This is a genomic window from Haloarchaeobius iranensis (assembly GCF_900103505.1).
GTDB lineage: Archaea > Halobacteriota > Halobacteria > Halobacteriales > Natrialbaceae > Haloarchaeobius > Haloarchaeobius iranensis.
Genome location: NZ_FNIA01000022.1, coordinates 1 through 53,652 on the forward strand (window position 1 = coordinate 1; position 53,652 = coordinate 53,652).

54 protein-coding genes, 1 tRNA gene and 1 pseudogene are annotated in these 53,652 nt (G+C 69.3%); 30 read left to right on the plus strand and 26 right to left on the minus strand.

From position 1 onward, the window contains the following. Positions 1 to 440: 440 nt before the first annotated feature. Both ppk1 and BLT27_RS15355 read right to left on the minus strand, forming a co-directional pair. Positions 441 to 2,570 carry a polyphosphate kinase 1 gene (ppk1, locus tag BLT27_RS15350; RefSeq protein ID WP_089735456.1) on the minus strand — a complete coding sequence of 710 codons (2,130 nt, stop codon included), beginning with the start codon at positions 2,568 to 2,570 and terminating at the stop codon, positions 441 to 443. A 1-nt stretch (position 2,571) separates the two neighbouring features. Further along, on the minus strand, positions 2,572 to 3,279 hold the full coding sequence (locus BLT27_RS15355) for a metallophosphoesterase family protein (RefSeq protein WP_089735458.1): 708 nt from the start codon (positions 3,277 to 3,279) through the stop codon (positions 2,572 to 2,574). Between the two features lie 125 nt (positions 3,280 to 3,404). Here BLT27_RS15355 and map point away from each other — a divergent pair, with 125 nt between their 5' ends. Next, positions 3,405 to 4,307 carry a type II methionyl aminopeptidase gene (gene map, locus BLT27_RS15360; RefSeq protein ID WP_089735460.1) on the plus strand — a complete coding sequence of 301 codons (903 nt, stop codon included), beginning with the start codon at positions 3,405 to 3,407 and terminating at the stop codon, positions 4,305 to 4,307. A gap of 39 nt (positions 4,308 to 4,346) precedes the next feature. Here the strand turns inward: map and BLT27_RS15365 are convergent, their stop codons facing one another. Next, on the minus strand, positions 4,347 to 4,547 hold the full coding sequence (locus BLT27_RS15365) for a DUF7835 family putative zinc beta-ribbon protein (RefSeq protein WP_089735462.1): 201 nt from the start codon (positions 4,545 to 4,547) through the stop codon (positions 4,347 to 4,349). 257 nt (positions 4,548 to 4,804) lie between these two features. On the opposite strand from BLT27_RS15365, the gene BLT27_RS15370 reads away from it, so the two are divergent. Continuing rightward, positions 4,805 to 5,347, plus strand: a complete 543-nt coding sequence (locus tag BLT27_RS15370; protein ID WP_089735464.1) for an HIT family protein — start codon at positions 4,805 to 4,807, stop codon at positions 5,345 to 5,347. On the opposite strand, the gene BLT27_RS15375 is transcribed toward BLT27_RS15370, so the two are convergent. Continuing rightward, the gene (locus tag BLT27_RS15375) at positions 5,344 to 5,697 is read right to left on the minus strand and encodes a hypothetical protein (protein ID WP_089735466.1); all 354 of its coding nucleotides are present in this window, start codon (positions 5,695 to 5,697) and stop codon (positions 5,344 to 5,346) included. The two genes, BLT27_RS15370 and BLT27_RS15375, sit on opposite strands and share 4 nt — an antisense overlap. A 112-nt stretch (positions 5,698 to 5,809) precedes the next feature. Here BLT27_RS15375 and BLT27_RS15380 point away from each other — a divergent pair, with 112 nt between their 5' ends. The 3 genes from BLT27_RS15380 to BLT27_RS20440 all read left to right on the plus strand — a co-directional run bounded on the left by BLT27_RS15380 (position 5,810) and on the right by BLT27_RS20440 (position 7,566). Then, on the plus strand, positions 5,810 to 6,724 hold the full coding sequence (locus BLT27_RS15380; protein WP_089735468.1) for a cation diffusion facilitator family transporter: 915 nt from the start codon (positions 5,810 to 5,812) through the stop codon (positions 6,722 to 6,724). Between the two features lie 193 nt (positions 6,725 to 6,917). Continuing rightward, entirely contained in the window at positions 6,918 to 7,376 is a 459-nt protein-coding gene (locus BLT27_RS15385) for a CBS domain-containing protein (RefSeq protein WP_089735470.1), read from the plus strand. Positions 7,377 to 7,440: 64 nt separating this feature from the next. After that, entirely contained in the window at positions 7,441 to 7,566 is a 126-nt protein-coding gene (locus tag BLT27_RS20440) for a hypothetical protein (RefSeq protein WP_281241461.1), read from the plus strand. Positions 7,567 to 7,708: 142 nt separating this feature from the next. On the opposite strand, the gene BLT27_RS15390 is transcribed toward BLT27_RS20440, so the two are convergent. Next, entirely contained in the window at positions 7,709 to 8,449 is a 741-nt protein-coding gene (locus BLT27_RS15390; RefSeq protein ID WP_089735471.1) for a competence/damage-inducible protein A, read from the minus strand. A 16-nt stretch (positions 8,450 to 8,465) separates the two neighbouring features. Then, on the minus strand, positions 8,466 to 9,722 hold the full coding sequence (locus BLT27_RS15395) for a tRNA (N(6)-L-threonylcarbamoyladenosine(37)-C(2))-methylthiotransferase (protein ID WP_089735473.1): 1,257 nt from the start codon (positions 9,720 to 9,722) through the stop codon (positions 8,466 to 8,468). Between the two features lie 163 nt (positions 9,723 to 9,885). On the opposite strand from BLT27_RS15395, the gene BLT27_RS15400 reads away from it, so the two are divergent. Continuing rightward, on the plus strand, positions 9,886 to 11,802 hold the full coding sequence (locus BLT27_RS15400; protein WP_089735476.1) for a PGF-CTERM sorting domain-containing protein: 1,917 nt from the start codon (positions 9,886 to 9,888) through the stop codon (positions 11,800 to 11,802). 18 nt (positions 11,803 to 11,820) lie between these two features. Here the strand turns inward: BLT27_RS15400 and deoC are convergent, their stop codons facing one another. Then, positions 11,821 to 12,462 (minus strand): deoxyribose-phosphate aldolase, encoded by a 642-nt coding sequence (gene deoC / locus BLT27_RS15405; protein WP_089735478.1) that lies wholly within the window; start codon positions 12,460 to 12,462, stop codon positions 11,821 to 11,823. Positions 12,463 to 12,594: 132 nt separating this feature from the next. On the opposite strand from deoC, the gene BLT27_RS15410 reads away from it, so the two are divergent. From BLT27_RS15410 to BLT27_RS15430, 5 genes are all read left to right on the plus strand, one after another. After that, positions 12,595 to 13,554 (plus strand): ribose 1,5-bisphosphate isomerase, encoded by a 960-nt coding sequence (locus tag BLT27_RS15410; RefSeq protein ID WP_089735480.1) that lies wholly within the window; start codon positions 12,595 to 12,597, stop codon positions 13,552 to 13,554. An 84-nt stretch (positions 13,555 to 13,638) separates the two neighbouring features. After that, complete coding sequence (locus tag BLT27_RS15415; protein ID WP_089735482.1) at positions 13,639 to 14,514, plus strand: DUF63 family protein; 876 nt, start codon at positions 13,639 to 13,641, stop codon at positions 14,512 to 14,514. Beyond that, entirely contained in the window at positions 14,515 to 15,396 is an 882-nt protein-coding gene (locus tag BLT27_RS15420) for an ATP-dependent ribose-1-phosphate kinase (RefSeq protein WP_089735484.1), read from the plus strand. It abuts the gene before it with no gap. Between the two features lie 302 nt (positions 15,397 to 15,698). Beyond that, on the plus strand, positions 15,699 to 16,136 hold the full coding sequence (locus BLT27_RS15425) for a hypothetical protein (protein WP_089735486.1): 438 nt from the start codon (positions 15,699 to 15,701) through the stop codon (positions 16,134 to 16,136). Between the two features lie 37 nt (positions 16,137 to 16,173). Beyond that, positions 16,174 to 16,905 (plus strand): guanosine phosphorylase, encoded by a 732-nt coding sequence (locus tag BLT27_RS15430; RefSeq protein WP_089735488.1) that lies wholly within the window; start codon positions 16,174 to 16,176, stop codon positions 16,903 to 16,905. Positions 16,906 to 16,932: 27 nt separating this feature from the next. Here the strand turns inward: BLT27_RS15430 and BLT27_RS15435 are convergent, their stop codons facing one another. After that, a complete protein-coding gene (locus BLT27_RS15435) occupies positions 16,933 to 17,667 on the minus strand; it encodes a DUF547 domain-containing protein (RefSeq protein ID WP_089735490.1) in 735 nt (244 codons plus the stop codon). A gap of 103 nt (positions 17,668 to 17,770) precedes the next feature. Between BLT27_RS15435 and BLT27_RS15440 the strand changes: the two genes are divergently transcribed. Beyond that, positions 17,771 to 19,243: an HPP family protein gene (locus BLT27_RS15440; protein WP_089735492.1), complete on the plus strand. Its 1,473-nt coding sequence runs from the start codon at positions 17,771 to 17,773 to the stop codon at positions 19,241 to 19,243. 58 nt (positions 19,244 to 19,301) lie between these two features. On the opposite strand, the gene BLT27_RS15445 is transcribed toward BLT27_RS15440, so the two are convergent. After that, positions 19,302 to 20,480 carry an NAD-binding protein gene (locus BLT27_RS15445; protein WP_089735494.1) on the minus strand — a complete coding sequence of 393 codons (1,179 nt, stop codon included), beginning with the start codon at positions 20,478 to 20,480 and terminating at the stop codon, positions 19,302 to 19,304. Between the two features lie 110 nt (positions 20,481 to 20,590). Here BLT27_RS15445 and BLT27_RS15450 point away from each other — a divergent pair, with 110 nt between their 5' ends. Genes BLT27_RS15450 through BLT27_RS15460 form a run of 3 tightly spaced genes read left to right on the plus strand, consistent with a single transcriptional unit; the run spans position 20,591 to position 23,342 of the window. Then, positions 20,591 to 21,847, plus strand: a complete 1,257-nt coding sequence (locus BLT27_RS15450; RefSeq protein ID WP_089735496.1) for a potassium channel family protein — start codon at positions 20,591 to 20,593, stop codon at positions 21,845 to 21,847. Next, complete coding sequence (locus tag BLT27_RS15455; protein WP_089735498.1) at positions 21,844 to 23,025, plus strand: DUF8167 domain-containing protein; 1,182 nt, start codon at positions 21,844 to 21,846, stop codon at positions 23,023 to 23,025. The genes BLT27_RS15450 and BLT27_RS15455 overlap by 4 nt, the downstream gene beginning before the upstream one ends. 20 nt (positions 23,026 to 23,045) lie before the next feature. Beyond that, positions 23,046 to 23,342 carry a ubiquitin-like small modifier protein 1 gene (locus BLT27_RS15460; protein ID WP_089735499.1) on the plus strand — a complete coding sequence of 99 codons (297 nt, stop codon included), beginning with the start codon at positions 23,046 to 23,048 and terminating at the stop codon, positions 23,340 to 23,342. Positions 23,343 to 23,463: 121 nt separating this feature from the next. On the opposite strand, the gene BLT27_RS15465 is transcribed toward BLT27_RS15460, so the two are convergent. Next, positions 23,464 to 24,414, minus strand: a complete 951-nt coding sequence (locus BLT27_RS15465) for a GNAT family N-acetyltransferase (protein WP_089735501.1) — start codon at positions 24,412 to 24,414, stop codon at positions 23,464 to 23,466. A gap of 2 nt (positions 24,415 to 24,416) precedes the next feature. Continuing rightward, positions 24,417 to 25,664 carry a Glu-tRNA(Gln) amidotransferase subunit GatD gene (gatD, locus tag BLT27_RS15470; RefSeq protein ID WP_089735503.1) on the minus strand — a complete coding sequence of 416 codons (1,248 nt, stop codon included), beginning with the start codon at positions 25,662 to 25,664 and terminating at the stop codon, positions 24,417 to 24,419. 656 nt (positions 25,665 to 26,320) lie between these two features. Between gatD and gpmI the strand changes: the two genes are divergently transcribed. Next, a complete protein-coding gene (gene gpmI, locus BLT27_RS15475) occupies positions 26,321 to 27,895 on the plus strand; it encodes a 2,3-bisphosphoglycerate-independent phosphoglycerate mutase (protein WP_089735505.1) in 1,575 nt (524 codons plus the stop codon). 16 nt (positions 27,896 to 27,911) lie between these two features. Here the strand turns inward: gpmI and BLT27_RS15480 are convergent, their stop codons facing one another. The 3 genes from BLT27_RS15480 to BLT27_RS15490 form a co-directional block, all read right to left on the minus strand. Then, positions 27,912 to 28,373 carry a pyridoxamine 5'-phosphate oxidase family protein gene (locus BLT27_RS15480; RefSeq protein ID WP_089735507.1) on the minus strand — a complete coding sequence of 154 codons (462 nt, stop codon included), beginning with the start codon at positions 28,371 to 28,373 and terminating at the stop codon, positions 27,912 to 27,914. 84 nt (positions 28,374 to 28,457) lie between these two features. After that, positions 28,458 to 28,646: a hypothetical protein gene (locus tag BLT27_RS15485; protein WP_089735509.1), complete on the minus strand. Its 189-nt coding sequence runs from the start codon at positions 28,644 to 28,646 to the stop codon at positions 28,458 to 28,460. A 65-nt stretch (positions 28,647 to 28,711) separates the two neighbouring features. After that, a complete protein-coding gene (locus BLT27_RS15490) occupies positions 28,712 to 29,902 on the minus strand; it encodes an MFS transporter (protein WP_175526484.1) in 1,191 nt (396 codons plus the stop codon). A 178-nt stretch (positions 29,903 to 30,080) separates the two neighbouring features. Between BLT27_RS15490 and BLT27_RS15495 the strand changes: the two genes are divergently transcribed. Beyond that, entirely contained in the window at positions 30,081 to 30,977 is an 897-nt protein-coding gene (locus BLT27_RS15495; protein ID WP_089735513.1) for a DUF7351 domain-containing protein, read from the plus strand. Positions 30,978 to 30,980: 3 nt separating this feature from the next. Here the strand turns inward: BLT27_RS15495 and BLT27_RS15500 are convergent, their stop codons facing one another. The 4 genes from BLT27_RS15500 to nadA form a co-directional block, all read right to left on the minus strand. Then, positions 30,981 to 31,211: a hypothetical protein gene (locus tag BLT27_RS15500; protein WP_175526485.1), complete on the minus strand. Its 231-nt coding sequence runs from the start codon at positions 31,209 to 31,211 to the stop codon at positions 30,981 to 30,983. A 194-nt stretch (positions 31,212 to 31,405) separates the two neighbouring features. Continuing rightward, positions 31,406 to 32,215 carry a carboxylating nicotinate-nucleotide diphosphorylase gene (nadC, locus tag BLT27_RS15505; protein ID WP_089735517.1) on the minus strand — a complete coding sequence of 270 codons (810 nt, stop codon included), beginning with the start codon at positions 32,213 to 32,215 and terminating at the stop codon, positions 31,406 to 31,408. Continuing rightward, positions 32,215 to 33,708 carry an L-aspartate oxidase gene (locus BLT27_RS15510; RefSeq protein WP_089735518.1) on the minus strand — a complete coding sequence of 498 codons (1,494 nt, stop codon included), beginning with the start codon at positions 33,706 to 33,708 and terminating at the stop codon, positions 32,215 to 32,217. The genes nadC and BLT27_RS15510 overlap by 1 nt, the downstream gene beginning before the upstream one ends. A gap of 3 nt (positions 33,709 to 33,711) precedes the next feature. After that, the gene (gene nadA, locus BLT27_RS15515; protein ID WP_089735520.1) at positions 33,712 to 34,845 is read right to left on the minus strand and encodes a quinolinate synthase NadA; all 1,134 of its coding nucleotides are present in this window, start codon (positions 34,843 to 34,845) and stop codon (positions 33,712 to 33,714) included. 188 nt (positions 34,846 to 35,033) lie between these two features. Here nadA and BLT27_RS15520 point away from each other — a divergent pair, with 188 nt between their 5' ends. Continuing rightward, entirely contained in the window at positions 35,034 to 35,795 is a 762-nt protein-coding gene (locus BLT27_RS15520; RefSeq protein WP_089735523.1) for an AzlC family ABC transporter permease, read from the plus strand. Continuing rightward, positions 35,792 to 36,118 carry an AzlD domain-containing protein gene (locus tag BLT27_RS15525; RefSeq protein WP_089735525.1) on the plus strand — a complete coding sequence of 109 codons (327 nt, stop codon included), beginning with the start codon at positions 35,792 to 35,794 and terminating at the stop codon, positions 36,116 to 36,118. Before BLT27_RS15520 ends, BLT27_RS15525 begins: the two co-directional genes overlap by 4 nt. Before the next feature lie 26 nt (positions 36,119 to 36,144). On the opposite strand, the gene BLT27_RS15530 is transcribed toward BLT27_RS15525, so the two are convergent. Both BLT27_RS15530 and BLT27_RS15535 read right to left on the minus strand, forming a co-directional pair. Then, positions 36,145 to 36,513 (minus strand): hypothetical protein, encoded by a 369-nt coding sequence (locus BLT27_RS15530; protein ID WP_089735527.1) that lies wholly within the window; start codon positions 36,511 to 36,513, stop codon positions 36,145 to 36,147. 69 nt (positions 36,514 to 36,582) lie between these two features. Next, entirely contained in the window at positions 36,583 to 38,118 is a 1,536-nt protein-coding gene (locus BLT27_RS15535; RefSeq protein WP_089735529.1) for an amidohydrolase, read from the minus strand. A 163-nt stretch (positions 38,119 to 38,281) separates the two neighbouring features. Between BLT27_RS15535 and BLT27_RS15540 the strand changes: the two genes are divergently transcribed. Together BLT27_RS15540 and BLT27_RS15545 are read left to right on the plus strand one after the other, a co-directional pair. Then, positions 38,282 to 38,812 (plus strand): DoxX family protein, encoded by a 531-nt coding sequence (locus tag BLT27_RS15540; RefSeq protein WP_089735531.1) that lies wholly within the window; start codon positions 38,282 to 38,284, stop codon positions 38,810 to 38,812. Positions 38,813 to 38,829: 17 nt separating this feature from the next. Next, positions 38,830 to 39,108 carry a DUF7521 family protein gene (locus BLT27_RS15545; RefSeq protein WP_089735532.1) on the plus strand — a complete coding sequence of 93 codons (279 nt, stop codon included), beginning with the start codon at positions 38,830 to 38,832 and terminating at the stop codon, positions 39,106 to 39,108. 13 nt (positions 39,109 to 39,121) lie between these two features. Here BLT27_RS15545 and BLT27_RS15550 read toward each other — a convergent pair whose 3' ends face one another. The 4 genes from BLT27_RS15550 to BLT27_RS15565 form a co-directional block, all read right to left on the minus strand. After that, positions 39,122 to 39,514, minus strand: a complete 393-nt coding sequence (locus tag BLT27_RS15550) for a hypothetical protein (RefSeq protein ID WP_089735534.1) — start codon at positions 39,512 to 39,514, stop codon at positions 39,122 to 39,124. 54 nt (positions 39,515 to 39,568) lie between these two features. Continuing rightward, complete coding sequence (locus BLT27_RS15555) at positions 39,569 to 40,372, minus strand: TrmB family transcriptional regulator (RefSeq protein WP_089735536.1); 804 nt, start codon at positions 40,370 to 40,372, stop codon at positions 39,569 to 39,571. A gap of 115 nt (positions 40,373 to 40,487) precedes the next feature. Next, positions 40,488 to 42,161, minus strand: a complete 1,674-nt coding sequence (locus tag BLT27_RS15560) for a DUF255 domain-containing protein (RefSeq protein WP_089735539.1) — start codon at positions 42,159 to 42,161, stop codon at positions 40,488 to 40,490. Between the two features lie 466 nt (positions 42,162 to 42,627). Next, positions 42,628 to 43,944 (minus strand): hypothetical protein, encoded by a 1,317-nt coding sequence (locus tag BLT27_RS15565; protein WP_089735541.1) that lies wholly within the window; start codon positions 43,942 to 43,944, stop codon positions 42,628 to 42,630. Positions 43,945 to 44,036: 92 nt separating this feature from the next. Here BLT27_RS15565 and BLT27_RS15570 point away from each other — a divergent pair, with 92 nt between their 5' ends. From BLT27_RS15570 to BLT27_RS15585, 4 genes are all read left to right on the plus strand, one after another. Continuing rightward, entirely contained in the window at positions 44,037 to 44,630 is a 594-nt protein-coding gene (locus BLT27_RS15570) for an FxsA family protein (protein ID WP_089735544.1), read from the plus strand. A 78-nt stretch (positions 44,631 to 44,708) separates the two neighbouring features. Continuing rightward, positions 44,709 to 44,782: transfer RNA gene (locus tag BLT27_RS15575), tRNA-Ile, on the plus strand. A gap of 76 nt (positions 44,783 to 44,858) precedes the next feature. Next, positions 44,859 to 45,746: a haloalkane dehalogenase gene (locus BLT27_RS15580; protein WP_089735547.1), complete on the plus strand. Its 888-nt coding sequence runs from the start codon at positions 44,859 to 44,861 to the stop codon at positions 45,744 to 45,746. A gap of 52 nt (positions 45,747 to 45,798) precedes the next feature. Next, positions 45,799 to 46,386 carry an archaellin/type IV pilin N-terminal domain-containing protein gene (locus BLT27_RS15585; protein WP_089735548.1) on the plus strand — a complete coding sequence of 196 codons (588 nt, stop codon included), beginning with the start codon at positions 45,799 to 45,801 and terminating at the stop codon, positions 46,384 to 46,386. A gap of 71 nt (positions 46,387 to 46,457) precedes the next feature. Here the strand turns inward: BLT27_RS15585 and BLT27_RS19905 are convergent, their stop codons facing one another. Further along, entirely contained in the window at positions 46,458 to 46,619 is a 162-nt protein-coding gene (locus BLT27_RS19905; RefSeq protein WP_175526483.1) for an FmdB family zinc ribbon protein, read from the minus strand. A 168-nt stretch (positions 46,620 to 46,787) separates the two neighbouring features. Here BLT27_RS19905 and BLT27_RS19910 point away from each other — a divergent pair, with 168 nt between their 5' ends. From BLT27_RS19910 to BLT27_RS15600, 4 genes are all read left to right on the plus strand, one after another. Then, complete coding sequence (locus tag BLT27_RS19910; RefSeq protein WP_175526486.1) at positions 46,788 to 46,937, plus strand: hypothetical protein; 150 nt, start codon at positions 46,788 to 46,790, stop codon at positions 46,935 to 46,937. Between the two features lie 114 nt (positions 46,938 to 47,051). Beyond that, on the plus strand, positions 47,052 to 50,132 hold the full coding sequence (locus tag BLT27_RS15590; RefSeq protein ID WP_089735550.1) for an FAD-binding and (Fe-S)-binding domain-containing protein: 3,081 nt from the start codon (positions 47,052 to 47,054) through the stop codon (positions 50,130 to 50,132). A gap of 205 nt (positions 50,133 to 50,337) precedes the next feature. After that, complete coding sequence (locus BLT27_RS15595) at positions 50,338 to 50,553, plus strand: DUF7996 family protein (protein ID WP_089735553.1); 216 nt, start codon at positions 50,338 to 50,340, stop codon at positions 50,551 to 50,553. 49 nt (positions 50,554 to 50,602) lie between these two features. Then, the gene (locus tag BLT27_RS15600) at positions 50,603 to 50,860 is read left to right on the plus strand and encodes a DUF8006 family protein (protein ID WP_089735555.1); all 258 of its coding nucleotides are present in this window, start codon (positions 50,603 to 50,605) and stop codon (positions 50,858 to 50,860) included. Between the two features lie 51 nt (positions 50,861 to 50,911). Here the strand turns inward: BLT27_RS15600 and pepF are convergent, their stop codons facing one another. Then, positions 50,912 to 52,705, minus strand: coding sequence for an oligoendopeptidase F (pepF, locus tag BLT27_RS15605; protein WP_089735557.1), 1,794 nt, complete (start codon positions 52,703 to 52,705; stop codon positions 50,912 to 50,914). A gap of 663 nt (positions 52,706 to 53,368) precedes the next feature. On the opposite strand from pepF, the pseudogene BLT27_RS15615 reads away from it, so the two are divergent. Beyond that, a pseudogene (locus BLT27_RS15615) lies at positions 53,369 to 53,652 on the plus strand (IS5/IS1182 family transposase); the annotation flags it as partial.

Consider the following 53,652-nt stretch of genomic DNA (forward strand, 5'->3'; position numbering starts at 1 on the left):
CTTCGCCTCGTCGTCGCTATCACCAACTACGAACGCGGAGACAATCCGGGAAGTACGATCATCACGGTGTGAGAAGAGTTCTATGACACCCTCTTAATTTTACCATTTCGGGAGCGCACTCTAGTCAGGAGGCCGGTACACTCGTTCAGTCACGGCCTACCGACGGGAGCGGAGCCAGGAAGGGCGGGCTCGTTTCGACGGCTGCCGAGACCGACCCCTGCTGTCGGTCCACCGGGTGGGTACGGCGATATATCCCCAGTTGGCTGCCGATTGTTCGACAACTGTCGTAGCGTAGCTTTATGCCCGTCGAAGTAGACTCCTCGCCCATGCTCGAACAGGTGAAACACGGCCGCACACGGCAGTGTCCGGAGTGCGAGACAGCCACGGTGAACGTCCAGGGCGTCGACGCCTGCCCACGGTGTGCCTGGGTCGACAAGTAGTCAGTCGGTGCGGTCGGCCCAGTCGAGCCCCTCCGCGTCGCGGGCGGCAGCCCGGGCTCGTTCCATCAGCAGTTCCTGGACGCTGACGACCGGCTCGCCGTCCTCGGGGCGGAGCTGCTCGTAGCGTCCGTCGGGGCGGAGTCGCCAGCGCTTGCGGTTGTCGGAGAGGTTCGCCTCGAGAACCGTCCACAGCTCGTTCTGCAGGCGTTCGTTCTCGACGGGTGCGACGCACTCGACCCGGTTGTCGAGGTTCCGGGCCATCCAGTCGGCCGAACCGATGTAGAAGCCGGGGTCGTCGTTCTCGAAGTACCAGATGCGGGCGTGTTCGAGGAAGCGGCCGACGATGCTGTAGACGTCCACGTTCTCGCTGACGCCCTCGACCCCTGGCACGAGCCGACAGATGTCCCGCACGACGAGGTCGATGTCGACGCCGGCCTGCGAGGCCTCGTACAGCTCTCGCACCATCGCCGGGTCCTCCAGTCGGTTCATCTTGGCGACGATGCGGGCGTCACCGCCGTTCCGGGCCACGTCGGCCTCGGTCCGGACGAGCTCGGTGAACTGTTCGCGCATGTTGCCCGGCGCGATGAGCAGCTTCCGGTACTCGTCGTGCCGTGAGTGGCCGGTGAAGAAGTTGAACAGCTTCACGAGGTCCTGCCCGATGTCGCGGTCGGCGGTGAGCAGTCCGAGGTCGACGTACGTCTTCGCCGTCTCGGAGTGGTAGTTCCCGGTGCCGACGTGTGAGTACAGTTCGACGTCGTCGCCCTCCTCGCGCACGACGAGCGTCGTCTTGGAGTGGGTCTTGTAGCCCGGCGTGCCGTAGGCGACGTGGATGCCCTCCTCCTCGAGACGTTTGACCCAGTGGAGGTTGTTCTCCTCGTCGAAGCGGGCCTTCAGCTCGACCATCACCGCGACCTGCTTGCCGTTCCGCGCCGCATCGATGAGGCTCTCGATGATGTTCGAGTCACGCGACGTGCGGTAGATAGCGGCCTTGATCGCGAGCACGTCGGGGTCGTGGGCCGCCTCGTCGATGAACCGGTGGACGGTCTTCGTGAACGAGTGGTACGGGTGGTGGACGAGCACGTCCTCCGCCTGCACCTCGTCGAAGACGCTGTGGCCCTCGGCGTCGAGGTGCGACTCGAGCAGTCGCGGGTGGGGCTTCGGCGTCCACGGCTCGAGCTTGCGGTCCGGCAGGTTCAGCTCCGTGAGCTGCATCAGGTCCCGGAAGTCGAGCGGGCCCTCGCGCACGAACGTCTCCGCCTCGCTCACGTCGAGGTGTTCCTGCAGCAGGTTCCGGACGCGTTCGGGCGTCCCGGACTCCAGTTCGAGCCGGACGACCGTCGCGAACCGGCGCTCGTGGAGCACGTCCTCGATGGCGTCGACGAGGTCCTCGGCGACCTCCTCGTTCCGCCGGACCTCCGCGTTGCGGGTGACCCGGAACGTCGAGTGGTCGAGCACCGCCACGTCGGGGAACAGCAGGTCGAGGTTCGCGGCGACGACCTGCTCGAGCGGGACGTACGTGTGGTCGTCGTCGACCGCGACGAGCCGGGGCCGGTTCCCCGGAATCTTCACGCGGGAGAACGTCACGTCCGCGTCGGGGTTGGACCGGGTCAGCACCGCGAGGGACAGGCTCAGGTTCGAGATGAACGGGAACGGGTGCGCCGGGTCGAACGTCAGCGGCGTCAGCGTCGGGAGCACGGAGCGCTCGAAGTAGTCCCGCAGACCGGACCGCTCCGCCGCGGTGAGCGTCTCGTAGTCGACGATATCGACGCCCGCCTCGGCGAGCGCCGGCAGGATGTCATCGTGGTAGCAGCGGGTCTGGCGGTCGAACAACGGCCGTTCCGTCTCGACGATATCCTCGATCTGCTCCTCGGGGGTCCGACCGTCGGGTGTCCGGTCGGTCACCTCGGCCGCGATCTGCTGTTTCAGCCCGCCGACCCGCTTCATGAAGAACTCGTCCATGTTCGAGGTGAAGATGGAGAGGAACTTCACGCGCTCCAGCAGCGGGTTCCGGTCGTCGAGCGCCTCGTGGAGCACGCGCCGCTGGAAGGCGAGCTCGCTCAGCTCGCGGTTCCGGTAGAGGTCGGGGTCGTCCAGCTCCACGTGCGGCGTAGCCGGGTGCTCGTCCGACATCCTAGGCGGTCCGGGTCCGGTTCGGGGTCACGATCTTCGACGCGTTGCGGTCACGGCCGGACCGGGTGAGCGGGACGGCGACGAACTCGTCGCCCGCGACGTCGTAGGCGGTCAGCTCGCCGCCGTAGACGCAGCCGGTGTCGAGGCCGACGGCGTACTCCCGGTAGACGGGCGATTCGAGGACGGTGTGCCCGAAGAACACCCGTGGGCCCTCGTCGCGCTCCTCGAACCAGAACGGGCCGTCGTAGCCGTCGGCCGGGTCGAGCGCCCGCATGTTCTGGACGTCGTCGACGCTGTGGTCGGCGAGGCGCTTCCGATGGTCGACGCCGCCGTGGACGACGAGGTGGTCGTCCCACGAGATGGCGACGGGCATCGACCGGACGTACTCCAGGTCGACCGGGCCGAGCCCGGGAAGCTCGGCGTCGCCGCGCAGGAGCTTCTCCTCGTTGTTGCCCCGCACCGAGAGCATGTTGGGGGCGTCCCGGACTCGCCGGAGCACGCCGCGACTGTTCGGGCCTTTCCTGACGAGGTCGCCGACGAAGACCACGAGGTCGTCCGCGGACGGGCCGAGCGTCGCGATGAGCCTGTCGAGCGCCGACAGACAGCCGTGGACGTCGCCCACGACGTAGATGTCGTTCCAGTCGTCGCGGTCGACCGTGCGGTGCCACGCCGCCTCCGTCTCGGGGAACGCGGGAGCCGGTGTTCGCATTGGGTGTGGAAGGACCGAGAAGCGGGTAAAGGGTTGCTAAGAGCGCTATATAGCCGACGGGTGAGATTTCCTGTCACGGGAGCCGGATGCGCAACCTCTTTTTCCGGCCTGCGCGAAGAGCGTGTATGAGCGAGCCCGAGGTCGATCTTGACGCCGAGAAGTACGAGAAGCACCGCGAGGCCGGCCGAATCCTCGCGCAGGTCCGCGACGAGGCAGCCGAACGGCTGGAGGTCGGGATGGGCTACCTGGAGATCTCGGAGTGGGCCGAGGACCGCATCCGCGAACTCGGCGGCACGCCCGCGTTCCCGGTCAACGTGAGCGTGGACGAGGAGGCCGCCCACGGCGCGGCGGGTCCGGGCGACGAGCGCACGGTCGGCGAGGAGATGGTGAAACTCGACATCGGCGTCCACATCGACGGCTGGCTCGCGGACACGGCGGTCACGGTGGACTTCAGCGGGAACCCGGAGCTCGTCGAGGCCGCCGAGGAGGCGCTCGATGCGGCACTCGAGACCGTCGAGCCTGGTGTCGAGACCGGTACCATCGGTGCGGCTATCGAGGAGGTCATCGACGGCTACGGCTACAACCCGGTCGTGAACCTCACCGGCCACGGGCTGGGCCACTGGGAACAGCACGTCAGCCCGAACATCCCGAACCGCGCGGTCAAACAGGGGACGACGCTCGAGGTCGGCGACGTGGTCGCCATCGAGCCCTTCGCGACCGACGGCTCCGGGAAGGTGTCGGAGGGCCAGCAGGAGGAGATATACTCGCTGGAGCGCGAGGCGTCCGTCCGCGACCGGAACGCCCGCAAGGCGCTCGAGCAGATCACCGAGGAGTTCCAGACGCTGCCGTTCGCGACGCGGTGGCTCGACGTCTCGCGACCGAACATGGCACTCCGGCGGCTCAAGTCACAGAACATCGTCCACGGCTACCCGGTGCTCAAGGAGGACGACGGCAAGCTGGTCAGTCAGAAGGAACACACGATAATCGTCACCGAGGATGGCTGTGAAGTGACGACGGCGTCACAGTAACGGCGTCGTCGGGGGGAGTTGTCCGCGGCCGTGTCACCGTCAGGCGTTGTTCATCCGCATGCTCTCGCGGGACCCACACTGCTGGCATTCGGTCACGCGGTAGGGTTCCCGGGAGAACTGGGAGTTCTCTTTCTTCGTGCTCTCCGTGACGAGCTGGACGGACACCTGGTGGATGGTGTCCGTTCCGCAGCTGTCACAGTGTTCGGTCCGCCCGTCGATCGAGTTGTCAGTCGTTGCCATCTACTTCGGTAGAGAAGCGGGAAGGGTATAAAAAGAGCCGACCGTTCAGGGGCAAAAACTAACCAAAACTGATGTCTATTAGTTTCTGAGTAAGGAGACACTAATTCTGGCGTAACCAGTCGTTTACCGGCTGAACTGCCAGTGCTTGTAGCCCCGCAACCGGGTCTTGAACCCGGTATTGCAGGCCTTTCATGACAGCTCGGCAGAGAGGAACCGGAGGTCGTGGGATTCAAACCGTCGCCGGCCCGACTCGGACCATGGACCAGGTGTTCGCGCCGTGGCGCATCGACTGGGTGGAACGCGACGGGAACGACGACATCGACGGCTGTGTCTTCTGCGAGCTGCCCGAGCGGGATGCCGACCGCGAGTCCCGCATCGTCGCCCGGAACGCGGGCGCGTTCGTCATCCTGAACAACTACCCGTACAACCCGGGTCACGCGATGGTGATCCCCGACAGCCACACCGGGGATTTCCGCGACCTCGACGACGAGACGCTGCTGGCACACGCGCACCTGAAACAGCGGACGTTCGACGCGCTCGACGACGCGATGGGGCCGGACGCCTACAACACCGGGCTGAACCTCGGGTGCGGGGCGGCCGGCGGTTCCATCGACGACCACCTCCACACGCACGTCGTCCCACGCTGGGAGGGGGACACGAACTTCATGCCCGTCGTCAGCGACACGACGGTCATCGTCGAGGCGGTTTCGGAGACGTACGAGCGGCTGCACGAGGCGTTCGCCGCACAGGACGGTGCGCTCGTCGAGGGGGACGACACGGCGGTGCGGTTCGACGATTAGAGCGTACTTCGCGCGCCGAGAGCACCAGTGAAGAACAGAATCACCCCGACGCCCGTGTAGAGGGCCGCGAAGAGGACTGCACTGCTCCGTGACCGGATATGGACCGTCGAGCCGTACGTACTGGTGAACGTGTCTCCCACCATCGCCCCGAGCTCGCGGAGCGTGGCGACTCCGCCACAGAGCAGGCTCGTCCCGCACAGCGTGACGGCGGTGAGGAGGATTACCGTGTGCTCGGACGACCGGATGGCCAGGAACGACACCAGGAACGTGCCCATTGTCGCGACGGCCAGCACTGTCGACGCCTTGTCCAGCACCGTCGTGACCGAGACCGAACTCTCGTTCGTACCCATGCGACGACCTGCTCCGGCCATAAGTAGTTTTTTACCGATATTTATGTGGTGGTCGTACCGGTGCGGGAGCGTCCCGACACGCCCATTGTCCCCCGGGTCGAAACCGCGACCGATGGACGACCGTCGTCGGACTGTCCGCCGGGTCGGGGCCGTGATCCTGCTCGCCAACGTCGCGCTGGCGCTGGCGAAGGGCGCGGTGTACGTCGAGAGCGGGAGCCTCGCGGTCGGCTCGGAGGCGGTCAACAGCCTCTCGGACTCCGTCTACAGCCTCGTCGTGCTGGTCGGGCTCTACCTGACGACCCAGCCGCCGGACTTCGAGCACCCCCACGGTCACGAGCGCATCGAGCCGTTCGTCTCGCTGTTCGTCGCCGCCGGCATCTTCGCGGCCGGTGTCATCGTGTTCTGGCAGTCGAGCACCACGCTGCTGTCCGGCGATATCGCCGTCAACTCGACGCCCGCGGGCATCGGCGTCCTCGCCGGCTCGGCGGTGATCAAGCTCGGACTCTATCGGTACTGTCTCACGCGTGGCGCGGACGCGAGCTCCCCCGCACTCGTCGCGACGGCTCTCGACAACCGCAACGACGTGCTCACCGCCGTCGCCGCGCTCGTCGGCGTCCTCGGCGCGGCGGCGGGCTACCCCGTGCTCGACCCGCTGGCCGCCGCCCTCGTCGCGCTCGGCATCCTCTGGACGGGCGTCGAGATCGTCCGTGACAACGTCAACTACCTCGTCGGCGGCGCGCCGCCCGACGACCTGCGCGCGGAGATCGTCGAGCGCGCCACCGCCCACCCCGAGGTCGAGGGCGTCCACGACGTCGTCGCCCACTACGTCGGCCCCGAGATCGACGTGAGCCTCCACATCGAGGTCGAGGGCGACCACACGCTGTTCGAGGCGCACGACATCGAGAGCGACGTGGTCCAGGCCATCCGGGAGCTCCCGGAGGTCGACGACGTGTTCGTCCACATCGACCCGAAGGAGCTCGGCGAGTGGAAGGACGACGAGGAGGCCGAACGGCTGGTCGGCGAGTGAGTCGGACGGATGGGAATCTTGCGTTCCTCCGGGCGGCAGATTTTACCGCGGTCGAGCCGCACTATATTCACAGGTTGTACCTCCGGGTTTCGGGCGGTCGTTCGCCCCGTTGTCCGCCGTCCTTGAGGGTGTTCTAGGCATAAGTGGCTGTTTGTACGGAACCACTAAGTCGTGCGAACCGTTGTCATGGGTGATGATAGAGATCCCAGTCCACGGCGCACTGACCGAGGACGCGGCGGTCGTCCGGCCGGACTGCTCGCTTCCGGCGGCGGCCGAGTACCTCCGCGACCCCGACGTCCCGGCGCTGGTCGTCCGCGACGAGCAGGACGGTGTGGCGGGGGTCGTCACCGAATCGGACGTCGTCGCCGCCGTCGCCGAGGAGGGCTTCACCCGCCCCGTGGGCGAGGTCATGTCCACCCCTGTCGTCACGGTCGGGCCGACGATGTCGGTCGGACTGGCCGCCGACCGGATGCGCAAGGCCGGCATCGCCGTCCTCCCCATCGTCGACGACGGGGAGTACCACGGCGTCGTCACCCGCGGGACGCTCGCCCCGTACGTCACCCGGTCGCGCCTCGACAGCACGTGGGACGCCGAACCGCTCCGGCTCGACCGGGTGTCGGAGGCCGACGCCGAGGCGACGGACCCCGCGTAGCGCCGTGTCGTCGCCAGCGTTCTCGCGGGCGAACAGTTAGACCCCCGCCCGTCCTCCCTCGCGTATGGCCGACCAGCTCTCGCTCGACGCGCGGACGCTCGTCGGGATCGCCAACGACGAATCGTGCGACGGCGGTGCCGTCACCCGGTTCCACTTCGAACAGGACGGCGACCGGACACTCCGTCGGTGAGGTGACGCTGCTCGACGAGGGCAGCGGCTCTGGCGTGCCTGGCGGAGGTCAGCTACCCGTCAGACCGGCACGTACGGCATCAAGAGGGCCTCGACCACGAGCGCGGCTCCACGGACCGCCGTCGCGGCCGGCTGTCGAGTCCCTACTCCGGCGGGTCGCACGTCTCGACGGTGTCACGGAGCCACGCGACTGCCCCGGCGACCGCGTCGGGGTCCGAGCCAGAGACGCGGATGCGGCCGGGCTCGTCGACCGGCGCGGGGTAGCTCCCGACGGCCACGCCGAACCGGTCGCGGACCTCGCCGAGCGCGCCGCCGAGTGCGCCCTCCGGCCTCGGCGTGTAGACGGTCTCGCTGGTCCGGTCGCCCGCGAACTCGTCGGCGACGAGGTCGAACATCGACTCCATCTCGTCCGGGATACCCGGGAGGACGTAGACGTTCGCCACCACGCAGCCGGGGGCCCAGCTCTCGTCTGTTACCAGGGCCCGGGCCCCCTCGGGCAGCGACGCCACCGCGTCGAGGTCCACGTCGAACTCGTAGTCCTCGGCGAGGGCCGGCTTCTCCTCGCGGAACGCTTCGGCCCGTCGCACCAGCCGCTCGCGCTGGTCCTCGCGGACGACCATCGGGCGGTCGAACGCCCGAGCGACGGCCTCGACGGTCACGTCGTCGTGGGTGCCGCCGATGCCGCCGGTGACGACGACGGCGTCGAACTGTTCCGAGAACTCCCGGACCCACTCGGCGATGACGGCCTCGTCGTCGGGAACCGTGAGAACCCGTGTGACGGTGACGCCGCGTCCGGTGAGTTCCTCGGCGAGCCACGAGGCGTTCGTGTTCGTCGTCTCGCCAGCGAGCACCTCATCGCCGACGGTCAGGAGTGCGACCTGCATCAGTCTTGACCCCGCATCAGACCGGCGTCCCGAAGGCGTAGACGGTGTTCTGCCCCGTCACCTCGAGGTCGACGAAGTCGCCGGGTTCGAGGCCGTGCTCCGTGGCGTTCCGGACGATTATCTGCCGGTACGCCGAGTCCCGGCACTTCACCGAGTCGCCGGTGCCCTCCTCGACGACGAGGCAGTCCGGCTTCGTCTCGCCGACCATCGCCGCGTAGGCGTCGCCGACGACGTCCATCTTCAGCTCCGACATCGCCTTCGACCGGTCCTTCTTCGTCTGGCCGCCGAGGCCCTTTATCTCCGCGGCGTCGGTGCCCGGCCGCTTCGAGAACCGTGTGACGTTGATCTTCTCGGGGCGGGTCTCGCGCAGCAGCGCCATGCTCTGTGCGTGGTCCTCGTCGGTCTCCGTGGGGAAGCCGACGATGAAGTCCGTCGAGAGCGTCCAGTAGTCGAGCGCGTCGTCGAACGCCTCGACGACCTCCAGGTACTCCGAGACCTGGTGCTGGCGGCGCATGTCGCCGAGCACGTCGTCGCTACCGGACTGCACCGGCGCGTGCAGGAAGTCGTACAGCTCGTCGTGCCTCGCGAAGACCTCGGCCAGTTCCTCGCGGATGCCGTGGACGCCCTTGGGGTTCGCCATGCCGACGCGAACGCGGAACTCGCCGTCTATCTCGGTGCAGATGCGGTCGAGCAGCCTGTGCAGCTTCCGCTCGCCCTCGTCCCAGCCGTAGACACCCGTGTCCTGGCCGGTGATGCGGAGTTCCTTCGCGCCCGCGTGGACCAGCGCGCGAGCCTTCTCGACGTTCTCCTCGACCGACGGCGACTCGATCTTGCCCGTCGCCTGCTTCGTGATGCAGTACGAGCAGTCGCTCATGCAGCCCCGGGCGATGGGGAGGATGCCGACGACGCCGTCGAGCACCGGCTCCACGCCGGGACCGGGCGTCGGGCACTCGCCGTTCGTCACCGCCGTCGGCACGTCGTCCCAGTGGAGTATCTGAGCGTCGACGGCCTCGTCGCGGAACTCCTCGCCCTGGGCCAGCGCCATACAGCCAGTGACGATGAGGTCCGCCGTCTCGGATTCGAGTTCTTTGGCCCGGCGGAGCATGTTCCGCTCCGTCTTCTCGACCACCGTACAGGTGTTCAGTATCGCGACGTCGGCCTGTTCGGGGCCGTCGACGCGGTAGTGTCCCGCGTCGCGGAGCGCCGACTCGATCTGTCGGCTCTCACCCCGGTTGGAGGTGCAGCCGTACGTCTCGATGTGGTATCGGGCCATTCCTATCCCCTGTTGCCGGTGCGCGTTCAAAAGCGCGACGATAGCCCCCTCCGTGTGTCGGGAGCGCGCTCGTGCCGCACCGCCGTCTATTCTTGCCGCAGTTTCTCACGCTGAAACCAAGCCGATGGGGTTTTTACCTCTCAACTTCAACACATGACTTGTGATGCGAACACAGACCCGCGCACTCCTGGCACTCGCGCTCGCCGCGTTGCTCGTCACGAGCAGCGTCGGCGCGGTTGCCGTGGGTGGCTCCTCCCTGTCCGCCCTGAACGGCACGCAGGAGCAAGACGATCTCGAATCGGCAGACGAAATCTACGTCGAGGACGACGGTGACGCCGTCCTCGTCTACCGCGAAGACACGAGTGGTACCGGCACCGGCCACTACGGTGCCGACCTCTCCGAGGGCCTGTTCCACGTGTTCCTCAACGACACGATGGACGAGGCTCCCGAGGACAACTTCTCCGGTGAGGCCTCGTTCGAACTCACGCCCGAGTCGATGACGGGCGACGGCGCGTTCTCCATGGACACGCCGGACTCCGTCGAGGACCTCTCCTTCGAGGCTTCGGGCGAGCAGACCCGCGAGAACGCCCAGGGCTCGGTCTCCCTCGACGGGACGTTCACCAGCGAGTCCGGCACCGCCTCGACTGGCACCTCGATGGTCGAGTCCGTCTCGACCGAGGGCTCGATGACGACGACCGGGAGCACGTTCTCGACTGACGGCTCCGTCAGCGCGACGTTCTCCGAGGACCCCGGCATGGACGAGATGCACTTCGCGTTCACGCTCGAGGAGCGCGAGGACAGCTACGTCCTCTCCGGCGAACAGGACTACGTCGTCGGCTCCTACAGCGCCGACTCGTGGAACACCCGCGAGAGCGCCCGTCGCAGCCTCGAGGCCCAGTTCGGCGTCGTCGCCCGCCAGCTCGACGGTGAGGTCTCCGTCACCGTCGACTCGCACTCGTTCGACAGCGACACCAACCGGGTCGACATGAGCTACACGGTCGAGTTCACCGGCGTCGACGAGGCCGTCTCCGAGCAGCTGACGACGGCACTCGCGTCCTCCCAGCAGATGGACCTCTCCGAGAGCGAGGCCGAGGACCTGGCCCAGCGCCTCCAGTCCGTCGAGCTGACCGAGCTCTCCACGACCGTCGACGTGACGAGCGAGGAGGCCAGCGCGAGCTGGTCGGTCCAGATCGACAACTACGACGAGGCCTCCCTGGCGATGCTCGACATCGCCGAGGCCTCGGAGATGAACAGTAGCCAGATGAACCTCGAAGACACCCGGGCCCGCATCGAGGCCCAGCAGGCGGCCGACCTCACCCAGGAGTACACCTGGAACGGCTCGGTCTCCTCGCCCGACCAGAGCACCGCGGAGGTCCAGTTCGCCGCAGACTACCGGACCGAGAACTGGGGCTCCTATGTCGAGGAGCTCGAGAGCCGGGGCGTCGAGTGGTCCGGCGACACCGAGTTCTCAGCGAGCGCCCGGACCGAGAACGGCGAGCTGACCGCCGAGATGTCCGCCACCTTCAGTCAGGAAGAGCTCGTGAGCGGAGCTATCGACAGCATGCTCCAGTCGAGCGAGGGCACGGGCAGCGACCAGTCCCGTGCCATGCTCGAGGCCTTCCAGCAGTCCGAGTTCGAGACGGCCAAGATGGACGTCTCGATGGAGGACCGCACCGTCTCCTTCGAGGCCGGTGCGAGCTTCGACAACGTCTCCGCCTTCCGTGACGTGATGCAGGACGAGTACGGAAAGGATCTGAGCGTCGAGAGCGCCTACGGCGAGCTCACCGGTGACGAGAGCGTCACCTACGTCCGGCTCTCCGGTGCCGTCTCCGGGGACGCCAGCGAGTCCGACGTGCGAGAGCTCGCGGTCGTCGGCGACGAGACCGATGTCCACATGCCCGGCGACTGGGACCCCGACGAGAAGGACTTCCCCGAGATGGACACCCAGGAGGCCCGTAACTACCTGAGCGTCGACGACGACGGCGGTGGCCTGCTCGGCGGCATGCCCGGCTTCGGGCCGGCCGTCGCGCTCGTCGCGCTCGTCGCACTCGCACTGTTCGGCCGCCGTCGCGCCGAATAAGGAACCGCCGCGCGCCGACTACTCGTTTTCTTCGTAGTCCGCGACGATAGCGACGCCGCTGGACGCGCCGATGCGGACCGCGCCGGCGTCGAACATCGCCTTCGCGTCGGCCCACGAGCCGACGCCGCCGCTCGCCTTCACGGGGAGGTACTCGCTCATCAGCTCGACGTCTTCGACCTCGGCCCCGCCGTCGGCGAAGCCGGTCGAGGTCTTCACCATGTCGGCGTCGGCGTCCGCGGCGGCCTTGCAGGCGGCGTGTTTCTCCTCGTCGGTGAGCAGCGCCGTCTCGATGATGACCTTCACCGGCACGGGCACCGCGGCGACCAGCTCCTCCAGCTCGTCGTGGACCGTGCCCGAGTCGCCCGCCTTCAGCCGGCCGACGTTGATGACCACGTCCAGCTCGTCGGCGCCGTCGTCCCACGCCGCGACGGCCTCGTCGCGCTTCATCTCGGGCGTGTTGTTGCCGTGCGGGAAGCCGATGACCGTCGCCAGCGTCACGTCGGGCGCGTAGTCGGCGGCCTCCTCGACGAAACACGGCGGGATGCAGGCGTTCATCCCGTGTTCGGCGGCCTCGTCGAGGACGCGTTCCACGTCGTCGAGCGTCGTCTCCGGACCGAGCACGGTGTGGTCGATGCTCGCGGCGAGTTCGTCGCGGTTCATGGCTCCCCGTTGTGGGGCAGGGGGTATAGTAGTCGCCGGTCGTCACCGATGGGCCAGTACTCCTCCGTAGCCCTCCCGAGACGCCGCCTCGCGCCGCGCCATTTTTGTGTCGTGGCGGCCGAGGTGAGAGGTATGACCGACGTACATCCGGACGTTGCCGACACCGCCGACGACATCGCGACGATGGAGATTCGCGGTGCGGCGACCATCGCGGACGCGGCCGCCGGGGCGCTCGCGACGGCGGCCCGCGAGTCCGACGCCGACTCGCCCGCGGCGTTCCGCGAGGACCTCCGGCGGGCGGCGAAGGCGCTGTACGAGACACGACCGACCGCGGTGAGCCTGCCGAACGCGCTCCGGTTCGTGATGGCCGACGTGACCGGCGACACCGTCGCTGAGCTGCGCGAGTCCGCCGTCGCCAGCGCCGAGGCGTTCCAGCGCGAGCTCGACCAGGCCCAGGCGCGACTCGGCGAGGTCGGCGCGAACCGGCTCCGGGACGGCGACGTGGTGATGACCCACTGCCACTCGACGGACGCGCTGTCGTGCGTGAAGGCCGCGGTCGACCAGGGCAAGCACATCGAGGCCATCGTCAAGGAGACCCGGCCGCGCAAGCAGGGCCACATCACCGCCGAGGAGCTGCGCGACTGGGGCGTCCCCGTCACCATGATCGTCGACAGCGCGGCCCGGCGGTACCTCGACCGGGTCGACCACGTGGTCGTCGGCGCGGACTCCATCGCGGCCGACGGGAGCGTCATCAACAAGATCGGCACGTCGGGGCTGGCGGTGAACGCCCGTGACCGGGGCGTGCCCATCATGGTCGCCGCACAGACCATCAAGCTGCACCCGGACACGCTGACCGGCCACACCGTCGAGATAGAGATGCGCGACGAAAGCGAGGTCATCGGCGACGCGGAGCGCGAGCGCATCCAGGGCGACCCCGACGGCTTCGCCGTCGAGAACCCGGCCTTCGACGTGACACCGCCGCGGTACGTCGACGCCATCGTCACCGAACGCGGACAGTTCCCGCCCGAGAGCATCGTCGTCCTGATGCGGGAGCTGTTCGGCCGTGACACCGCGCGCCCGTGGAAGGCATGAACGTACGGGGAACGGTCGGTCGTGTAACTTTCCGACGGTAGCCGACCGGAACCTTCTTTCCTGTTGCTCTCACGATATGCGACCATGGTACTTGCAGGGGCAGAGCTACCGCCGCTCGTCTACGCGGTGCCGCTCGTGCTCGCCTTCCTCGGGGTAGTGGCGTTACTCTGGGCGGTCCACCCGCCCGTCACGGACTGGACGGCCGTCGCGTTCGTCCCGTGGATGCTCACGGGGGCGATACTCCACGTCCTCTACGTGCTCGACGTCTACCCCGCCTCGGTCGAACCCCTGTTCGGTACGCTCACGGTCTACATCACGACGGCGACGGTGGCGGCTCTCGTCTGGATACTGATGACGTTCCTCGCCGCGGTCCGCCAGCACTTCGACGCCGACAGGGGCCTGGGAACCGTCGGCACCGGCTTCGGCGTGACGTTCGTCATGTTCGCCATCCTCACGTCGCTCGAGAACGGGACGTTCACCCCGTTCTGGTCGGTCATCGGCGCCGTCGTCGCGGCGGTCGTCGCGGCGGTCGCCTGGGTGCTGTTGAGCCTGCGCTACACGGAGGTCGCCGCCAAGACCGGCCGTACCGGCGCAGTCGTCGTCTTCGCCCACACGGTCGACGGTATCACGACCGCCATCGGCTACGACCAGCTCGGCGGGGGCGAGCGCGTCGTCCTCTCGAAGTACATCCTGCAGGCGGGCGAGCAGCTCCCGACGTACGACGCCATCGGCGCGGGCTGGCTGTTCGTCCTCGTGAAGGTGCTGCTGGCGCTCGTCGTCGTCGCGGCGTTCAAGGAGTACATCGACGAGCAGCCCCGATACGGCCGGCTCGCGCTGGCGTTCGTCGCGGCCGTCGGCTTCGGTCCCGGGCTGCACAACCTGCTGCTCTTTGCGGTGTCGAGCGACGTGACGGCCGCGGACGTGCCACTCGCCATCGCACACGTCGCGGGGGTGGCCTGAGTGCCGCGGGTGGTGACCGCGGGCCACGTCAACTGGGACGTGACCCTCCGCGTCGACCGGCTGCCCGAACCGGACGGCGAGTCACGGATCCGCTCGCAGCAGTCGTCCGGCGGGGGGAGCGCGGCTAACGTCGCCGTCGCGCTCTCGGGGCTGAACGTCGACGCCGGGCTCGTCGGGAGCGTCGGCGACGACGAGAACGGCCTGCTCGCCCGTCGCGAACTCGACGAGGCCGGCGTCGACCTCCGGGGCCTGCTGACCGTCTCGGACGGCCAGACCGCCGTGAAGTACCTGCTCGTCGACGAGCAGGGCGAGGTCGCGGTGCTCGGTAACGACGGCGCGAACGAGGCGGTCACCCCCGACGACGTGGACCCCGACTACGTCCGCGCGGCCGACCACGTCCACCTGACGAGCCAGCGCCCCGACACCGCGGCGGCCCTCGCCGAGACTGCCTCGGCGGCGGGCGTGCGCGTCAGCTTCGACCCGGGCCGGCGACTCGCCGACCGGGACTTCTCGCGGGCGCTCGACGCCGCCGACATCCTGTTCCTGAACGACCGCGAGGCGGAGAGCGTGCTCGAGGCGGAGTACCCCGGCTCCGCGTTCGCGGACCGCGTCCTCGTCATCAAGCACGGCAGCGAGGGGGCGGTCGTCCACACGCCGGACGCGACGTACGAGCACCCGGGGTTCGGCGTCGACCCCGTCGACACGACCGGCGCGGGCGACGCCTTCGCGGCGGGCTTCGTCGCGGCGCTGCTCGAGGTCGAGGACTACGAGCGGGCCGTCGAGCACGGGAACGCCTGCGGGGCGCTCGCGGCCGCCGCGGAGGGTGCCCGCGCCGCGCCGACGGAGAGCGAGCTCCAGGCGTTCCTCGACGAGCAGTACTGACTCACTGCCGGGCGGTCGACAGCGCGTCCCAGTTCAGCTGGCTGGCGAGGAACACCGCGACGAACGTCACCACTCCGAGCCCGACAGCCATCGGCAGGACCCGACGTCGGCGGAGCCGGGTGCGCCGGGGGCGAACGCGGTGAGCAGACTGATGACGACGCCCTGCGTCGACGCCCTGACCGCGTCCTCGCGGGGGTACCGTCTCCCATTGAAGCGAGGCGTGAGGCGCCTCCTCGAAAACGGCTTCGGCGGGGCGGCCCGGATGCCACGGGATTAAGGGCCGACCGGGCGAAGCCGGCGCCATGTCGACGGTCACGACGCTTGCGGTGTGTGCGGCCGCCGGACTGGCCGGCGCACTGGTGATGGACGTGCCGATGGCGCTCATGCCCGAAGGGTTCACGCCGGCCGCCGTCGCGGCCTCGAAGCTCCAGCGCCGTCCGGTCGGGGCGGTGTCGAGTCTCGCGACGCAGGTCGTCCACCACGGCACGGGGGTGGTCGGCGGGCTCGGTCTCGGCGTCGCCGTCGTCGCGCTCGAACCGCGGCTCGGCACGTGGGCGGCCGTCGTGCTCCCGGCGACGCTGTTCACGGTCTTCATCATGAACTTCTTCGGCTTCGTCGTGCTCCCGACGGCGGGTCTCGACGACGACCGGCGGGAGGCGACGTTCCTCCAGTGGCTGTTCTCGGCGGTCGTCTACGGCGTCGTGCTGACTGCCGTGGCGCTGTTCGGACTCGGCGCGTGACGAACGTTTTTTCTCGGACTCCGGCGAAACCGTGGGTATGACACAGCCGCACCTGCTCGTCGAGGAGGGAGACGTACACGACATCGCGCTCATCCCGGGCGACCCGGGCCGCGTGGACCGCATCGCCGGGCACTGCGACGAGCACGAGGTCGTCGCCGAGAACCGGGAGTACAAGCTCGTCAACGCCACCTACGAGGGTGTCGACCTGACCATCTGCTCGACCGGCATCGGCTGTCCCTCCGCCGCCATCGCCGTCGAGGAGCTCTCGAACGTCGGCGTCGAGACGTTCATCCGCGTCGGCACGACCGGCGCGCTCCAGCGCGACGTCGAGATCGGCGACATGATCGTCGCCACCGGCGCGGCGAAGAACGAGGGCACCTCGAAGCGGTACGAGGCCGTCGAGTACCCCGCCGTCCCGGACTTCGACGTGATGTCCGCGCTCGTCGACGGCGCGGAGGCGAACGACGAGGAGGTCCACGTCGGCCCCATCGCCAGCGACGACGCCTACTACGCCGAGACCGACGACTACGTCGTCGACTGGGAGGAGGCGGGCATCCTGAGCGTCGAGATGGAGGCCGCGACCGTGTTCACGCTCGCCCGTCGGAAGGGCCTCGCCGCGGGTGCCATCTGCACCGTCGACGGCAACCTCGTGAAGGGCACCCAGAAGGGCACCGACACCGAGGACGAGGAGCTGCCCGAGAAGGCCAAGAACAACGTCGGTCGGGCCATCGACATCTCGCTCGAAGCGGTGCGCGCGCTGCAGGAGTAGGCCGGGTCGAGCGGCCGTCCTGTCGACCTACCCCTCGAACTCGGCGAACTCGCCGAGCTTCAGCGACCAGTCGTAGTCTGCGTACGCGAGCGACGGGCTGGCATCAGCGGGGACGACGCCGTACCGTCGCAGGAACCGGACGACGCCCGATTTTCCGCCGAAGTCGCCGCGGTACCACGAGAACAGCTTCGGCACCCGGACGACGTTCGCCGTCGAATCGTGGTGGCACTCCGTCTCCAGGTACGACGCCGTCGCCAGGTCGAGCTCGTCGTCGACGCTGTCGCGGGTGTACACCGCGACCGGGGGACAGGAGCTGGCACCGCAGTTCAGCGCGAAGTGGAGCCTGGGGTCGAGCTCGTCGACGCGGTGGCGGCGCTCGAACCCGTCGACGCGGACCCGGGGCAGGTAGCCCAGACCGACGCCGGACTGCGAGCCGCGGAGGATACCGTGTTCGACGTCGTCGAGGCTCAGGTCGTGGCCGGCGACGGTGAACAGTCCGTCGGTGAAGACCGGCCGCGTCGGGGGGAGCCGACGCTTCCGCCAGAGGGCGGGGTCCGAGTCGAGCAGGTACTGCGCGAAGCCGTTGTACACGTCGAGCCAGAACGCGGTCCGGGGGGCGTCCCCGTCGAGTTCGCGGGCGAGCCGGCGGTCGTCGAGCCCGGCGAGGGCTCGGCGGTGCTCGCGGCTCTCGTCGCCCGCCTTCACCGCCCGAACGAAGCTGGCGGCGAGCGCGACGGGGTCGTCGTGGTCGACGGCGGCCATGACGGGGGGTTGGGACGGCGGCGGCAAAAGCGGTCGGCTACCGCCGGGTAACCAGCAGGGGCACGACAGAACGGTTTTCTCGCTGGCGGGGAAACGCCAGGCCATGCTCTCGGGTCTGCGGGCCCGCCTCCAGCGGCTCCTCGCCCGCGTCCGCCGCGTCGAACGCCGCGAGCTGCGTGACTTCCGTCGCTGGCTCGAGCACACCAACAACCTGCTGCACCTCTCCGTGCTGGTGTTCGTCCCGCTGCTCATCGCCCTGGTCACGTACGTCTCGAACGCGTCGCCGGCGCTGTCGTTCCTGCTGTTCCCGCCGCTGGCCTCGGGGACGTACACCCTGTTCTCGGACCCGGAGGGGAAGTACGCCTCGCCGCCGAAGTTCGTCGGCGGGATGACCGTCGGCGCGGTGTGTGGCTTCCTCGCCATCGAACTCTCCGGCGTGGCGGGTGTCAACGGCGGCACGGCTATCGGCATCCAGTCGGTGAGCGCGCTGGACGCCGGGCTCAGCATCTTCCTCACCGGCGCGGTGACGTGGACGCTCGACCTGGAGGAGCCGACGGCGTTCTCGACCGCACTGTTGACCCTGCTCACGGGCGGTTCGCGCGGCGAGTACGTCCTGAGCGTGATGCTCTCGACGGCGTTCGTCGCCACGGCGTTCTACGCCTGGCGCGAGCTGTTCTACGACCGGCGCGCGGAGTACCTCTACCGCACGACGCAGGGCGACGACCACGTGCTGGTGCCGGTCCGCGGCGACACCGCCGACGAGACGGCGATGTTCGGCGCACGCATCGCGGCGGCCCACGACGCCGGGAAGGTGGTGCTGCTCGACCTGGTGTCCGAGAGCGAGATCGCCGAGGCGGAGGCGGGTATCCGCCGGGACGAGGACGACGGGCCGGGACCGGAGGCCGACGCGGGCGAGACGGACCCGACGACGGAGGCGGAGGAGCAGGTCGCGGGACAGGCGGCGATGCGGCTGGAGCGCCTCGCCGGCCGTATCCAGACCAGGGTCGGCGTCCCCTGCGAGGTCGTCGTCGCGAGCGGGTCCGGCAGTCCCGCGAACGTGGTGCTCAGGACGGCACAGGAGGCGAACTGCGACCTCGTCGTGACGCCGTACGAGGAGCGCCACGGGAGCCTCTCCCCGTTCGTCAAGTCGCTGTTCGACGACCCCATCGACGTGGTTGCGTTCCGTTCGGTGTCCGGCCGGACCCGCTGGCGACGGGTGCTCGTCGCGGTGGCTCGGCCCGGGGACAACGCGCACGCCATGCTCGACTTCGCCCAGCGCGTCTCTCGTGCGACGGGGACGGTGAGCGTCTGCACCTGCATCGACAGCGAGAGCCACCGTCGGCGTGCGGAGTCGATGCTGGTGAACCTCGTCGAGCCGTTCGACGGCACGTTCGAGACGCGCGTCTCCCGGGACTCGATCCAGGGTTTCCTCAGCGCGAACGCGCCGTCGCACGATCTCGTCGTCGTCGGTGCGAGCACCGACCGGACCGCCGCCTCGCGCTTCCTCGCACCACCGACGTTCGAGAAGCTCCGCGACGTGGACTGCGACGTGGCCATCGTCCACCGGGGCGGGTGAACCGGCTTGGCGGTCCGTCGAACGGACCCACGACGACGCGCCGGCGGCTCCTCGCCGGCTAGTCCGACGGGCCCCCGCCCTTCAGTATCTTGTCGGCCACGTCCTCGGTGTCGCCCCGGCCGAGTGCCGATTCGACGAGCAGGTGGCCGCCGATGGCCGCCGGGCTGATGACGGTGTCCGCGCCGGCGCGCTTGAGCTTCTTGACGTTCTCGCGGTCGGTCGCCGCGGCGACGATGCGGACGTCCGGCCGGAGCTGGCGGGCGGTCAGCACCGCCAGTGCGTCCTCCGCGTCGTTGTTCGTCGCGGTGACGACTGCGGTCGCGTCCGACAGCTGCGCCCGCCGGAGCGGCTCCTCGTCGCTCGGGTCGGCGGTGATGACGTTCATCCCGCGGTCGGAGAGCTCGGCGGCGCGCGCCTGGTCCGGCACGATGACCACGAACGGGACGTCGCCGTCGGTGAGTTCGTTCAGTATCGGTTCGGTCAGGTCCCCGTAGCCGAGGACGATGACGTGGTCTTCGAGCAGGTCGAGCTGTGTTTCTGTCATTCTCCCAAGTGCGCGTTGGAACCGGGCTTCGAGCAGCGGTGCGAGCAGCGTCCCCAGCGCGACCGTGAAGCTCACGACGCCGAGGACGACGACCGAGAGGGCGAACAGCTTCCCGCGGGTCGAGGTCGGGCCGGGCGTCACGTCGCCGTAGCCGACCGTGCTGGCGGTGACGATGGTGTAGTAGAACGCGTCGACCAGCCCCGCCGAGCCGTCCCGGATGGCGGGGAACTCGTCGCGGAGCGCGTACGCGCCGACAGTGCCGTACACCTGGACGCTCGCGAGGATGATGCCGGCCGCCAGCTGCGAGGTCGACAGCGAGAGCTTCCGGTCGAAGCGGCGGCGGTTGACGAGCAGGCCGGGTATCGCCAGCAGCGACAGGCCGACGAGCGGGTACGCGTACGGGCTGGTCTGGATGACGCCCTGCAGTGCGGCCAGCGGGAGCAACAGCAGCGCGCTGTACCACGCGCCGCGTCGTCGCCGCCGGAGCGCGTAGGCGCTCAGCAGCAGCAGGAAGCCGGTCATCGTGCCGGTGAACCCCGCGGTCTGCTGGACCGCCTCGGGGATGTACGGCGAGAGCGGGCCGGCGCGGGCGGACCCGATGTTCGCGATGCCCGTCGCGATGGAGAGGACCGCGGAGAGACCGGTCAGCGCGACCGGCAGCCGTGCGCTCGTCAACCTGTCCAGCAGTCCCATACGCCGTCAGTGCGCCGCCATCGGTGAAAAGGGTCGCGGTGTCGGCACCGATTTCGGCCGCCAGCACCGGCGGCGACACCGATTTACCGTCGGCACCCGAGGGCAGGGACATGGCGTCGCTTCCCGTCGAGGTCCTCTACGGTATCTACCTCGGTCTCCTCACCGGTATCATCCCCGCGCTCGTGTCGGGCTCGCTCGGGTTCCTGTTCAAGTACGTGACCGGCGTCACGCTCCCCGGGCTCGGGGTCGTGGTGCTGTCGGTCGCTATCGCCGGCGTCAACGGCGGGCTGATGGGCCTGCTCGACCCGACGGTGTCGAGTTCGCCCCGGCTGCTCGTCGCGGTCGTCGTCATCATGATGCTCTCGCTGTGGGCGCACAGTCAGGGCGACAAACTCGGCGTGTCGATGCCCAAGCGGGTGACGTTCGCGTCGCTCCGCCGACGCAACATCTCGGCGGACGTGGTCGACATCGTCGGCGGCGTCGGAAAGGTCACGCTGCGGCCGTCCGGCCCCGTCCGCGACATGGAGGGCTATCCGCCGCTGCCCGCGGACCTGCGCGAGACCATCGCCGAGGGGTCGTGGTCGCTCCCGGCGGACCTGCCGCTCGCCGAACTTGAGAGCCGCCTCGTCGACCGGCTCCGAACGGAGTACGACCTCGCGGACGCCGCAGTGACGCTCGACACCCAGGGTCGGGCGACCATCGCGGCCGCCCCCCCGGCGAGTGGCCTCTCCCGGCGCATCCCGCCGGGCAAGCGCGCGGTGTCGGTCACGGCGCTGCTGCCGACCGGCGCAGCCCGCGGCGACTCGGTCGTCGTCCGGACGGGCGAGACACGTGTCGCGGGGACGCTGCTGAGTGCGAAGAGCGACGGCTCGCCCGCGCCCGCCCCGCCGACGCCGGACGCCGACGACGACGGCGGTGTGGCGACCGACGGAGGAACGGACGACGTCACGGTCCCGGCACCGACCGCGCCGACGACGACCGGTGGGGAGGGCCGGCTCACGGCCGCGGTCACCCGCGAGCAGGCCCGGACGCTGCTCGACGTGGACCGTGCGCAGGTCGCCGTGACCTCGCGTGGGACCCGCCGCGAGTTCGAACTCGTCTCGTTGCTCCGGCGCTCGGGGCGGCGCTTCCGGAAGGTGTCCGTCCGCGCCGAGGGCCCGCTCGACGGCGTCACCATCGGCGACGCGACCATCCGGGACAGCTACGACGTGACGGTCCTCGCGCTCCGCCACCCGCCAGAGGCCAACAGCGTCGACCGCTCGTGGGCGTTCTCGCCACGCGGTGACGCCGAGCTCTCGGCCGGTGACGAGCTGTTCGTCGTCGGGCGCCAGCCCGCCCTCGTGGCCTTCGCGGAGGCGGTCGCATGACGGGGCTCGTCGCCGCACAGGTGGACTTCGGTTCGTTCGACCCCGTCGCCGAGACGGCCCGCATCCTCGCGCTCACCGGGCTGGCGACGGTCGCGGCGCTCGTCGTCGCGGTCGTCTACCGGTGGTACACCCGCGAGCGGGTCCCCGAGGGGGTCTCCGTCCTGCTCGGCGTCAGCGCGGTCGCGCTCGTGCTCAACACGGAGGAGACGCTGAAGCTCGTCATGCAGGGCCGGGACGGGCTTCCGGCGGAGGCGACGGCGGTCGTCACCGTCGCGACGTTCGTCGCCGCGGCGCTCGGCACCGGGCTCGGACGACGACTCGGTGACGGGGTCGCGTCGAACGCCTTCGCGGTGACGGGTGCCGCGCGGCTCGACCGGGAGGTCTCCCAGCTGGTGCGGGCCGTCGGCCGCGTCGTCACCGTCACCCTCCCCGACGAGGTCGACGACATCGACGGTTACGACCCGGTCGACCCCGAGGTGAAGGCGGACCTCGCCGGGACGACGTTCGTCTTCCCGCGGCGCATCACCGTCGCGGACCTCCAGGACCGGGTCGTTACCCGGCTGAAGGACGACTACGGCGTCGGCCACGTCGACCTGGAGCTGGAGCCCGACGGCACCGTCGAGTACCTCGCCATCGGCTCGCGCGCGGCGGGACTCGGGCCGACGCTCGCGCCGGGCACCGTCGCGGTCGCGGTCCAGGCCGACCCGGCGAACGGGGCCAGCCCTGGTGACGTGGTACAGGTGTGGGAACGTACCGACGACGAGGGGCTCGTCCGGCACGCGACCGGCGAACTCCGCGCGACGACCGAGAAGGACGTGGTCACGCTCGCCGTCGACGAGACGGACGCCGAGGCGCTCTCGGACACGACGACGTACCGGCTCGTCACCCTGCCCACCGAGCCGTCGGCCGACAGGGAGTTCGCGTCGCTGCTTCGTGCCGCCGACGAGACGATGAGCGCGGTCGAACTCGCCGACACCAGCGAGCTGGTCGGCCGGAGCGTCGCCGACCTCGACGTGACGCTGGCCGCCATCCGCGGCCCCGATGGTGGTGTGACCGCTACGCCGCCCCGGGGCACCGAGCTCGTCGCGGGCTCGACGCTGTACATCGTCGAGCGACCCGCGGCACTCCGGCGGTTCGAGGCGCTCGCCCGTGGGGAGGAGGCGAAACCGCTTTCCTGACGGCGTCGTACGGTACGTTCATGCAGTGGAAGCTGTTCGCGGACATCGCAGAGCGCGCCGGCACCGACGCGGTCGCGGTCCGGCTCGACGGCGACGACCCGACCGTCGGCGACGCGCTCGACGCCCTCCTCGAGACATATCCGGCCCTCCGCGAGCGCGTGCTCGTCGACGGCGAGCCGGAGTCCCGTGACGGCATCGCACCCGACGTGAACGTCCTGCTCGACGGCGCGGACGTGTTCACGACGGCGGACGGGCTGGCGACCGAGGTCAGCGAGGGCGCGGAGCTGGCGCTGTTCCCGCCCGTGAGTGGCGGCTAGAACCGGGACGCTGAGCCGACTCGGCCGTGTCTCGTCGACAGAAGACTGAAACCACCTCGAAAGTCCCCGCAGTCTCGCCAGTCGCGCGCCTGCAGGCTGGGCAGAAGACGAAAGCCAGCGTCTAGCCGTGGGTCCCGCGGTAGTCGGCGGTCAGGTCCGCCGCCATCACGAAGTCGGGCTCGTCGGAGATGCCCGACCGGAGCAGCGAGCCGTCGCTGACGTAGTCGACGGTCTCCGGGATGAGCACGCGGACGCTGTCGGCCCCCAGCGCGGCGGCGTCGCGCTGGATGGCGGCGACGAGCGTCCTGGCGGCGTCGATGTCCTCCCACGCGCCGACGCCGTACTCGGCGAAGTGCTCGGTCTCGCCCTCGTCGTCCTCGCGCTCGTAGTCGCGGACACGGTAGGTGACGCCCCGGGTGCCGGCCCCGGAGGTGACGGCGGCGAGCATCGTCTCCTCGGCGGCACGCTCGAACAGGGTCGGGGTCAGCTCGACGACTGCCCACGATTCGTCCATCGCGAGGCCGACGCCCCTGAGGTGGTCGCGGGCATCGCAGTCGGTCCAGTAGGTCCACGCGGCGTTCGGGTCGTCGGTGACCTCGAGCGGACCCGTCGCGTCGGGGTCGGGCTCCGGTTCGAGCCAGCGGAACTCCGTCTCGGGGTCGAAGCCGACGCCCCGGGAGTGGCCCAGCCCCATGACGTTCCACGAGAACACCATGTTCCGGGCGACGGTCGCGCCCTGCTCGCGCGCCCAGTCCCACATCTCGTGGGTGAGTTCGAGGCCGATGCCGACGCCGCGGTAGTCGGGGTGGGTGCGCATCCCCTGGCACCAGGCCTCGCGGTCCGAGAGCAGGACGGTCTGGGCGATGGAGACGACCGTCCCGTCGACCGCGGCGACGCAGGTGAACTGCTCGTCGTACGCGGCCTCGTCCTCGATCCAGTCGTGGTATATGTCGGGGATGTAGTCGCTCCCGTCGCGGTCGGCCCAGGTGTCGCTGGTGAACGCGACCACGTCGTCGTAGTCCTCCGGCGTGGCGCGGCGGTAGGTGACGTCCGCGCGGCGGTCGATGTCCATGGTCACGCGTTCCACGGCCGGGACTGCTCGGTTATCTCGCCCGCCAGCGGCGTCCGCATCGTCGCCGCCACGTCGTCGGCGTTCGCGAGCGCCCACATCAGCTTCACCTTCGCGGTTCCGGGGAGCATGTCCTCGCCCTCGACGACGCCGGCGTCGAGCAGGTCGCGTCCGGTGTCGTACACGCGGTCGCAGACCCGGCCCTCGATGCACTGGCTGGTCATCACGACGGTCGTGCCGTCGTCGACGAGCTCCTCCAGCTGCTCGATGCGGTCGCTGTGGACGTGCCCGAGCCCGGTGCCCTCGACGACGAGCCCGGCCTTGTCCGCGCAGTGGTCGAAGAACGTGGGGTCCATCCCGGGCGTGAACTTCACGAGTTCGACGTCCTCGGCGAGGGCCGGCTGGATGTCGAGCTCCGACTCGCCGCGTTCCTCGTACTCGCCGTCGAACGTCACGGTCTCGGCGTCGTAGTCGACCGTCCCGAGCGGCGCCGCGCCGACCGTCTCGAACGCGTCTCTGCGCGAGGTGTGGTTCTTCCGGACGCGCGTGCCGCGGTGGAGCGCGCAGACGTCGTCGCTCTCGCTCGCGTGCATGCAGACCATGACCTCCGCGGCGTCGGCCTTCGCCGCCTCGACGGCACAGACCGCGTTCATCACGTTGTCCGAGGACGGCCGGTCGGCCGAGCGCTGGCTGCCCGTGAACACGATGGGGACCGGTGTGTCGAGCATGAACGAGAGCGCCGACGCAGAGAACTGCATCGTGTCGGTGCCGTGCATGACGACGACGCCGTCGGCACCCGATTCTATCTCCTCGTGGACGGCCTCCGCGAGCTCCTGCCAGATCGGCACCTCCATGTTCTCCGAGAGGATGTTCGCGACGACCCGACCCCGGTAGTTCGCCCGGCCCGCCAAGTCCGGCACCGCCCGCAGCACGTCCTCCGCGTCGAATCGCGCCGTCACCGCGCCGGTGCGGTAGTCCACCGTCGACGCGATGGTGCCGCCGGTCGAGATGAGCGCGATGGTCGGCAGGTCCTCGTCGAACTCGACCGACGACGACGCCGTCTCGTCCTGGGCCGCGTCGATCTGGTACACGTCCGACTCCAGCACCTCGGTCTCCGCTCCCTCGCGCTCGATGCCGACGTTGTAGCCGCCGTCCAGCTTCACGACGAGCTGGTCGGCCGTCGACGACGGGAGCAGCACGCCCTCGTACTCTCTGTCCGCGCGCTCGACGCGGACGCGGTCGCCTGGGTTCATGGCTCCGGGTTCGCCTCGGTCGGACGTAAAGCCATCCGTTCCGTCTCGACTTCGCGTGTCGACTCGCTTGAACGGGAACAGCCCGGATGCGGCGAATTCGCGCGTCCACGGTCTACAACCACTGTAAACCTTCAACCGTGGCGCGCGGCTGGCGAGACCGCGAGCGGTGCGCGGTTCGGAGCGAGCGCAGCGAGTGAGAACCGCGACTGCGAACGGGGAGCGAAGCGACCCGTGAGCGCAGTGAGCGTGTCGAGCCGTTCCGCGCGAGGGATGAGCGAGGGCGACTGAGCGAATCGGTTGGGGAGGCGTGAGGTGCGGGTGCGGTCGGGTGGGGCTGAAACGGGCTGCTCGCTCGACAGGCGAAACGACGCAAGGACCCAGGAACGAGGACCGGTCACGAGACGCGGAGCGTCTCGTGAGCATCTCGCAGAAGCGAAGCTTCTGCGGACTCGTCGAAAACCTCCGGTTTCCGAGACACCAGAAATCTCCGATTGCTGGGGACGCAACGAGCTGCAGTAGTCGAGCAGTCGGGGGCTTTCTGTCGTTCGCAGTCCAAGCTGTTCCTGTTGCGGGGACTACCATCCCAGCGGCACCGGTTCCAGAGGCTACACCTGGCGAACGAACCATTCATTGACCCATCCCACGACCCCACGCGTATGAAGACGGCACTCGTGATCCTCGACGGCTGGGGGCTGAACGACGACCCGGGCGACCATAGGGACGCCGTCGCGGCGGCCCACACGCCGGTGTTCGACCGCATCAGCCGGGAGGGCGCAACCGGCAGACTAGCCGTGACGGGCCGGCGCGTCGGGCTCCCGGACGGGCAGATGGGCAACTCGGAGGTCGGCCACCTGAACATCGGCGCGGGCCGGGTCGTGATGCAGGAGTACACCCGCATCGAGGACGCCATCGCGCGCTGGCGCGGGGACGAGGACGTCCCCGCGGACGACGCGGACGGCGCGTTCGACGAGAACGAGGCCATCGCGTCGGCGTTCGACCACGCGGACGAGCACGGGGGACGGGTGCACCTCATGGGCCTCGTGAGCGACGGGGGCGTCCACTCCTCCCAGAAGCACCTCCACGCGCTCATCGAACTGGCAGCCGAACGGGACACCCCGGCGGTCACGCACGCCTTCACCGACGGCCGTGACACCGACCCGAGGGGTGGCGCGGACTATCTGGCCGACCTCGAAGCCGTCGTCGATGAGTACGGCACGGGCGACGTTGCCAGCGTCACGGGCCGGTACTACGCGATGGACCGCGACCGGAACTGGGAGCGGACCCGCGAGGCGTACGACGCCATCGTGAACCGGGAGGCCGAGCACCACGCCGGGACGGCGGTCGAGGCCGTCGAGGCGAGCTACGAGCGCGGGGACACCGACGAGTTCGTCGAGGCGACGACGGTCGGCGAGCACGCCGGTCTCGAAGACGGCGACGCCGTGCTGTTCTTCAACTTCCGGTCGGACCGCGCGCGCCAGCTCACCAGACTGCTCGCGGACATCGAACCCGAGGACGAGACGGTCGGGCGGTGGCCCGAGCCGCCCGCGGTCCGGGTCGTGACGATGACGGAGTACGACAAGACGTTCGACCTGCCCGTGGCGTTCGCGCCGCGCCAGCCCGCGGACACCCTGGGCGAGGTCGTCTCCGCGGCCGGACTGACCCAGCTCCGCCTCGCCGAGTCGGAGAAGTACGCCCACGTCACCTACTTCCTCAACGGCGGGCGCGAGGTCGAGTTCCCGGGCGAGTCACGCGAGATCATCGAGAGCCCGGACGTGCCGACGTACGACGAGACGCCGGAGATGAGCGCCGAGGCGGTCACCGACACGGCCATCCGGTACGCCGAGCGCGACGACCCGGACGTGCTCGTGCTGAACTACGCGAACCCGGACATGGTGGGCCACACGGGCGACTACCGCGCGGCGGTCGAGGCCGTCGAGGCGGTCGACACACAGCTCGGCCGACTGCTCGCGGCTATCGAAGTGGCGGGCGGCCACGCAGTCGTGACCGCCGACCACGGCAACGCCGACGACATGGGCACCGAAGAACGTCCGCACACCGCCCACACGTACAACGACGTGCCGTTCGTCTATCTCTCGCCCGCGGGCGACGACGGCGGGAAGCGCGTCCACGAGGGCGGCTCGCTCTGTGACGTGGCACCGACACTGCTCGCGCTGGCCGGCGTGGACCAGCCCGCCGCGATGACGGGTCGGAGCCTGCTGGACGACGCCTGAGTCCACCCGCGACCGCTCAGACGCCCGTCGGGCTCTCCTCCCGGGCGCTCAGTTCGTCGGGGACCAGTCTGACGAACCGGAACGACACGTCGCCCGTCGGCGCGCCGAAGATGTCGACGAGCGGGATGTCGACGCGTTCGAGCGCAGCGAGGCTCTCCGTCGCGACCGCCTCGCGCTCGATATCGGTCAGCGTGCCGCTGGCGACGACGCTCTGCCAGTCGCCGTCCGCGGTCTCGCCCTCGCGACCGTACGCGACGAACGTGGCTGCCCGGCCGCCGAGCTCGCCCTTCGACCGGTCCCCACCGACCGCGAGCCGAAAGTAGAACGTCTCCACCGTGGTATCGTAGCCGTAGGAGACGGGAATCGCGTGCGGGGCGTTCCCGCCCTCGGTCGAGAGCGAGAGCACGCCGGTGCCGCCGCTGCCGAGGAACGCGTCCCGCTCCTCTGCCGACATCGTTACCGAGCTGTTGTCGTCCATACGTGAGAGCACGGCGGCCGGACCCATAAAACGCGCCACGGAATCGACAGCGTCCTGTCGGGACCGGTCCGTCCCTCGCCGTGGTCAGTACGCCGGCCTCGCGCCGGGCGCGGGGTCCGCGAGCCGCTCGTCGTCCTCCTCGCCACCGAACTCTCCCCCTTCCTCGTCATCCTCCTCGTCCTCGCCGGGGGCGAAACAGCCCGCGAGCGCCACGGTCGCCGCTGCACTCCCCCCGACGGCGACCAGGCGTCGCCGCGTCAGTTCAGTCTGCATGAGCGACACCTCTGTCGCCGGGGGCATTAATCCCGACGCTCGCCGACGCGTCGAGCCGCGGCCCCTCAGTCCGCCGGCCGTTGGTCGGCCGCCCCCGTCGCGACGAGGCCGCCGAGCGCGACCATGCCGACGAGCGCGAGCAGCACCGCGCCGATACCGGCCAGCGCGAGGTACGGCGACAGGTCGGCGACGGCACCGAGCGCGACGCCGAACGGGATGGCGACGACCGCGTTGACCATCGAGACGCCGGAGAGCGTCGTCGCGCGGCCGGCCGTCGCCACGCGGTCGTTGATGTACTCGTTGGCGAGCGTCTCCGTCGGTGTGCGGACCGCGCGGACGAGCACGAACGCCGGCAGGGCGACGACCGGCGCGAACCAGACCGCAGCGAGGAGACCGCCGACGACCGCCGGCCCGAGGACGAGCCAGCCGTCGAAGCCGAAGCGGTCCCGGAGCCACGCCGACCGGTCGCTGGCCACCGCGGCGAGCAGGGTGAACCCGGCGTAGAGCCAGCCGAGCCAGGCGGCCGGGACGCCGAGGTCGACCGCGACCGGCTGTGTGAGCCGTCCCGTCGCGCTCGCGACCGCGAGCACGACCGCGACCCAGAGCACGACACCTCGAAGCTCGACCGAGAGCAACCGCTCGCGCAGCACCGGCAGCGCCTCGAGCACGGTCAGCCGGTCGTCGTCGTCCACCGCGACCGCGGGCATCGTGGCGAGCACGACCGCGCCGACGGCCCACAGCACGCCCGTCACCAGGAACGGGAGCCGGAAGCTCACCGTGCCGAGGTAGCCGCCCGCGACCGCCGCCAGCGCCCCCGCGACGAGCGTCAGCGACTGTCCGCGACCCCGGCAGTGTGCGAACGTGTCGGCGTCGCCGCGCCGCTCGAGCGTCTCGTACAGCCAGGCGTCGGTGCTCCCCGACATGAGCGTCGACCCCAGCGCCCAGAGCAGGTAGACGCCGGCGAACGCGGCGAACGTCGAGACCAGGCCCATCGCCACGACGGCGGCGGCCCGGAGCGCGTTCCCAACCACCAGACTGTTCCGCCAGCCCAGCCGGTCGCCCACGTAGCCCGTCGGTATCTCGCCCGCGGTTAGCCCGACCCACCAGATGGCGTCCAGCAGCATGATCTCGGTGTAGCTGAGGTGCTGTGCCCGGAGGAACAGCACCCAGACGGGGACCGTGAGCCCGGCCGTCGCCGTGAGCTTGTACAGGTAGTACTTCGCCACGGGACCGCTGGGGAGGGCTGGCCGGCGCACACGTCCAGTTCGACGGTATCGCCCCATAGGCGTTCCCTGAAGCGCGATTTTGTACTCCCGGTGAAAGGTCGCGGACGGGGAGACGCCACGAGCGGGGCGGGTTCGCGGCGGGCAGGGGGCGACCGGTCGGTCCCCGGACCACTTTAGCCGCTACGTCCCGACTCGGGACACGAACCAGATGTCGACCGAGGACGACGATACCGACGAGCGGACCACGCTCCCGCCGACCGAGGCGTTCAGACTGCTGAGCGACGGCACCCGCCTCCAGACGCTTCAGGGGCTCGTCGAACTCACGGCCGCGGGGGGCTACGGGAGCGAGCCGGTGTCGTTCTCCGACCTCCACGCGCAGGTCGAGACCGACGACTCGGCGCACTTCAACTACCACCTCCAGGAGCTGCAGGACCAGTTCGTCGCGCACACCGAGGACGGCTATCGGGCGAGGTACCCAGCCCGGAAGGTCGTCCGCGCCATCAAGGCCGGGACGTTCACCGAGCGCGCCGAACTCGCGGACGGGCCCATCGACGGGACGTGTCCGCAGTGCGGGGAGTGCGACCTCCGGGCCAGTTACGCCGACGAGCGCCTCGCCGTCCGCTGTGCCGCCTGCGAGACCGACCTGACAGCGAACGACTTCCCGCCGGGCGGCTTCGAGGAGCGCTCGCTCGCCGACGTGCTCCACGCGTTCGACCGGCTGGTCCGCCACCGGGTCTCCTTCGCGGCCGACGGGGTCTGTCCGGAGTGCACCGCGACGATGGACGGGCACGTGACGACGGACATCCCGCCCGAGTGGGGCTACGAGGCGCTGCCGGCGTTCGACTGCGTGCGCTGTGACTTCTCGGTGCTCCCGTCGTTCGGGATGCTGTTGCTCGACCACCCCGACGTGGTCTCCTTCTATCGCGAGCAGGAAGCTGACCTGCGCGAGCCGCCGTTCTGGGAGCTAGCGCTCTGCGTGAGCGACCGGTTCACGACCATCGAGTCACGCGAGCCGTGGCGCGTGACCGTCCGGGTGCCGGGCGAGAACTCCGAACTCGTTGCCAGCATCGAGGGAGCCGACGTGGCCGAGGTCGTCCTCGAGTAACCGTCAGCGCGCGCCCGCCAGCCCGTCCCGGAACGCCGTGAGCGTCCGGACGGCGGCGACGGCGAACGCGACGAGGAACCCGAGCGGGATGACCGCGACGAACGGCGAGTAGCCGTGCCCGGGCACCGCGAGCAGCAACGCCACGGCGACGTCGAGCATCACGATGGCGGTGGCGAGGAGGACGCTCCAGACGGACAGCTGGCGGACCACCGACCAGCGGTCGTCGCTACGCACGCCGTCGGCACCGTCGAACGCCACGTCGACGGCGAGGCGGGGTCCGTTTCTCCGCAGACATGTCAACACGTACGACCGAACCCCGCTGTAACGGTTCCGGTCGCGAGGACACCAATCCGACGCTCCCGCGGCGCTCCGTCGGGGAGCCGTTCCAGTCCGAGGGGTAGCCGACGCCGCGGTCGGCCGAACCGGACTCACTCGCCAGTGCGGAAGGAGTAGTCCAGACTCGCCGCCGAGTGGGTCAGCGAGCCCATCGAGACGACGTCGACGCCGGTCGACGCGTAGGCCGGCACGGCGTCGACGGTGATGCCGCCCGAGGCTTCGGCCAGGGTGTCGTCGGGCAGCAGGTCGACGGCCTGCGTCGTGCGCTCGGGGCTCATGTTGTCCAGCAGCACCACGTCCGCGCCGGCCTCGGCGGCGCGCGGGGCGTCCTCGGGCGACTCCACCTCGACCTCGACCTTCGTCGCGAAGGAGACGCGGTCGCGGAAGTGCTGGACTGCCGACTCAAGTCCCATCTCGGCGACGTGGTTGTCCTTCACCATGACCATGTGCGAGAGGTCGAGCCGATGGGTGTCGCCACCGCCCGCGACGACCGCGCGCTTCTCCAGCTCGCGGAGCCCGGGCGTGGTCTTCCGCGTCGCGGCGATACGCACGTCGTCGTCGACCTCGCGGGCGGCGTCGACCGCGCGGCGGGTCCGCGTGGCGACGCCGGAGGCGTGGCCGGCGACGTTGACCGCGACGCGCTCGCCGCGGAGGACGGCCTTCGCCGGCCCCTCGGCGCGGAGCACGGTGTCGCCAGCGTCGATTCCCGCGCCCTCGTCGATGCGCTCGGTCACGTCCACGTCGAGGTAGTCGAACACGCGTGCAGCAGCGTCGAGCCCGGCGGCGACACCCGACTCCTTCGCGACGAGCCGGCCGGTCGTCTCGCCGGGCACCTCGTTGGTCACGTCGTGGTGGCCGAGGTCCTCGCGGAGCCACGCCTCGACCTGGCTGTCGTGCAGCATCAGTCCGCGTCGGCGGCCGCCGGCTGCTCGACGTAGTGGCAGCCGACGCTCTCGTCGTTCTCGGCTGCTGCCCGGGCGACGAGCAGCGCGGTGACGCTCGCGTTCCGCAGCTCGTAGAGGTCGCGCGCGGTCCGGGTCCGGACGTAGGCGTCGACCTCGCCCTTCAGTCGCCGGAGGACGGCCTGTGCCCGACCGAGGTCGTCGGGGGTCCGGCGCAGGCCGACGTACTCGTCCATCGTCCGGCGGAGCCGGTGGAACTTCTCGGCGGCGAACCGCTCGGGCAGGTCGGGGTCGCGGTCGAGCAGCTCCGGGGCCTCGACGGCCTCGGGCCGGACACCGACCGCGTCCTCGCCGGCGCGCAGTCCCCAGACGAGCCCCTCGAGCAGGCTCGTGCTGGCGAGCCGGTTCGCGCCGTGGACGCCGGTCCGGGCGCACTCGCCGACCGCGTACAGCCGGTCGAGGCTGGTGCTGCCGACGTGGTCGACGTCGACGCCGCCACAGAGGAAGTGCTCGCAGGGCGCGACGGGGATACCGGACTCCCAGTCGACGCCTCGCTCGGCGCACTTCGCGGCGAGGTCCGGGAACGCCTCGTCGAAGGGCTCCTCGAGCGTCGACACGTCGAGCGTGACCGCGCCGGTCGCGTCGATCTCGTCCTGTACGGCACGGGCGACCACGTCGCGGGGCGCGAGCTCGGCGTCCGCGTGGTAGTCGGGCATGAACCGCTCGCCGTCGCCGTTGCGCAGCAGCCCGCCCTCGCCGCGAATCGCCTCGGAGAGCAGGAACGGGTCGTCGCCGGCGTACGCCGTGGGGTGGAACTGCACGAACTCCATGTCCGCCACGTCCGCGCCCGCCAGCGCGGCCATCGCGATACCGTCGCCGGTCGAACCGGCGGGGTTCGTGCTCCGCTCGAACAGGTCGCCGATACCGCCCGTCGCGAGGATGGTCGTGCCCGCGTAGACGGGTTCGCCCGTCGTCTCCGTGTCGAGCATCGCGCCGTGGACCCGGCCCTCGTGGGTGACGAGTTCGAGCGCGGCGGTGTCCTCCAGTATCTCGACGGAGTCGTGGTCGGCGAGGAAGTTCAGGAACGGCCGGAGGATGTGCCGGCCGGTCGAGGCGTCCACGTGGAGGATGCGCTCCTCGGAGTGGGCCGCCTCGCGCGTGTAGTCGAACTCGTCCGTGTCGGCCTCGACATCGAAGTCGACGCCGAGCGTGTCGACGAGCACGTCCGCGACGGCCTCGTCGGCGTTCTCGACGAGCACGTCCACGGCGTCCTCGTCGGCGGTGCCGGCGCTGGCGTCGAGGATGTCCTGCGTGAACGTCTCCGGGTCGGTGCCCGTCGTCGAGATGCCGCCCTGCGCCCAGTCCGAGGAGGCGTCCTCCGGTTTCTCGGCCTTCGTGACGACGAGCACGTCGGCGCCCTCGCGCGCCGCGCCGAGCGCGGCCGCACAGCCCGCGATGCCGGTGCCGACGACGAGGACGTCAGTCTCTCGCATCGGTCAGACCTCCAGCATCCGGTCGAGGGCGACCTTCGCGAGCTCCTTCTCGCCGGGCGCGACCTCGATGACGTTGCGCTCGCGCCCCTCGACCAGCTCCTCCAGCACCCAGGTGAGGTAGTTCGGGTCGATCTGGCGCATCGCGTTGCAGTCCATGCAGGCGTCGCCACAGAGCGGGAGGACGTTCACCTCGGGGTGCCACCGGGAGAGGTGGTTCGTGAGGTGTATCTCGGTGCCGATGGCCCAGGTGTCGCCGGGGTCGGCGTCCTCGACGGTCTCCGTGATGGTCGCCGTGGAGCCGGCCTTGTCGGCGGCCTCGACGACCTCGCGGCGGCACTCGGGGTGGACGATGACCTTCGCGTCGGGGTGCTCGTCCCGGACCTGCTCGACGTGGTCGACGCGGAAGCGCTCGTGGACCTGGCAGTAGCCGTCCCAGAGGACGATGTCGGACTCGGCGACCTCGTCGGCGTCCTTCCCCTCGGGGTCCCACGGGTCCCACTCCGCGGTCTCGTCGGCCATCCCGAGCCGGTGGGCGGTGTTCTCGCCGAGGTGCTTGTCGGGCAGGAACAGCACCTTGTCCCCGCGCTCGAACGCCCACTCGAACGCGCGGTGAGCGTTCGAGGACGTACAGACGAGCCCACCCTGCTCGGCGCAGAACGCCTTCAGGTCGGCGTAGCTGTTCATGTACGTGATGGGGATGATGTCCGCGTCGGGCGCGGCCGTCGTGATCTCCTCCCAGGCGGCGTCGACCTGCAGCGCCTCGGCCATCCCGGCCATGGGACAGGAGGCCTCCATCGACGGGAGGATGACGGACTGCTCGTCGTCGGTGATGATGTCGGCGGACTCGGCCATGAACGTCACCCCGCCGAAGATGACGTAGGGCGCGTCGGCCGCGGCGGCCTCCTTGCTCAGCTGGTAGGAGTCGCCGATGAAGTCGGCGTGCTCGACGATCTCGCGGCGCTGGTAGTTGTGGCCGAGGATGACCACGTCGTCGCCGAGTGCCACCTTCGCGGCCTCGATGCGTTCGGTTCGTTCGGCCTCGTCGAGGTCGCGGTACTCCGGCGGAAGCTGTTCCAGATTGTCGTACTTGAAGAGACTGAGCTCCGTATCGAAGTCCGCAGTTTCCATTCTTGGCACGGTTTGTCCACCTGTGGGTGACTTGCATCTCTGTGCCGGCCATTGAATAATTTTTCTCTTCAAAGAAGGTGACCGGCGGCTCGGGACCCCTCTTAGCCCGCCTTCGTGGTACTCTTTCACACTGGCGGCTGGCTCGGCCGGACTGCCGGAACCACAACCGACACGAGCCCCACGGACGAGTGCGAGACGTGACCTCGACCGCGCGTTCGGCGTTCGTCGACGGTGCGCGTGCCGTCCTCCCCGCACTCCCGGCGAACGTCCCGTTCGGACTGGTCGTCGGCGTGGCGGCCGCGAACCTCGGCCTCCACCCCATCACCGCGCTCTGGACCGCCGGCCTGCTGTTCGCCGGCGCGGCACAGCTCGCGATGATAGAGCTGCTCGCCCGCGACGCACCCGTCGTCGTGGCCGTCCTCACCGCCATCGTCGTCAACCTGCGCTACGCGATGTACAGCGCCGGGCTCGCACCGTACGTCCGCTCGGTCTCCCGCCGCTGGCGGCTCGTCCTCTCCTTCTTCCTGCTCGACGTCACCTACGCGCTCTCCGTCCCGGCGTTCCGTGCCGACGAGACCGCCGACCGGCGCGCGTACTACCTCGGCATCGCCGCCCCGCTGTGGACGACCTGGACCCTGTCCGTCACCGCCGGCGCGTCCCTCGGGACCGAACTCCCGCCGGCCTGGCACCTCGAGTTCGCCATCCCGTTGCTGTTCCTCGCGCTACTCGTCCCGAACGTCCGGGACCGCGGGGGCCTCGTCGCGACGGTCGTCGGCGGCGTCGGCGCGGTCGCCGGGCTCGGCATCCCGTTCGACCTCGGGCTCGTCGTCGCCGCGCTCGCCGGCGTCGGCGTCGGGCTCGTCGCCGACCCAGAGGGTGCCGACGACGAGGACGGGGCCCACTCGGGCGGGAACGACCCTGACGGCCCCGACGCCGACCGGACGGAGGGCGAGCCGTGACCGCCGTCTCCGACCCCGTTCTCTGGGCGGCGTTCGTCGTCGCCGCCGTCGGGAGCTACCTCGTCAGAAGCTCCTTCCTCGTCCTGTTCCAGCGCGTCGACGAGGTGCCGCCACGGGTCGAACGCGCGCTCGAACTCGTGCCCGCGGCCGCGCTGGCGGCGCTGGTGCTGCCCGCGCTCGTCGCTCCCGAGGGGAGCCTCGCGCTCCTCACACCGAAGGTCGCCGCCGGCGGCGTCGCGACCGCCGTCGCCTGGCGCACCGAGAGCATGACGTGGACGCTGGCGGCCGGGATGGGGACGCTGTGGCTGCTGCTGGCGCTCTGAGACGCGCGGTGTTGCCGCCGTGGCCGTCACCCGGTGTCGGCCACGTCCTCGGCGTCGAGCATCGCGGCGTACTGCCCAAGCGTTCCCAGCGAGAAGATGGCGACCAGCGTCGCGACGCCGTCGACGAACGGCACCGTCTCCGAGACGAACGTCGTCGCGAGCAACAGCAACGAGAAGGTACGGACGAACGTCCGCCAGAAGCTCGACTGTTCGGGGAACTGCCCCCAGTAGTGGAGTACGTAGTACGTCGATCCACCGAGGCCGACGGTCAGGGCGAACAGCACGTCGACCCCGGCGGTCGTGAACGCTGCGCCGACGAGACCAGCGAGACTCCCGACGACGGTTCCGACGCCGAGCGCGAGCCGACGGCTGTCGCGGAGAGCGGCGAGGACCATGGCCGGACCGACGGACTCACGACGGAAAACAGTCGATGTTCGTCGCGGCAGGGCGGCGCACAGTCCCCGTCAGCGGGCGTCGTAGACGACCTCGCCGTCGACGAGCGTCATCGCCACGTCGATGTCGCGTATCGCCTCGGCGTCGGCGTCCCACGGCGACGCTCCGAGCACCGCGAAGTCGGCCCGCTTCCCGACCGCGACGGTACCCATCCGGTCCTCGTCGAAGCCGGCGTACGCCCCCCCGAGGGTGTACGCCCGGAGTGCCTCCGTCACCGAGAGCTGCTGGTGCTCGCTCGGCGCGCTGACGGCGTGACAGACGCCGAGCAGGGGGTCCATTGGCATCACGTCGCTGGAGAACGCGAGGTGCGCGCCGGCGTCGAGCAGGTCGCGGTAGCGGTTCGATCGGCGTCGTCGGTCCTCGCCGAGGCGCTGGTCGTACAGCCCGCCCTCGTCGGCCCACTGGAGGAAGTTCGGCTGGCAGGAGGCGACGATGCCGGTCTCGGCGAAGCGCTCGACGTGCTCGTCGGTCGCGAGTTCGACGTGCTCGACGCGGTGGCGGGCCGCGCCGGGGTCCTCGGTCGCCTCGAACACCGACAGGGTCTCCTCGACCGCCTCGTCGCCGATGGCGTGGACCGTGCACTGGAGTCCGGCGTCGTCCGCCTCGCCCACGATATCGCGGAGTTCGTCGGGGTCGACGACCCAGGTGCCGGTCTCGCCGGGGTCGTCGGCGTAGGGCTCGGACAGCTTCGCTGTCCGGCCGCCGAAGCTCCCGTCGGTGAACGACTTGATGGCCCCGACCTCGACGAACTCGCTGCCGTGGTTCGTCCGCAGCCCCGCCTCCTGTACGGCGTCGAGGTGGTCGCTCCAGTAGTTGATGCGCACCCGGAGGGCCAGCTCGTCGGCGAGGTCGAGCTCGCGATACACCCGGGGCGCGTGGGACTGGCGCACCATGTCGTGGACGCAGGTGATGCCGTGGCGGTGGGCGTAGTCTCGGGCGGCGGTGAGCAGCTCCCGGGTCTCCGCGGGGTCGGGGTCGATGGCGTCCCACACCGGCTCGACGGCGTCCTCGACGACGACGCCGGTCGGCTCGCCGGCCTCGGTGCGGACGTCCGCGTCGGGCATCGCGTCGGCGAGCCGCTCCAGCGCGACCGAGTTCAGCGCGGCCGTGTGCATGTCCACCCGGACCGCGGCGACCGGGCGCTCGTCACTGACGCGGTCGAGGTCCTCGCGCGTGAGGTAGCGCGCCTCGTCCCACTCCGATTCGTCCCAGCCGAAGCCGAGCAGCCAGTCGCCGTCGTCCTTCGCGTCGCTCGCGAGCGTCTCGACCGCTTCGTCGACCGAGCCCGCCTCGGAGAGGTCCGCGTGGACCTGGTACTGGCCGAGCTGCTGCATGTGCGTGTGTGCATCGACGAACCCCGGAACCACGGTCCGTCCCCCGCAGTCGACGACGTCGGTGTCGACGCCGACGAGGAACTCGATCTCGTACGCGCTGTCGAGCCGGACGACCTCGCCGTCGCGGATGGCGACGGCCTCGTACGTCTCGTCGGGGTCGGTGAGCGTGTGTACCTCCGCGTTCGTGAGGACGCGGTCGGCCGCTGTGGTCATGTTCCCAGCCCCGCCTGCCGGAGGCAAAACCGTTCCGGATGCGGTGGTCTCGCCCGACGAAACCGCCGCGTCGCCGTCGTCTCCTCGCTTTTCAGCGTCTGGGAACCGGAACCCCGCTTGAAGAGGTTTCCCCGACCACGTCCGGATGTAGAGGTGAGCGACCATGGCAACCAACGAACTCGAGACCGAGCTGTTCGGCCGTAACGCCCGGTTCAACTACTCGGCTACGTGGGTTGGCTACTCGCTGCTGGGGCTCCGGCTCATCATGGGCTGGACGCTGTTCTACGCGGGCATCACGAAGGTGCTCGACCCGAGCTGGTCGGCGAAGGGCTTCCTGCTGAACGCCATCCCGGAGGGCAACCCGTTCGGCGGGGTGTGGGCCACCATGGCCAACGACTACATCTGGCTCATCGACCCGCTGAACGCCTGGGGCCTCACGCTCGTCGGGCTCGCGCTCATCCTCGGCGCGTTCGTCCGCTTCAGCGCGTTCTGGGGCGCGGTGATGATGCTGTTCTACTGGGCGGCCAGCCTGCCCCTCGCGCACGGCATCGTCATCGACGACCACATGGTCTACGCGCTGTTGCTGTTCGGCCTCGGCGCGTTCGGGGCCGGGCGCATCCTCGGGCTCGACGCCTACATCGAGGACCTCGACCTGGTCCAGGAGTACCCGCCGCTGCAGTACCTGCTCGGGTGACCCGACCGAGGTCCCCGATGGTCTCCACGACACCCTTCGTCGTCCTCACGAACGCGGTCTCGGTCGCTCTCGGCGGCATCGTCACGCACGTCGCCTACCGGGCACACCGGCGGACCGGCTCGCGACCGCTCCGCTGGCTGGCGGTCGGGCTGGCAATGCTGACGGCCGTCGGTGCCGTCGGCGTCGCGGACGGGCTGGTGGGACTCGGCCCCGAGGTGACGCGGCTCGGACAGGCCGTCGGGCTGGCGGTCGGCTTCGGCATGGTCGCCGTGGCGCTGTACCAGCAGGTGGAGTGAGCCGCCGGGCGGCTCAGCGGTGCGTCAACGTCCCCCGGTCGTCGATATCGAAGGCGATGAAGTCGTCGCCGTCGTCGTGCGGGTAGTAGTGGAAGTGGTCCTGGTCGGTCCGGAACGTGTCGTTCTCGTACGCGTCGTAGCGTGCGATGTAGGACCGCTTCTCGACGACTGCTTCACGGGTCTCACCGCCGTCAGCAGGGACGTCAAAGCGAGCGTCGTAAACGACTGCCTCACTTCGCGACCAGTTCTCGCCCGGACGGACCAGCTCGACGTAGACCGTGTACGGACTGTCGTCGTGGTTGAAGACGGAGAGGTCGAGCGTCGTAGCTTCCGACGACAGCACGGAACATCCGGCCAGCGAGGCCAGCACGCCGGTCGTCGCGAGGAGAGCGCGGCGGCGTCGCATAGCCGACTGGTTCACGCACCAGTGGGAAGTATCTTTCTGGAGACCGAACCGTCGTCAGAAACTCAGCGGCTCCGCCTCGCGCCACGTCGGCTCGAACTCCGCGAACACCTCGCCCGCGAACTCGGGGTCCTTCAGGTCGATCATCGCGAACGTCTCCCGGGAGCCCAGCGGGTTGGGCACCTGGATGACGACCTCCATGTCGTCGATGAGGTTGAACGTGCCCGTGACGTCCTCGCTCGTGCGCACCTGGAAGGAGTCCTCGCCGGAGAGGCGCTCCCGGTAGCGGCGGCCGACCTCCTCGGAGAACGACGCGACCATCTCGCGCGTGAGCAGGACGTCCACCTCGACCCCGCGCTCGATGGCCTCCTCCAGCTCCTCGGTGATGCGGTCACCGAGCTCGGTCACGTCGAACTGCGGCGACGGCGTCGAGGAGACCATGATGATGCGCTCGTCGGCCGCGGTGAGCCGCTCGAGCAGCAGGTCTGTCGTCTCCTCCTCGCCGACTGAGGCGGTCCAGAACTGCTCCTCGACGGGTTCGGCGGCGTCGAGCTCGTCGGAGAGCTCGTCGACGATGTTCTCGTACTGCTCGGCCTTCTCCTCCAGCTCGCGTTTCTTGTCGTCGAGGAGCCGGTCGAGCGCGGTCGAGGGCTCGACCGCGACGTACTTCTTCGGACGGCTCGCGGTCTGTGACCGCACGAGGTTGTACTGCTCGATGCTGTTCAGGACGTCGTAGATGCGGCCCATCGGCACGTCGCTCGCCCGAGACAACTCCTTGGCCGTTGTCGGGCCAGTGTTCAAGAGCGCTCGGTAGGCTCTCGCCTCGTACTCCGACAGACCCAGGTCCCTCAAACTCGCCATAATAAACCCTCTCACAGTGGAGAACCATAAACACAACGGTAGTTGTTTCGGTGGTCGGCTCGCCGAACCGCACGCGGGCGTCGGGTCGGCGGTCGCCGGGGTGCGTCGCGACGGCTCAGCGCACCAGCTCGGAGACGCGCCGGCTGAGTTCCTCAGGCGTCGTGGCCGGTTCGCTCGTCTCGTCGCCGCGGACGGCGTACGCCGCGTCGGGCTCGTCGTAGCCCGTCGCGGCGGGCACGACGACCTTCTCGTGGTCGGCCATCCGGAGCGCGGCGCGGTGGAGGTCACTGCCCGCGTCGGCGGTCACGGCGATGACGAGCGGCTCGTTCAGCAGCCGCGACACCGCGCTGCCGTAGGCCGCGATACGCACGCCGAAGCGGTCCGCCGCGCCGGCGAACGCCGCGAGCGTCTCCCGTGCTACCTCGTGGTAGCGGTCCTCCCCGGTCAGCACCGCGAGGTCGAGCAGCGCGTCGGCGAGCTCGACGTTGCCGTCGAGCGGGCGGAGCGGCCGGTCGAGCAGGCCCACGCCCGCCGACGGACCGTCGACGAAGGAATCATCGGAGCGGAGCGTCTCGATGGCATGGTCGGCGACCGCCTGCGCCGTCCCGGTCAGGTCCACGTCGCCGTCAGCACCGGCGAGCGCGTCCGGCCCGAGCACCTGCCGCGCCTTCGTCAGCGCGCCGACGACCCGCGCGTGGTCGACGAGCAGGCCCGTCGCGCCCGCCTCCTCGTCCGTCCGGTAGTGGGTCACGACGCCGTCCTCGACGAGGTCGTCGACGACGTGGGTCAGTGCGCGCTCGGCGTACCGGCGCGCGCCCTCGTCGTCGGTGTAGCCGTGGTAGGTGAGCAGCGCGTCGACCGCGAGCGCGTTCCAGTCCGCGAAGACGGTGTCGTCGACCGGCGGCGCCGACATCGACTCGCGGTCGCTCGCCTCCGCCGCGTAGTAGTCCCGCCCCGCTCCGGCGGCCTGGCTGCCCGCGAACGCCTCGCCCGTCCAGAGCGTCGTCGTCAGGTAGTCCACCGTCGACGCCGCCGGCTGGCGCAGCTCCGCCTTCCCCGTCAGCAGGTAGGCGTTCGCGAACGCCCGGACCAGGGCGGCGTTCGTGTCCAGCACCTTCTCGTAGTGCACGTCGGTCCAGTCCGGGTTGCCCGCGAAGCGGAAGAACCCGCCCTCGTAGTCGTCCAGCAGGTTCGCGCTCACGGCGTTCAGGCTCCGCATCGCCTGCTCCTGCTCGCGCTTGAGCGCGAACTCGACCGTGCGGGGCATCGGGAACTTCTCCGCCTCGCCCCAGCCGCCCGCATGCTCGTCGTACGCCGCCCGGAGCTGGCCGACGAGGTTCGACTCGATGTCAGCCGTGAGCTCTCCCGCAGGGGTGTCGGTGCCCTGGAGTGCCCGGGGGACCCGCCCGGCGTCTGTCCCGCGGGAGTCCCACATCTCCCGCACCGAGTCGAGCACCTGCCGCATCCCGTCCACGCCGAGGTAGCCCGCGCCCGTGAGCACCTCGCCGGCGGGCGTCAGGAACACCGTCGACGGGAAGCCGCCCATGTTGTACCGGTCGCGAACCCTGGGATGACGGTCCACGTCGACCCTGACCGGGACGAACCCGTCGTTCACGTTCGCCGCGATCCTGGGCTCGTCGTACGTCTCGCGGTCCATCTCGTGGCAGTGCGAGCACCACGTCGCGGAGAGCGAGAGCAGGACCGGCTGGTTTCGAGCGTCTGCCGCGTCGAAGGCGTCCTGGCCCCACTCCCGCCACTCGACGCGCGTCTCGCGTGCGGAGTCGTCCATGTTTTGGGCTTCGAGTGTGCGTGCCTAAGGGTTGCGTGTTGTCGGTATTGATTGGTTGCTTGTGTGTCGGCATCGCGTTCGGTCCGACTGTCGAGAACAGCCAGAAAGCCTCGCCTGTCGTGGGAATACACCTTGACTCTAACAGCCAGAAAGCCCCGAGATGCTCGGCTCCCGCGACTCGCTGCGGTCCTCGTTCCTGCGGTCCTTGCTTCGTCGAGGTTCGCCGAGCACCTCGCCCCTTTCATTCCCACCGTCGGACCTGCGGTCCGACGAGCCCCCGTTCGCTCGCAGGCTCGCTCACGGGGACACCCGACAGCACCGCGACCGCACCGCACCTCACGCCTCCCCAGCCGATTGCGATGCTCGCTTCGCTGCGCTTCTCATCCCTCGCGTGGATGGCTCGCGGCCTCGCAGGGCTCGGCACGCTCGCCAGCCGCGCGCCAGTCGGAAAATCCAACTACGGCCGTCACCCGAGGACGGGCACCCGACGCACGCTCTCGTTGGTTGCCGGCGGTGTCACGGTGATACTCCCGTCGTCGCCGGTCACGGTCGCGCCGTCGACGAAGCCGGCGTCGCCCCAGAGCACGACGACGGTCTCGTCGCTGACGCGCAACAGGTCGAAGGCGTGCCCGTCGTGGGTCCACCGGCCGTTTGTCGCGTTCGCGCGCTGGTCGAGGAACTCCCGGAACGCGTTCTCGAACTCGGTGGCGTTGGCGGCGTCGTCCCACCGGAGTACCCAGGCGTGGCCCTGGTCGCTGTCCTGGAAGAACACGAGCTCGCGGTCCATCCCCCAGCCGGCGGCCGCCTCGGCGGCGCGGTCCGACCCGAGTGCGGGCCCGAGCAGGATGCGGGTGTACATCTCCCCGCGCACGTCCCGGCGACCGGTCTCCCACGCCGACGCGGAGACGTTCGCGGTCACGGTGAGGTTCCGGGGCGGTTCGTCGCCGCGCTCGGGGTGGAGGACCTGCTCGGTGGTCCGCGGCGGGTCGGCGTAGACCTCGTCGAGCTCCTGTGGCGAGTCGATTCGCTGGTGGAGGTAGGCCGCGCCGAGGTAGTGACCTGACCACATCACACGACGGACGATTCCGAAGTCGTCCCAGCGCGCAGCGACTTCCTCACTCAGGTTCGGCGATTCCGACAGGTTTTCGTCGGCGTAGGTGTCCGCCACGTAGGTGGGGCCGCCCTCGACGAGTGCTCTCTGGACGCCCCCTCCATCCGTCGTCTGGAGGTACTCGCGGCCGATCTCGTCGAGCAACACCTGTCGTCGACCGTCCGATTGGTACCGATGCGAGAGCTCGTGCGCCAGCACGTTCGCGATGACCGAATCCGACGCGTTCGGCCCGTACATGACGTTGACCGGGCCGCCACTGCCGATGAGAACTCCCCCACCAGCGGGGAACGTCGTCACTTCCGTGCGTCCGAATACGTAGTGAAGGCCAGAGGTGCCCCCTTCGGCGGCTACTGCGGACATATTCTCTCTCCGGTCCACGGTCACCGTCACCGAGGAGACGTTGCTCGGCTGGACACGCTGGACGTACTCGGCGACGGGCCGGGCCTCGACCGGGAGCTCGTCACCCCGGACGTCGACCGCCAGGCGAGGCTCGCTCGCGGTGTTGTTCGGCCGCGTCGTCGCTGTCGACGTATCCGGTGCTGTCGTCTGCGTGGTGGCTTCCGTCTCCGTCGCCGTCGGTTCGACGGTCGGAGCGGTCGTCCCTCCACCACTGAACCCGGAACAGCCGGCGAGCAGCGAGAGGAGTACCAGTGCGAGGACCAGTCGATTCATGGACAGTAATTACCGAACCAAAGTAAAAAACCGGTGCCTCGTCGGCCGTGGATAGAAAAAGGGCTTTGAGGGGTGGCCCGCAACACCCGTCCATGCGAACGCTCCGGGTCATCGGGCTGCTGTTGCTCATCCCCCTGCTCGATGCGATCCTGCTCGTGGCCATCGCGGCCTGGGGCTTCCTCGGCCCCATCGAGACGGTCGCGCTGGTCGTGCTGACCGGGCTCATCGGGATGTTCCTCGTCCGCGCCGAAGGGCGCAGGACCATCCGGAAGATACAGCGCAAGCTCGCCGAGGGCAAGCCCCCGACGGACGAGCTCATGGACGGCGGCCTGCTCATCGCGGCCGGGGCGTTCCTCCTCACGCCGGGGTTCGTCACCGACGCGCTCGGCGTCCTGCTCACCATCCCCGTCACCCGGGTGCCCATCCGCGTCGTCCTGAAGAAGTACGTCGTCACGCCGTACATCGACAAGCAGGTCGACGGGATGGCGACCGGCAACGTCTGGACCTACGGCTTCCCCGAGGACGAGGACCCGTTCGAGAACGTCGGCGGCGCGAGCGGCGGTGGCGGCAGCTTCGGCGGCCCCGGCGCTGGCTCGGGAGACGTTGGCGGGGGCAGTAGCGACGACGACGACGTGTACGACCTCGGCGACGACGCCTACGACATCGAGTTCGAGGAGAAGGAGTGAGCGTGCGACGGCCTGGCGATGGACTGCGAGAAAGAAACGTTTAAACGTTCCAGCACTCAACTCGAAATCGCAGACCTCGGGCCGATAGCTCAATCAGGTTGAGCGCCACTCTGATAAGGTGGAGGCTCTCGGTTCAAATCCGAGTCGGCCCACTTTTCGTGCAGCCACGACCCACCAGCGAGGCGTGACTGCCGAACGGTTTTGACTCCGGCGAGAGTCGCGGTAACTATGGCCGAACTCGTGCGCACACCCGAAGCGCGGTTCGAGGGGCTCCCGGGCTACGACTACGACGCCGAGTACGTCAGCGTCGGCGAGCCGGAGATGGCCTACGTCGACGAGGGAGACGGGGAGGAGACGTTCCTCTGTCTACACGGCGAGCCGACGTACTCCTACCTCTACCGCAAGATGGTGCCGCCGCTCGCCGAGCAGGGGCGCGTGCTCGCCCCGGATTTCGTCGGCTTCGGTCGCTCGGAGAAGTACACCGACGAGGACGCCTACTCCTTCGACCGGCACTTCGACTGGCTCGTGACGTTCCTCGAGGAACTCGACCTCGACGGGCTCACCCTCGTCTGCCAGGACTGGGGCGGCATCCTCGGGCTCGCGGCGGCGGCACACCACCCCGAGCGGTTCGACCGCATCGTCCCGATGAACACCGGCATCCCCGACGGGACCCAGGAGATGCCCGAGGTGTGGCACCAGTTCCGCGAGATGGTCGAGACCGCGGACCACCTGGACGTTGCCCCGCTGGTCGAGGCGGGCTGTGCGACGGAGCTTCCCGAGCCGGTGCTCGACGGCTACCGCGCGCCGTTCCACACCGAGGCGGTGAAGGCGAGCGTGCGAACCTGGCCGGGGATGGTACCGCTGTCGCCCGACGACGAGGGCGCGGCCGTGATGCGGGCGACCCGCGAGCGCCTCGCCGACTGGGAGAAGCCGGCGTTCGTGCTGTTCTCCGACTCGGACCCCATCACGCGGCCGAGCCGCGACCCGTTGCGCGAGTTCCTGCCGACGGCGGGCGAGCAGCCGGACGTGTGGGTCGAGGGAGCCGGGCACTTCCTGCAGGAGGACGCCGGCGAGGCGGTGGCCGAGCACATCGCCGGGTTCGTCGACCGGACGTAGCCCGGCCAGCCCGGCGGACAGAACTATGTGACCGCCGAGTCGTGTGAAGAGTATGAAGCGTCGGGGGCAGGCCGGCATCGGGACCCTCGTCATGTTCGTGGCACTCGTCGTCGTCGCCGCCATCGCGTCGGGCGCGCTGCTGGGCGGGGCGAACGCCATCCGGCTGCAGGCCCAGGAGGAGACGGAGTCCACCATCGCCGACATCGGGACCGGCGTGAACGTCGTCAACGAGGTCGGTCGCGTGGACGACGACGGCGAGAGCGTCCGGTACGTCCGCATCAGCGTCAAGCTCGGCCCGGGGACCAACGAGAGCGACCTGCGGAACGCGACAGTCCACTACACCGACGACGACACGACGGCGACGCTGAACTTCACGAACCGCACCGCGAACGCGACGAACTTCTCGGTCACAGCGCCGGTCGACAGCGACGACTCCGCACCGGTGCTGAACGACGACACCGACACGTTCCACGTCTTCGTCGCGGTGGAGGCCATCCGTGCTGGTGTCGAGGACGGCCCGGCCGGGATCACCTGGCTGTCGAACGCGGGACTGACCATCGTCACGGAGAACGGAATGCGGACGACGGTGACGCTTTCCCCACCGGCTGCGCTCGACGGCAGGGAGTGGGTCATCGTCTGAACGAGGGACGTGACGGGCAGCGGCGACCGGCCCGGTAGTCGGCGTGACGGCGGCCCGACCCCGTCGGGGGCCTACCAGTCGAGCCGTTCGACGCTGTAGCCGCCACAGTTCGGGCAGGTGTGGTACTGCACGTCGAAGCGCGACTCGCAGGACTGGCACGTGTACTCGCCCCCGGGCTCCCGTGTCGAAACGACGCCCTGGAGGCGGCGTTTGACTGCAGTCAGCGGTCCCATCCTACTCTCAAACTGGCACAAGACCATTTTAATCGTTCGGCCTAAACGGCGTGACCCGCCAGTGGCAACCGGCCCGCCCTCTAACGGTGACAAGGCCCTCGCAGCCGTCCACTTTCACTTTCACCGCGCTTGGCTGGCCGTTATGTGTGGGCTCCCCCTATCGGGCGTATGGCCACCCAGGACATCGGCGAGGCGCTCGACGCTGCCCGGCTCGCGGCCGCCAGCGACGACTACGACGCGCTGGAGTCCGCCGGGCTCCGGCTGGTCGCGCTCGCCCGTCGCCACCGCCAGGAGGCTCGCCGGGCCGACGCCGACTGAGCCGAATCGGCGGCGACCAGCCGCCCGGGCCGACCTGCGACCACGCTGGCGCGGGGCCGTCAGGACCTGCCGCACTCGCCACGTTTTACACCGCTGGCTGCCCCAGTCTCCGCCATGGCCAGCGACCCCGACGCCGTCGACCAGGACGCGCCCCGCGATGCGCGCGACGCGGCGGCGACCTACGACTACCGGAGCGACGACGTAACCCGGCCCGACATCCTCGACGCACTCTCGACCCGGGTGGACGGCGACGTGCGCTTCGACTCCTACTCCCGCCAGCTGTACGCGACGGACGCGAGTATCTACGAGCAGCTGCCCGTCGGCGTGGTCTTTCCGCAGTCGACCGACGACGTGGCCGCCGTCGTCGCCTACTGTGCCGACGAGGGCATCCCGGTGCTCCCGCGTGGCGGCGGCACCTCGCTGGCCGGACAGACCGTCAACGAGGCCGTCGTCCTCGACTTCACGCGGTACATGGACAGCGTCGAGTCGCTCGACCCCGACGCACGTCGTGCCCGCGTCCAACCCGGGGGACGCCTCGGCGACCTGAACGACCGGCTCGCCGACCACGGGCTGAAGTTCGCGCCCGACCCCGCCTGGGGCGACAAGAGCGCGCTGGGCGGCGCAATCGGCAACAACTCGACGGGCGCGCACTCGCTGCGCTACGGCAAGACCGACGCCTACGTCGAGTCCTGCGAGGTCGTCCTCGCGGACGGCACCGTGACCGAGTTCGGCGAGATATCGACCGAGGAGCTCCGCGAGCGCGCCGACCCGGACGGCGACCTCGAGGCCCGCATCCACGCCGAAGTCGCCCGGGTACTCGACGAGGAGGCCGACGAGATCCGCGAGCGGTACCCGGAGCTGAAGCGCAACGTCTCGGGCTACAACCTCGACTGGCTCGTCGAGGACGCGACGGGGGCGACCCGCGACGTGGGCGAACCCGACGCCGACGGCGGGACGGTCAACCTCGCCAAACTGCTCTGTGGGAGCGAGGGAACCCTCGCCGTCGTCACCGAGGCAACCGTGGCGCTCGAACCCGTGCCCGAGACGAAGTCGCTCGCGCTGCTGTGCTACGACGACCTCGTGACCGCAATGGCCGACGTGCCGGCCATCCTCGACCACGACCCCGCCGCGGTCGAACTCGTCGACGAGGTGCTGCTCGACCTCGCGCGCGACACCGCCGAGTTCGCCGACGTAGCCGGCCAGCTGCCCGAGGGGACACGGGCGACGCTGCTCGTGGAGTTCTACGCCGACGACGACGCCGCGGGCGAGCGGGCGGTCGCGGACCTGCTCGCGGACCGTGTGCCCGCGGCGGTCGAGGGCTCCGACGACGGTGCCGGCGGCGACGACCCCGCCCGCGCCTTCGACGCGGTCGAGGCCCACGACGACGCCGAGCGCGCGAAGATATGGAAGCTCCGCAAGTCCGGGCTCCCCATCCTCCTCTCGCGCACCAGCGACGCGAAGCACGTCTCGTTCATCGAGGACACCGCCGTCCCGCCCGACTCGCTGCCCGAGTTCGTCGAGGGGTTCCGCGAGATTCTCGACGACCACGACACGTTCGCGAGCTTCTACGCCCACGCCGGCCCCGGCGTGCTCCACGTGCGCCCGCTGGTGAACACGAAGACGGCCGAGGGCATCGAGGCCATGGAATCCATCGCCGACGCCGTCACCGACCTCGTGGTCGACCTCGGCGGCTCCGTCTCGGGCGAGCACGGCGACGGCCGCGCCCGGACCCAGTGGAACCGGAAGCTGTACGGCGACGGCCTCTGGGAGACGTTCCGCGACCTCAAGACCGCCTTCGACCCGGACTGGCTCCTGAACCCGGGCCAGGTCTGTGGCGACGTCTCGATGACCGAAGAGCTCCGCAGCGGGCCGGAGTACGAGTTCGATGCCGGCTTCGAGCCAGAACTGGAGTGGGCGAACGAGAACGGGTTCCAGGGGATGGTCGAACTCTGCCACGGCTGTGGCGGCTGTCGCGGCGACCAGCACACCACCGGCGGCGTGATGTGCCCGACCTACCGCGCCAGCCGCGAGGAGATAACCTCGACCCGCGGCCGCGCGAACATGCTGCGGTCGGCGATGGCCGGCGACCTCCCCGACGACGGCTTCGGCGACGAGTTCGTCGACGAGGTGCTCGACCTCTGCATCGGCTGCAAGGGCTGTGCCCACGACTGCCCGAGCGAGGTCGACATGGCGAAGCTCAAGGCCGAGGTCGTCCACGAGCACCACGAGCGCGAGGGGGTTCCCCTGCGCGACCGCCTGTTCGGCCGCATCCACGACCTCTCCCGCGTCGGCAGCGCCCTCGCACCGGTCTCGAACTGGCTCGCGGACCTCGGTCCGGCGCGTGCGCTCGGCGAGCGACTGCTCGGCATCGACGCCGACCGGTCCCTCCCGACGTTCCACCGGAAGACGTTCCGCGACCGGTTCGCGGCCCGCGGTGGCCCGGCGGTCCCCGAGCACGAGGCCGAGCGGCGGGTCCTCCTCTACCCCGACACGCACACGAACTACACCGACCCCGATGCGGGGATGGCTGCCGTCGAAGTGCTGGAGGCCGCCGGCGTCCACGTACGGGTGCCCGACGAGGTCGGCGACACCGGCCGGCCGGTGTACTCGAAGGGACTGCTCGACGCGGCCCGGGCGACCGCCCGCGAGAACGTCGCCCGGCTGGCACCACGGGTGCGCGACGGCTGGGACGTGGTCCTGGTCGAGCCCTCGAACGCCGTCATGCTCCAGTCGGACTACCCGGACCTGCTCGACGGCGACTCCGTCGACGACCTCGCCGACGCGACCTACGGCGTCTGCGAGTACCTCGACGCGTTCCGGCTGGACGACGCCATCGCGTTCGACGCGCCCGAAGGACCCCTCACCTACCACGGCCACTGCCACCAGAAGGCGACCGCGAAAGACCACCACGCCGTCGGCGTGCTCCGACGCGCGGGGTACGACGTGGACCCGCTCGACTCCACCTGCTGCGGGATGGCGGGCAGCTTCGGCTACGAGGCCGAACACCGCGGCATGAGCGCCGCTATCGCCGGTATCCTCTACGACCAGGTCGACGAGAGCCCCGGCGACCGCGTCGTCGCGCCCGGCGCGTCCTGTCGGACCCAGCTCGCGGACCGCGACGTGCTCGGCGACGGCGACGACGCGAGCGAACCGCCGACCCCGGTCGAGCTTCTCGCGAGCGCACTCGAACGGTGATATCGGTTGGCTCTACGACAGGAATCGGACGTATTGGGGCCAGGAGAGACCTTTTTGACGCTCGAATCCGTAGCCTGGTACGGACGCACTCGCACGCTCCATGGTTCACCCGTTCGCGTGCGTCCACCCCGTCAGCCCCGGGTTCGGGCCGTCCCCGTCGGCGCGAACCGGGGCATTGACCCTTCTCCAGTCCGAAGCCGCGGCTATGGCAGAGACAAGGAGCTTCGACGGCAACCGGACGGTGCTCGCCGGGCTGACCGTCGCTTTCGCCGTCATCGTCCCCGGGGTGCTCAAGTACCTGCTGACGAGCGCTGGCTTCTCCTTCCTCGGGACGCTGGTCTGGGCCCTCGGGTACGGTGGCTTCGCGCTCGTGTTCTGGTACCTGTTCATCCGCCCCATCGACCTGACCGGGCCAGAATAGCGTCCTTTCGTTAGCGTTAAGACTGCACCGCCGGGAGACGATACTAGAAATGAACGGGCTCGCACTGCAGGTTATCGACAGCTTCCTGCTCAACTACAACGTGGGGCAAGCGCTCCTCTTCGTGTTCGTCCTCTCCGTACTCGGGACGCTCCCGCTCAAGTCCCTGAAGACAGTCGGCCTGGTCGTCGTCACCTTCGGTGCGGTCTTCGTGGTGACGCCGGCGAGCCTCGCCCCGGTACAGTACCGCTTCCTCGGGCTCGCCCTGCTCATCGTGGGGCCGATGCTCGTCATCATGGCGCGAAAGTAAGACGCCCGTCCGACCCGTTCTTCCGATTGTTCCGACGAGAAACGGAGGTTCCTACAGCAGCGCTTCCATCTCGTCGAGGTAGTCCCCGTACGTGTCGAGCGCCGCCTGGATCGGCTCCGGCGAGCTCATGTCGACACCCGCACCCTGCAGCAGTTCGAGCGGGTACTCGCGCGAGCCCTTCGCGAGGAACTCGCGGTAGTTCGCCGCCGCGTCGGGCTGGTCGTCGTCGAGGATCTTGCCCGCGAGCGCGACGGCCGCCGAGATGCCCGTCGCGTACTGGTAGACGTAGAACGAGTAGTAGAAGTGCGGGATGCGCATCCACTCCCGGGTGATGTGCTCGTCCACGTCGGCGGGCTCGTAGAACTCCCGCTTCAGGTCGCCGTAGGTCTCGTCGAGCGCGTCGGGCGTGAGCGGCTGGCCCGCCTCGACCATCTCGTGGGTCCGGTGCTCGAAGTCCGCGAACATCGTCTGCCGGTAGAGCGTCGAGCGCACCCGCTCCAGGTACTCGTTGAGGACGTGCCGCCGGAACTCCTCGTCCTCGACGGTGTCGAGGAGATGCTGGGTCAGCAGCGTCTCGTTGACCGTCGAGGCGACCTCCGCCACGAAGATCTCGTAGTTGGAGTAGATGTAGGGCTGCTCCTGCTTCGTGTACTGGCTGTGCATCGAGTGGCCCAGCTCGTGCGCCAGCGTGAACATCGAGGAGATGTCGTCCTGGTAGTTCATCAGGATGAACGGCTGGGTGTCGTAGGTGCCGCCGGAGTATGCACCCGACCGCTTGCCCTGGTTCTCGTACACGTCGACCCAGCGCGACTCCAGACCGTCGGCGACGCGCGTCTGGTACTCGTCGCCCAGCGCGCCGAGCGCCTCGACGATGTACGCCGTGGCCTGCTCGTACTCCACGTCCGGGCTCTCGGTCTCGGTCATCGGCATGTAGAGGTCCCACATCGCCAGCTCGTCGACGTCGAGCGCCCGGGCCTTCAGCTCCGCGTGGCGGTGGAGCTTGTCGAGGTTGTCGTGGACGGTGTCGAGCAGGTTGTCGTACACCTCGACCGGAACGTTCGGCCCGTCGAGCGACGCCTCGCGGGCGGTGTCGTAGTTCCGCGCCCGCGCCAGCTTCACGTCCGCCTTCACCGAGTTCTCGTAGGCCGTCGCGACCGTGTTGCGCACGTCGCCCCACTCCTCGAAGTAGCCCTCGTACACCGACTGCCTGAACTCGCGGTCTGGCTCTTTCAGCAGGTTCGTGAAGTTGCTCTGGGTGATCTCGACCGCGTCGCCATCGGCCTTCTCGACGGTCGGGAACGACATGTCCGCGTTCGAGAGCATGGTGTACACGTCGCCCGTGCCCCCGGTCACCTCCGACAGGTCCGCCAGCAGCTCCTCGACCTCGGCCGAGCGGGTGTGCGGTTTCATCCGCAGCACGTCGTCGAGGTAGTGGTCGTACTCGCCGAGCCCGTCGGTCTCCTCGACCATCGCCTCGATCTCCTCGCGCGTCGCCGACTGGACCTCCGGCTCGATGAACGACGCCGCGCTGGAGGCGTCCGCGGAGAGCGACTGCGCCCGCGTGCTGTAGCCCTGGTACGTCTGGTCCGTCGTGTCCTCGTCCTTGCGCATCCGGGCGTAGGCGGCGACCATCGACACCTCGCGCATGACCTCGTCGCGGAGTTCGAGCACCGACAGGAGGGTCGCCCCGTCCTCGGTGACCCGCCCCTCGTACTGCTGGAGGTCCTCAAGTCGCTCCTCGACTGCCTCGTAGGCGTCCTCCCACTCCTCGTCCGTCGCGTAGATGGATTCGAGGTCCCACTTGTACTCGGTGTCGACCTCGGACCGCTCAGGGACTGAACTCATGTATCCCGGTTCGGAACCGGGCGTTCGTAAGCTTTGTCACCTTCCGTCGTGCCGCGGGTGGCGACGGCAGTCCCGGCGTCCGAGGAAAGAGACCTGACACAACACGTTTCCCGTCGCCGCCCCCCACCACCAGCTATGACGGACGTAGACGCGGTCCTCGGCCGACTCTGGCGCGACGACGAACCCTGAGACGTGCTCGTGTCACTCTGTGGACTGGACGACTATAGCGAATGCACGATCAGAACTGGTGAAGGGGCACTCAACTGGGTTATTACCCAGTTACACTCTTAATTGAGCAGTAGAGGTTGTACGTTAGGGAGACAGTCATTATAACAAGAAACACAAAAGACTGTCGCAGGATGCCATCGTACCCGACAGCAGGGAAAACCCCAAAGTGGATGATGACGCAGGCCCCCACCACCAAGGCGTTAATTCCTTGTCTGTGTTCGTTCATTGTCGATACCTGACTGGGTGCTTTAACAGTTGGTGTAGTTCGGCTTGAGATTTATCTGGGGGTCACACCAATCGATACTGATCGGTTTCGGGCTGCAGTTCCAGTCGATACATACATCGACTGAGTTGAAGTTACAGCCGTCTACTGCATGTTCGAGGGTGTCATAGAACGATTACCACACCAAGGAGCAGGGTGAACGCTGAGGTGGAATGAGTTCAGCGACCCTGCAAGATGCTCCTTCGGTAGAGACGTTCTTCAATGTCGCGGAGACCGAGACACTAGCGTTGTTTGAGCATCTCTCCTTCGAGTTTCTCGAAGAGTTCGACGTGTTCGCCCCGGCGGAGACGGGGCGAACACGAGATCACGAACCACCAGAGCTGATGCGTGGGTTCCTTCATTGCTACTACCACGATATCTACGGGATTCGCCCGGTTGAGCGGGAGCTTCGGAACACGGTTGTCTGGCTGAGCTGTGGCTTCGATCGACCGCCGTC

What these genes read in the sequence shown, in the direction of transcription:
- ppk1 (WP_089735456.1), bottom strand. Translation starts at nt 2,570, where the DNA reads ATGTCGGACGAGCACCCGGCTACGCCGCACGTGGAGCTGGACGACCCC.
- BLT27_RS15355 (WP_089735458.1), bottom strand. Translation starts at nt 3,279, where the DNA reads ATGCGAACACCGGCTCCCGCGTTCCCCGAGACGGAGGCGGCGTGGCAC.
- map (WP_089735460.1), top strand. Translation starts at nt 3,405, where the DNA reads ATGAGCGAGCCCGAGGTCGATCTTGACGCCGAGAAGTACGAGAAGCAC.
- BLT27_RS15365 (WP_089735462.1), bottom strand. Translation starts at nt 4,547, where the DNA reads ATGGCAACGACTGACAACTCGATCGACGGGCGGACCGAACACTGTGAC.
- BLT27_RS15370 (WP_089735464.1), top strand. Translation starts at nt 4,805, where the DNA reads ATGGACCAGGTGTTCGCGCCGTGGCGCATCGACTGGGTGGAACGCGAC.
- BLT27_RS15375 (WP_089735466.1), bottom strand. Translation starts at nt 5,697, where the DNA reads ATGGGTACGAACGAGAGTTCGGTCTCGGTCACGACGGTGCTGGACAAG.
- BLT27_RS15380 (WP_089735468.1), top strand. Translation starts at nt 5,810, where the DNA reads ATGGACGACCGTCGTCGGACTGTCCGCCGGGTCGGGGCCGTGATCCTG.
- BLT27_RS15385 (WP_089735470.1), top strand. Translation starts at nt 6,918, where the DNA reads ATGATAGAGATCCCAGTCCACGGCGCACTGACCGAGGACGCGGCGGTC.
- BLT27_RS20440 (WP_281241461.1), top strand. Translation starts at nt 7,441, where the DNA reads ATGGCCGACCAGCTCTCGCTCGACGCGCGGACGCTCGTCGGGATCGCC.
- BLT27_RS15390 (WP_089735471.1), bottom strand. Translation starts at nt 8,449, where the DNA reads ATGCAGGTCGCACTCCTGACCGTCGGCGATGAGGTGCTCGCTGGCGAG.
- BLT27_RS15395 (WP_089735473.1), bottom strand. Translation starts at nt 9,722, where the DNA reads ATGGCCCGATACCACATCGAGACGTACGGCTGCACCTCCAACCGGGGT.
- BLT27_RS15400 (WP_089735476.1), top strand. Translation starts at nt 9,886, where the DNA reads ATGCGAACACAGACCCGCGCACTCCTGGCACTCGCGCTCGCCGCGTTG.
- deoC (WP_089735478.1), bottom strand. Translation starts at nt 12,462, where the DNA reads ATGAACCGCGACGAACTCGCCGCGAGCATCGACCACACCGTGCTCGGT.
- BLT27_RS15410 (WP_089735480.1), top strand. Translation starts at nt 12,595, where the DNA reads ATGACCGACGTACATCCGGACGTTGCCGACACCGCCGACGACATCGCG.
- BLT27_RS15415 (WP_089735482.1), top strand. Translation starts at nt 13,639, where the DNA reads ATGGTACTTGCAGGGGCAGAGCTACCGCCGCTCGTCTACGCGGTGCCG.
- BLT27_RS15425 (WP_089735486.1), top strand. Translation starts at nt 15,699, where the DNA reads ATGTCGACGGTCACGACGCTTGCGGTGTGTGCGGCCGCCGGACTGGCC.
- BLT27_RS15430 (WP_089735488.1), top strand. Translation starts at nt 16,174, where the DNA reads ATGACACAGCCGCACCTGCTCGTCGAGGAGGGAGACGTACACGACATC.
- BLT27_RS15435 (WP_089735490.1), bottom strand. Translation starts at nt 17,667, where the DNA reads ATGGCCGCCGTCGACCACGACGACCCCGTCGCGCTCGCCGCCAGCTTC.
- BLT27_RS15440 (WP_089735492.1), top strand. Translation starts at nt 17,771, where the DNA reads ATGCTCTCGGGTCTGCGGGCCCGCCTCCAGCGGCTCCTCGCCCGCGTC.
- BLT27_RS15445 (WP_089735494.1), bottom strand. Translation starts at nt 20,480, where the DNA reads ATGGGACTGCTGGACAGGTTGACGAGCGCACGGCTGCCGGTCGCGCTG.
- BLT27_RS15450 (WP_089735496.1), top strand. Translation starts at nt 20,591, where the DNA reads ATGGCGTCGCTTCCCGTCGAGGTCCTCTACGGTATCTACCTCGGTCTC.
- BLT27_RS15455 (WP_089735498.1), top strand. Translation starts at nt 21,844, where the DNA reads ATGACGGGGCTCGTCGCCGCACAGGTGGACTTCGGTTCGTTCGACCCC.
- BLT27_RS15460 (WP_089735499.1), top strand. Translation starts at nt 23,046, where the DNA reads ATGCAGTGGAAGCTGTTCGCGGACATCGCAGAGCGCGCCGGCACCGAC.
- BLT27_RS15465 (WP_089735501.1), bottom strand. Translation starts at nt 24,414, where the DNA reads ATGGACATCGACCGCCGCGCGGACGTCACCTACCGCCGCGCCACGCCG.
- gatD (WP_089735503.1), bottom strand. Translation starts at nt 25,664, where the DNA reads ATGAACCCAGGCGACCGCGTCCGCGTCGAGCGCGCGGACAGAGAGTAC.
- gpmI (WP_089735505.1), top strand. Translation starts at nt 26,321, where the DNA reads ATGAAGACGGCACTCGTGATCCTCGACGGCTGGGGGCTGAACGACGAC.
- BLT27_RS15480 (WP_089735507.1), bottom strand. Translation starts at nt 28,373, where the DNA reads ATGGACGACAACAGCTCGGTAACGATGTCGGCAGAGGAGCGGGACGCG.
- BLT27_RS15485 (WP_089735509.1), bottom strand. Translation starts at nt 28,646, where the DNA reads ATGCAGACTGAACTGACGCGGCGACGCCTGGTCGCCGTCGGGGGGAGT.
- BLT27_RS15495 (WP_089735513.1), top strand. Translation starts at nt 30,081, where the DNA reads ATGTCGACCGAGGACGACGATACCGACGAGCGGACCACGCTCCCGCCG.
- nadC (WP_089735517.1), bottom strand. Translation starts at nt 32,215, where the DNA reads ATGCTGCACGACAGCCAGGTCGAGGCGTGGCTCCGCGAGGACCTCGGC.
- BLT27_RS15510 (WP_089735518.1), bottom strand. Translation starts at nt 33,708, where the DNA reads ATGCGAGAGACTGACGTCCTCGTCGTCGGCACCGGCATCGCGGGCTGT.
- BLT27_RS15530 (WP_089735527.1), bottom strand. Translation starts at nt 36,513, where the DNA reads ATGGTCCTCGCCGCTCTCCGCGACAGCCGTCGGCTCGCGCTCGGCGTC.
- BLT27_RS15535 (WP_089735529.1), bottom strand. Translation starts at nt 38,118, where the DNA reads ATGACCACAGCGGCCGACCGCGTCCTCACGAACGCGGAGGTACACACG.
- BLT27_RS15540 (WP_089735531.1), top strand. Translation starts at nt 38,282, where the DNA reads ATGGCAACCAACGAACTCGAGACCGAGCTGTTCGGCCGTAACGCCCGG.
- BLT27_RS15545 (WP_089735532.1), top strand. Translation starts at nt 38,830, where the DNA reads ATGGTCTCCACGACACCCTTCGTCGTCCTCACGAACGCGGTCTCGGTC.
- BLT27_RS15550 (WP_089735534.1), bottom strand. Translation starts at nt 39,514, where the DNA reads ATGCGACGCCGCCGCGCTCTCCTCGCGACGACCGGCGTGCTGGCCTCG.
- BLT27_RS15555 (WP_089735536.1), bottom strand. Translation starts at nt 40,372, where the DNA reads ATGGCGAGTTTGAGGGACCTGGGTCTGTCGGAGTACGAGGCGAGAGCC.
- BLT27_RS15560 (WP_089735539.1), bottom strand. Translation starts at nt 42,161, where the DNA reads ATGGACGACTCCGCACGCGAGACGCGCGTCGAGTGGCGGGAGTGGGGC.
- BLT27_RS15565 (WP_089735541.1), bottom strand. Translation starts at nt 43,944, where the DNA reads ATGAATCGACTGGTCCTCGCACTGGTACTCCTCTCGCTGCTCGCCGGC.
- BLT27_RS15570 (WP_089735544.1), top strand. Translation starts at nt 44,037, where the DNA reads ATGCGAACGCTCCGGGTCATCGGGCTGCTGTTGCTCATCCCCCTGCTC.
- BLT27_RS15580 (WP_089735547.1), top strand. Translation starts at nt 44,859, where the DNA reads ATGGCCGAACTCGTGCGCACACCCGAAGCGCGGTTCGAGGGGCTCCCG.
- BLT27_RS15585 (WP_089735548.1), top strand. Translation starts at nt 45,799, where the DNA reads ATGAAGCGTCGGGGGCAGGCCGGCATCGGGACCCTCGTCATGTTCGTG.
- BLT27_RS19905 (WP_175526483.1), bottom strand. Translation starts at nt 46,619, where the DNA reads ATGGGACCGCTGACTGCAGTCAAACGCCGCCTCCAGGGCGTCGTTTCG.
- BLT27_RS19910 (WP_175526486.1), top strand. Translation starts at nt 46,788, where the DNA reads ATGGCCACCCAGGACATCGGCGAGGCGCTCGACGCTGCCCGGCTCGCG.
- BLT27_RS15590 (WP_089735550.1), top strand. Translation starts at nt 47,052, where the DNA reads ATGGCCAGCGACCCCGACGCCGTCGACCAGGACGCGCCCCGCGATGCG.
- BLT27_RS15595 (WP_089735553.1), top strand. Translation starts at nt 50,338, where the DNA reads ATGGCAGAGACAAGGAGCTTCGACGGCAACCGGACGGTGCTCGCCGGG.
- BLT27_RS15600 (WP_089735555.1), top strand. Translation starts at nt 50,603, where the DNA reads ATGAACGGGCTCGCACTGCAGGTTATCGACAGCTTCCTGCTCAACTAC.
- pepF (WP_089735557.1), bottom strand. Translation starts at nt 52,705, where the DNA reads ATGAGTTCAGTCCCTGAGCGGTCCGAGGTCGACACCGAGTACAAGTGG.